Here is a 57,671-nt window from a genome sequence, read left to right as displayed (position 1 = left end):
CGCCATTCAGACAATATTTATTTTTCGGCTGCTTGTCCCGGTCAAGCAGGTCAACATCATGTCAATTGTCAATGGCCAGATTATTGGCAACAGCTTTTTAATAACCAGGGTTTTGTCTGTTCTGATGCACTGCGTTGGAAAATTTGGAATGACTCGCGGATTGAGCCTTGGTACCGCCAAAATATCTTTAGAGCACAACGCAGTCCCGAAGCTGGAAGGGAGCCTCGAATCGCTGCTGTCGTCAATCCTGACATGATTACTTGCGTGATTGGCGAACATCTAGATAAGCAAATTAAAGATGTTGAAGATGGATCTTTGAGCGTTAGTTCTTATTTGACTCTACCGTTCAAGGGGATATATGCAAAATTCAAGCGTCAAGTCGATCGCATTCAATAAAATTAATCCGATCTCTAAATCTAAATTTTTGGGGATTATGAAGGTAGAAATTTGATCGAGAGAATGTATCCAAAATTTATCTTTTATTACAAGTAGATAGGCGATCGAACTAACAAATTAGTCATTTTGCGGAGTTGTAAAATTACCGAAATTGGTAGGATGTCAATGGTGATGTAAGAATTATCCGCATCAGCTTCTCTGTTGAAGACACTTACGGTTCCATCAGTAATTAATCTGGAGCGTTTATTATGTCTGAGTCCATAGCCTTTATTCTATGTACTGAGGGCGGTCAGCTAGAGCAAGAATCTTTACTGATGGTTGAAAGCTTTCGTAAATATACAGGAAAATTTAAGGAGTCACCGCTGTTCAGTTTTCAGGTGCGTGAGCAGAACGACGTTTTACAAGCAACGATCGACAAGCTCGCATCATTTAATGTAGAGCATCGAAAAGTTGTGCTCAACACGAATTATCCAAACTATCCGCTAGCGAATAAGCCACTGCTCTGTGCGTATGCAGAGCAAACTATCGATGCTGATATCATTGTTTTTCTAGATAGCGATTTGGTATTTTTTTCCGAACCTAAAGAATTTATGTTGTCGCCAGAATATGATGTGGGGATTCGCCCCGAACATCACAAAATGATTGGTTCGGAAGGGACAACCGATCCAAATGAGGCATATTGGCTGCGTCTTTATCAGATTACTGGAGCGCAAGATTTAGAGCGATACGTCACCACCACAGTAGATCGCAAAAGAATCAGAGCTTTCTGGAATTCAGGCGTAGTTGCAGTGAGAAGAAAACTAGGAATCTTCACTGCTTGGAAGCAGACGATCGAGCAGCTTTTAGAAGTAGGTACTTCCATTACAAAAGAGAATTGGTATTACGAGCAGTCAGCTCTTTCTGCTACTATCTGTGCCTTAACTGACAAAGTTTTTCACTTTTCCCCTGGTTATAACTACCCAGTGCATTCACACAACGCAATGCCAGCAACAGAACGATTGAGTAGTTTTGAAGAAATGGTCTGTATTCACGACCATCTATTTCGACCTAGAAAAGAACAATATCGGGAAAGAACTTGGGTAAAAACATTAAAGTGGATGAAGGAATTCGATCGATCGACACCCAAATACAAATGGCTCTACGAATATTTAGCAGCGCACAACCCCAAACCCAATCTCGCTCAGCAGACCTTAGAAACCGTGTTGTTCTTACCTGGAGTTGAATTACTTTTACCTTATAAAAAGTAGGAAGATCGATCGGAGCTATTATTTTGTAACGATAGGAGTAAAGACGTGCGACAGAAATCGTTAGATCGGGTTGCTTGGTTGCTCCCGGCAATGGGCACAGGTGGGATCTCATTTCAACATCTTCTGGCTGAGTTCAGCCGGATATATCCTAATACAACTACTTTTACCGGACAGTGGCCTGGTTATGCGGCTGGATTCGAGCAGACTTTTATCGTTGAAGAAGTGGGCGCAACGCACTACATCGAATTGGGCAAAGCAACTAATGGCTATACGATCGGTTTTTCTGCTGCCTCACCACAGATCGTCAGTCGTCTGTGGCAATTTAAGCCTCGGATCGTTTTTGCCAATGCTTTTACCACCTGGACCGCGATTGCCTTACTGCTCAAACCCATTTGTCGCTGGAAGGTAATTATTACCTACGAGGGCGGTTCACCCCTCTACGAAAGTCCTAGTAGTTCTACTATTCGCTATCGGGCGCGGCAATGGATGGCACAATTATGCGATGCGTTTGTGGTCAATAGTCAAGCAGGGAAATCTTACTTGTTGGATATTTTGCAAGTCAACCCACAGCGGGTATTTGCCAGACCATTTCTGGTTCCCAGCGTGAAAGCTATGATGCAATCTTCAGCCGCCGACGAACTTCCCCAGCTAGATCCTCACGCCAACAGATCGATCTTCCTGTTCGTCGGACAAATTATTCCCCGGAAAGGACTCAAAAATTTACTAGCAGCTTGTTTGCAGCTCAAACAGCAGGGCTATGAGGATTATACGCTGGCGATCATTGGTGATGGCGAACAGCAAGCGGAGCTGGAAACCTTCGCAAAAGAGTCTGGTTTGGCGCAACAAGTTAAATGGCTGGGTAAAATTCCCTATCGCTGTTTAGGTGCATACTTTCAACTTGCTGATGTATTTATTTTCCCCACCTTTGATGACATCTGGGGGATGGTACTCACGGAGGCAATGGCTTTTGGCAAACCTGTCATTTGCTCTACTGGAGCAGGAGCCGCAGAAATGGTGAATAACGGCGTAAATGGTTTTCGATACGATCCCGATCGGATCGAGCAGTTAGCCGCATATATGATTCGGTTCTTGGATACACCCGATCTCATCCAAAAAATGGGTGTTGAATCCACGCAAATCATGCTAAGGAATACGCCTAAAAGTGCGACATTATGTTTTTTTGAGGCGATCGACTACATTAGCGATCGCTAAATATTTAGAGATAAGCATCGCTGTAATATTTAATAGTACTCAATAGAAAGTGAGGAATTCAGATGAAAATTTATGCATTATGCCTTGCCAAGAATGAAATTGATATTATCGAACAAACCTTGACAAGTGCAGCTCAGTGGTGTAATTTTATCTATGTGTTTGACAATGGTAGTAGCGATGGCACCTGGGAAAAAATCTTAGAGCTGGGCGATAAATATCCGCAGATCGTTCCTTATAAGCAAGATGCTTGCCCCTTTAGCGAGAATCTGGGCGGTCAAATATTCAATCACTACCGCGCCAATTGTATGGACGGTGATTGGTGGTGCAGGTTAGATGCCGACGAAATCTACATCGATAATCCGCGTGAATTTATCACAAAGGTTCCCCCAAAATATAAGGCAATTGTCACTGCTGTTTTTAACTATTATTTCACCGATCGAGATCTAGAGCTGTATGAAAGCAATCCAGCCCTTTACGCTGATGATGTCCCCGTCGCTAAAAAGTGCCGCTACTATCTCAATAATTGGTCGGAGCTGCGCTTTTTTAAGTATTCGAGCAGTTTAATTTGGGAAAGCGATCGCCAATGGCCTTCTGGATTAACTGGCGATGCTTACCCCGTTAGGATCAGACAAAAAAACTTTCAGTATCGTTCTCCCCACCAAATTGAAAAAAGGCTAGAAATTCGGCGCGCTGCTGCTGCTAGAAATAGCTTTCCCCACGAATCGCAGTCAGATTGGAAGAAAATGGTATTTAACAATCATTTGGCACCTGCAAATGTCGATTACGATCGACCCGATACCCAAACGTGGAAAGATCGGATTCTCGAAGCATCAGCATTAGATTATGACACGGATGATGGTAACTATGTCTTGCGCGAACAGCTCATGCCTAACTTGTATACGATGAGTTTAATTTGGGACTATCGATCAAATTTGAATAATTTATCTAAGCGGATTTTCAGAAAAGTGAATACTCTGGTCAAATAACTACTTGCAGATACGTGCGGATCGTGAAATTAATGAAACTTTTGAAAATAAAAACGTCACTCGATCGATCTCCTATGCCAGTCAGTTTCTTGGGTACTTAGCACATGCGAATAGTAATAGTTCGCCGAGAACAGGGAATCGCACTCAGCATGGATATCTATGCAGACAATTTAGTGGCTGGATTGAGAACAATCCATCCCGACTGGGATATTGTTGAAATAGCTCCCGAACCCTGGAGCAAACAGGGCAACCAGTGGCAATCTGGTACGGGGCTGCGTAAATACTACGAACGGTTATGGCGGCATCCTCAGGCAGTCCAACGATTAGAAGGGGATATCTTCCACATTATCGACCATAGCAATGCTCATGTGGCTTACTGGCTCAAGCACAAAAGCTGTAAGATAATTGTAACCTGTCACGATCTGGTGCAATTCATCTATCCAGAAATCCTCAAGGGTCAATCGCGTTTTCCCGCTTTGAGCATGGCTTCGTGGAAATATTCTGTAGGCGGCATCGCTGGTGCCGCTCGGACGATCGCCGTATCCACTAATACCGCAAATGATGTAGCTCAATTATTACACATTCCGCCAGCGCATATTGCTGTCGTTCCCAATGGCGTAGAATCTTATTTCCACAGGCTGCCAGCAACGAAAATAGCCGCGATCCGACAACGCTATGAAAGCTCGCCCACCAGCTTCTGCTTGCTAAATGTGGGGTCGAACCATCACCGCAAAAATCTTCCCACAGTCTTGCGCGCGCTGGTAATGCTGCGCGATCGGGGCGTGGATGTCAAGCTATGGAAAGTCGGTGAAAAATTCGCTCCAGAACTGTCTGCTTTCATTCAATCTCATCAGTTAGAATCGATGATTACATTTATCGATCGACCCGACAAAACCACACTATTGGAAATTTACAATGCTGCTGACGTATTGCTCGCGCCTTCACTGTATGAAGGCTTTGGCTTGACGATCTTAGAGGCGATGGCTTGCGGGACTCCCGTGATTACCTCCAATGTATCTTCCTTACCAGAAGTAGCTGGAAATGCGGCTATTTTAGTCGATCCGCTAGACATTGAGGCGATCGTGGCAGCGGTTTGTCGGTTGCGCCAAGATGCTAACTACTATCAAGCTACAATTGAGCTAGGGGTCGAGCGAGCCAGTCTCTTTACTTGGCTTAAAGCAGCCGAGCAAACAGCATCTATCTACGAAGATTCGCTCAAAACAACACAACAAACACCTGTAAAACCCTAGGACTGCAAATTATCAATCGGAGCAAGCCGATGAAAAAATAACCAGAATTAAAATGATTCGGCGAGATAACTGGTTGATTGCAGCCTGTCAAAACAAGAAAGTATTACCTATTGGCTGTACGGATAGTCCGATTACTGCCGAAAAGATTGCTAATCGCGAACTCTTACATTTTAAGCTAGCAGAGGCTGCCGACGACATTATCGGACTAGATATCGATCGGGAAGGGATCGACGAGTTACCAAAACTGGTGCCACACCACACTTTTCTGCTCCATAGTACCCAACACACCCACCAAAGTTTCTCTGATCCATTAGGCGACATTTTCGTCGGCTCAGTTGCTCCTGTGGAGAAAAACGTCTCTCCTTATCTTCACCCTTTACCCCTTTTAATAAGATTAAATTATCACTTTTACTCAGTTTGTCTAGCAGTTATCTAGCGTTAGTGGAAAAAAATTTAAGATGAAAGTACTTCTATCTGCTTATGCCTGTGAGCCACATAAAGGCTCCGAACGCGGAGTCGGTTGGAATGTCGCTAGCGAAGTCGCCAAATATCACGAAGTTTGGGTATTGACTCGCTCCGATCAAAGCAAAGAAGCGATCGAAGCAGAACTGGCACTCAATCCGATTCCCAATCTACATTTTGTCTACTTTACACTCCCCTTTTGGCAAGATAGCCTTAGGTGGGGACAGTCTGGGGCGATGCAGTTACACTACTACCTCTGGCAAATCCAGGCATATTTCGTGGGTAAAAAACTTCATCAAGAAGTTGGGTTTGATGCGATCCACCATGTCACTTTCGTTCGTTACGCCAGCCCTAGTTTTTTGTCTTTCCTACCCGTGCCGTTTGTTTGGGGACCAGTTGGTGGCGGCGAATCTGCGCCGCTATCATTTTGGCAAGATTTTAGCTGGAAAAATAAGCTCTACGAAGTAGCGCGGTGGGCATGGCGATCGATTGGCGAACTCGATCCTTTTACATTGCTGACTGCGCGGCGGAGCGCGATAGCCTATGCGACGACTCCAGATACCGCTGCGCGAGTGCATCAGCTAGGCGCGCCCAACGTCCAGATCTGCTCGGAAACTGCCTTGTCAGCTCGAGACATCACTCAACTCGATCGATCCACACCCCCTGACGATACGCCAATCCGGTTTATCGGGATCGCCCGCCTGCTCCATTGGAAAGGCTTTTATTTGGGTTTGCGTGCCTTTGCCCAAGCCAATTTAACTGATGCTGAGTACTGGATTTTGGGTGAAGGACCAGAACTCGAACGACTCAAAGAGCTGGCAATCGATCTCGGTATAGCCAATCGGGTCAAGTTTTGGGGCTTGTTGCCTCGCGATGAGGTGCTCCAGAAGCTCTTACAAGCGACGATTTTGGTACATCCCAGTCTGCATGATTCTGGTGGATGGGTGTGTCTAGAAGCGATGGCTGCGGGAAAACCAGTAATCTGCCTGGATTTGGGTGGACCAGCAGCACAAGTTACCTCGGAGACTGGTGTTAAGATCCCCGCCGATAACCCAGAACAAGCAGTGCAGGGGCTAGCTAAAGCGATGGTGCGACTAGCTGGCGATCGCGACCTACTGTTTAAAATGGGGCAATCTGGACAGCAGCGCGTGCAGGAGTGCTATAGCTGGGAAGTCAAAGGCAAACAGCTCGCCCAGATCTATGCAGAAATTGTTGTTAGCAAAACCGCTAAATAATTACTAACCATGCACGTTTTAATTTCTGCCCTACATAGACCTTCAAAACCAACCGGAGTTTGCCGACATGCCGCAAATCTCGCCCGTTGTTTGGTCGATACTGCTGAGATTACCAAAGTTACCTTGCTCATCGGCGCATGGCAGCGGCACTACTTTACAACTGTTTTCGACCTTTGCTCCCACAAGATCGATATAATTAGCATCGATATTAAAAATAGCTCTTTAGCGAGAAATATTTGGTTTTGGTCGGGACTACCAGAACTTGCCGATCGACTGCGACCCGATCTCGTCCACTTGTCATTCCCGCTACCGTTTAGGCGATCTCAATTTTCATGTCCGGTCGTTGCTACGATTCACGATTTATACCCCTACGAATATCCAGAAAATTTTGGCAAAATTCAGGCATTTTGCAATCGACTGTTGTTGCGGCAGTGTATCGAGCAAACTGATGGACTCATCTGTGTTTCCCAAACCACTCTGGATCGATTAAAGTTTTTCTTTCCCCACCGTCCCGTTAGTAAAGCCTCTCCTGTCAAGATTCAACAAAAGCTGAGTGTAGTTTATAACATTGTCGATTTCGATGAGATCGAACCTAAAATCCCCAATTTAGTCGAGCAACGAGAGCGGGTATCATTTTTATTAAATGTAGCTCAACATCGCAAAAACAAAAATCTCGATTTACTAATTAATGCCTATGCATTATTATTAGAGACAGAACAAATTGATGAGGCAATCGAGCTAATTATCGTAGGGAGTCATGGACCAGAAACAGCAAATCTGATCCGACAGATTCAAGATCTGAAACTAACAGCAAAAATACATCTCTTGGCAGCGATCGACGATCGCGAACTCTGCTGGCTCTACCAGCATTGTCAGGCATTTGCGATCCCTTCAGCGATCGAAGGATTTTGCTTACCGTTAGCCGAAGCGATCCACCTATCTTGTCAAGTTGTTTGTTCTGATATCCCGATTTTCAGAGAAATTGGCTCATCAGACTGTACCTATTTCGCTCTCCACGGCGATCCGATCCAAAATTTAGCAGCAGCCATACTTCAAACCATCCAGCAACCGCTACAATTTATCGATCGCCAATCTTCACGCTTCTCAAAAAAAGCAATTGCTTCTAGATACTTACAGTTTTACTTTGATGTTTTAGATCGACACTAGTAGCAAGGTGTAGTTAAATCTAACTTTAGAAATAAATATTTTTACTCTTCATTCTAGTACATAGATGCAATCTACAAGTTTAGAGAAAAAAAGATTACATAAAAAAGGTTTTTACAAAGGTAGCACATTAGCAATTGCAGCATTTTCTTCAGCATTTTATTCGCGAATTGTCTGCTCGGTTACGCGATTACCGTCACTACTAAATCACCTCCACTTTGCGATCGTCCCATTTACAACGCTTGCGATCTTGACGACAGCTAGATCGAAAGATTCCAAGCAAATTTCAATTGCCTGGATGTTACTTTGTGGACTCTTGATTCTGTTGGGAGTTATGACCGCAAGTGCCTTAATTAATAATGCCGGAATTATTAATATCATTTTCGATTTCTTAATCCTGGCAGAGCCATTTATGCTCCTGATGGCGATCGTCTGCGTACCGATGTCCACAGAGAGTTTCCAACGCTTCAGAAATTGGACTATTTATTCTGCCTATGCAAATATGGCACTGGCTTTCATCCAGTGGCCGCTGCTAAAGTTTCATAAAATATCTGCTGGCGGACTAGATCAAACTGATGGCATGGCTGGAGTTTTTTTCGTTTCTGGAGCTGGAAATTATGTATCAACAACCGTGTCAATTTACTTTGCTATTTATTACTTAATGTTTGCGCGATCGGCTCCGCTCTGGCTGAGAGTTGGAACTTTATGTGGTGCTATCTTTCAACTACAACTATCGGATTCAAAACAAGTTCTGTTTGCACTGTTGGGGGGATGGGCACTTTTGATTATATTAACCATCAAGGATTTTACTAAAACGCTCATTTCGATCTCTTTAATCATTATATTTTCGATCTTTTTCTACTGGTGCGTACAAAATATAGAGGCTTTCGCCGCTTTTAAAAACTACCTAGATAAAGATGGAATTTTTGCGCCTAATGGCGAAGCGGCTCGAATTAAATTAGTTGCATTTAATTTAATCCCTACATTTTATCACTCTCCATTAAATTGGCTACTGGGTTTAGGTCCCGGTCATACTGCCGGACGGTTGGGCGGTTGGTTGCTCAAAGAAAATTGGGCAATTCTTGGACCACTAGGCGCAACTATGCATCCTGCCAGTCAAGCAATGCTCGATGCTTACTATGGAAGCTGGCTGGCAATGGAGTCTACCATGTTTTGTCCCATGTTTGGTTGGGCGGGGATTTGGGGCGATCTAGGATTGGCTGGATTGTGCGCCTATTTGCTGCTGGGGGTGATTGTGTGGCGGTACGTTTGTGTCGATAACTTCTGTAGATTTCTGCTGCTGAGCGTAGCTTGTTTCGGTTTGATTTTTACCCAGATGGAAGAACCAGGTTTCATGTTTTACTGTGCTAATGCGATCGGGCTGCGGTGGCATGAAAATCGCAATCGCGTCTTGACTCAACAGGGCATGTCCCACTAACAATCGATCTGTGTCTTGTTAGTTACTTTTACCGATCATCGATCGCCGCAACTGGGATGAAATCTATCCGAATCATCGTAATGCAAAGCACTTTTCTAGTCGATCGCTCCAGGTAAATTAATTGTAGTAATCAATCGATTGATGTATCATTGTAGCTATAAATATTAAATAGTCTGAAACTCTTGTAACTTAAATCACTATTTTTAATTTAACCGATAGTTTGGGCAAAGAATATTTTGAAACTAGTCATCGTCATGATAAGTTTCGCGATTGCGGGCAGGCGGCGACAGCAAGTTGGGACGAAAAAGTTGTGGTCTATCTCGATTGGTAATTGATTTCTCTACACAGAGCGTTACGCGGCAAGCTAAAACTTAGCCACTCAAACGGGAGAACTTCCGGCTGTGACTCGCTAGTCTGAAAATCTATCGAACAAGTGAACGATCATGCGCACAAATACCTTATTTCAGCTCCAGCATCTACGTCTCAACAATCTATATCCACTCTATTATCTAGCCAATCGGGTGGCTAACAAGGTGTTAAGCCTCCCCTCCGATCTGGCCTGTACGATGAACAGTACCGATTGGTTCGAGCGATCGGTACTGTTGCCCCAATATCACGATTGGCGCGATCGACACAAACAAAATCTGCCCAAGCTTGAGGCTGGCGAACGAGCCATTGTCGATCGACTCGAGTATGAGGGCATCTGTATCACATCACTAGAGGCTTTGGCGATCCCCGATAGTCAACGGCTCTTGGATGCAGCCGCACCAATTACCAAAGAACTTGCCCAACTATCGCGTGCGCCCAGTCATATTGGCAAACATACCTTGATGGCAACTGCCAATCATTTGCTCGAACACCCAGAAATTCTTTACTGGGGTCTTTCCGAGCGGATTGTCAAAATTGTCGAATGCTATCTGGGTTTGCCTGTCGGTTACGGTGGCTTGTCGTTTTATTACAGCGTGGCAGATAGTAGAGATGTCGGTCCGCGGATCTGGCACCGTGATAAGGAAGACTGGAGAATGATTAAAGTTGCCGTTTATTTAAACGATGTCGCTGAGTCCGGCGGTCCTTACCAGTGCGTCAAGTCAGCCACAAATAACTGGCTGGTGGAAACTCTCCCCAAATACAAGGGATTGACCCATACCGAAATGCAACAGTTGCTAAACAATAGCTCCGATGATTGGTTCACTTCTTGCATTGGGACGGCAGGAACAGTGATTTTTACCGACACTGCCCGCTGCTATCATCGGGGCAAGCCCCCAATCGACACCGATCGATCGGCGATATTTTTTCACTATTTTAGCTACCGTCCCAAGAACCCGTTCTACTGCGACAGGTCGCCCCTCTCAAGTAGGCAAATTGTCGAATTTGACAGGCAGCTACCAGCCCATCTCCAAGGTTATCTCACCTGGAGAGATAAGTATCCTCTAGTTGGTAGGTACATTCCCAAAAATTTTATGCGAGTCGATAATTGGTAACTACTAAATATTAATGCTCATCACTACTTTTTGCATCCACATCGAAGGCAGAGAAATAGTAGCCTTTGTATTTTCAACAATCTGCATAGCTGCGGCGATCTCTTTGACAATTTTAAATCTCCATAATTTCTTAGCTAAAAGCTCGCCCATCATAGCAGATATTTTAGTTGTGGAAGGATGGCTGCCAGATTACGCACTTCAGTCAGCAGCCACTGAATTCAAAAATGGTGCATATCAAAAACTGATTACCATTGGCGGGGCTATACCAAGAGGGTTTTATCTATCAGAATATGCCAACTTTGCTGAACTCTCTGCTGCCACTTTAATCGCGCTTGGTGTCGAGCCACAGCACCTGCTAATCATCGCCGATCTGAGCCATTCTCCAGGTCGAACATCCAGTTCTGCTATGACGATCGCTCAATGGTTAGCAACTTCAGAACTCCAAATAACATCACTCAATCTGTTTACCCTCGGTACCCATGCCCGCCGCAGTTGGTTGCTTTTTAAAGATATCCTCGAACCTAAAATATCTATTGGGATTATTGCAGGCGAACCATTAAACTACAATCCAAAAAGTTGGTGGCATTCTAGTGAAGGAATTCGGACAGTTATTTCTGAACTCCTTGCTTACTTATCTGTACGTATCTTCAATATTTAGATAATGTCTAACTCGAACGTCATTATCTTTGGACATTTAATCGGCAAAACGTATGGGCGAGACAGTTCAATGTCGAAAATACAGGCACTCACATCACCAATAACGGTGGGAAACTATGGATTTTGGGAGTGACATAACCACACGTCAAGCGAGTACGCTATGACGTGGGCATCTTTGCAGCCCGATTAAGGGTGTGCATGATTTCCTTCATGGTACTATTATCCATAGAACCAACTACGAAAAGATTCCCACCACGGCGTTTTATACTTGGGAAAATGTCCAACCCAAGTCTCTTTAAATTGATCGCGGCATTAATGTCGCGATCTACCATTAGAGAGTTCTGCTCATCCCAATAATCTCGCATACTGCAATCGGTGAAAATGATTTCATTCCGATAACTGAGTACCATTGAGGTATAAGCAGGCTTTTGTGGAATGACAACTGCTCCAGCTTTTGCGGCTATGTAGTCCAGTGTCTTGAAAAATTGACCAAAAGCAGCATCTAGCCAAGATTTATTCAGTCCTGATTTAGCTGATTGACCATTGGGAAGATAAGTTCCCTCATCATCTTGTTTAACTTTATTTCGCTTGGTTAAACCTTGGAGATTTAAGTCTTCATAGAAGAAGAATTTAGCCCCTGTTCTTACAAGCTTATGAGCAGTTTTGTACTGAAAATCTTGACGAGAACGAGCAATACGCTGATGCTGTCTAGCTTCTTTCTTTGCCAGTTTACGCCTAGCCTTAGAACCACGTTTCCGTTTATTCCGCTTAGTTGAAATTCGGTCAAGCTTAGTCTGGTTCTTGCGTAGTGGCTTGAGTGAAGGTAGCTTTTCGCCCTCTGAAGTTGCCAGATAGACATTCTCATAAAGTACTGCATCCAGACCGATTGAGTCATCCCAAGTGGGAATAATTTCATCGGGTGTGAAGTCAGGTATAGAAGTATCTTCAAGCATTAGTTGAATGTACCAACCATCAGCTTTTCTAGTAACACTAGCTTGTTTGATAGTGAAACCATCTGGGATAGAGCGGTGCATCCTAACCTTAATAACTCCTAGCTTTGGTAATCGAATGTAGATCCAATTCTTGCGAACTAGTTTAATCCAGTCATCACCAGCAGTTGCAAAGGTCATTGTCCGGTAGTCTGCTTCAGTTTTAAACCGAGGTCTACCAGATTTACCGCCCTTACTATCTCCAATGATAAATCTCTCAAACGCCTTATCTGCCCGTTTGGAGACATCTTGCAGAACAGTTGAATATACTGCTTTGAAATCTAATAACTCACCACTGTGAAAGACCTTTACCAAGTCTTGTTTGATGATTGGTAATTGTTGCTTTTGTGAATAGTAATTAGGCTTTTCTCTGGGAGCGGAGATACTGGTTACTAGTGGACAAGCGTTTACCGCAGTACGATTCATTTCCCACCAATCAAACCGATCTCCCAACTGGCGGTTATACCAGTAGCGACAAATTCTCAGCCAGTCATTTAAGGCTAGTTTTTGCTTAGTGTCGGGATAAAATTGGTATTGATACGTTGTTTTCACAGCGTTGTGGCGTTTGAACTTAACTTAGTGTTATCATATCAGCATCTAATATTTAGTGTCAAGCAAATGAGCCGCGATTTTATCCATAAGGCGAGAGGGGTTTCTGACCTCAAGTGCCACTTAGTGTTAACGACCAAATATCGTCGTAAAGTTCTCACTGAGGCAGTGTTAACAAGGCTTGAAGAGATATTTAAAGCTTTGATGGAGAAGTGGGAAGGGCGGTTAGTAGAATTCAGTGGTGAGCGCGACCACGTACATTTGTTACTTCAATACACGCCACAAACCGAGCCTAGTAAGTTAATTAATAATCTCAAGACTGTATCTAGTCGATACCTACGGAAAGAATTCGTAACCGAAGTAAATCAGGTTTACTGGAAAGATGTATTGTGGACAAGTGGGTACTTTATTGCTTCGTGTGGCGGTGTAACTGTTGACCAGTTACGGAAATATATCGATGAACAAGATCGACCCGTTGATTGAGCATGGAATTTGTTCGTTTCGTCATCCACCCGTCCACTGCTAAGATCGCGCGAATTGTCAGATTGCAGACGGGTGGAATCGTAAGCGAGCTTTTCGGGGGAAGCTTCCCCCGAAAACGTCGCGCATCTCACGCGCCTTTCATCCCATACCAAGCGGGTACGCTATGGTGTGGGAATTCCCTGCTGTTTAGCTAAAAACCGAGCGCGGGGGTACACTCATCGATACCAAAAGTGGTGGTAAAACTGAGCTGCTGGGGGGTTTGGCTTATACCACTACGGCGAGTGCTGATGGCACACAGAACGATCCGATGTTTATCAATCATAATTCTGCCATCTCAATTACCTTGGGAGAAGTTAATCATGGTGGTGGTCCAAACTACACAACCTATGTGAGGGAAACAAGGGGCACACTCGTCCGCAATCTAGCTGCTGGCAGCCTACCCAATTATGTCGGTAGTGGCAGACAGATCCCGCTGTATGTTGGATACCCGCTTAAAAAATAGGCGATCTGGAGATTTGTTGGCAGCTTACCGATCGATCGCAGCAACCAGATCTGAAGATTGTGCTATCAGCTTTATAGCTGAATTGTTACACACATACGTATTCCAATTGTTAAAATTGACAACATCGACTCGAAGTCATAATTTAGAAATACCTAACGGCTGTTGCGATCGATATCAGCACGTTTTGAGCAGTTGCCGACCACAAACTGCATCAAATGATGCAGTTTGAGAAGTATTTTAACCTGCTTATACTTTTTAGGGTTAGTTGTAAATGAGTATTGTCGTAAAAGGTGAATTACAACCGGATGAAGATAATTGGAGCGAAAGTCACCTAAATCAGCGATCGCCTGGTGCGACGATCGATTCTGAAGTTACACTCAGTACCAATGCTGATGAGGGGGGCTTGGATTTCGGTCAAGTTTTAAATACCATCCAGCGACGGATGCGGATTGTACTAGCGATCGGTATCCTCACGATCGGTGCGACAATCGTCTGGAATCGGACTCGACCGCCTGCCTACGAAGGCAGCTTCAAAATATTGATCGAGCCAGTTACCGCCGAAGGACAGGTAGTCTCTGCCATCACTGGCAATCAGACAAGTGTTGAAGAGCAAGATCTCGGCGGTGCACAATCCTCAAAAACCACGTTGGATTATCCAACTCAAATCCAGTTACTGCTCAGCAGTAAAATTTTACTTCCCGTAGTTAACAAGCTCCAAATAGATTACCCTCAAATTTCTTACGATACACTGAAGACATCGCTGAAGATCGATCGCCTCAAAGACACAACTGAAACCAAAATCCTGGAAATCCGCTATGCCTCTCGATCTTCAAATGAGACGGAACAAGTACTAAATCTCATTTCTAGTGCATACATTCAATATAGTTTGAGCGAACGGCAAACAAATGTCCGTCGAGCGATTCAGTTTGTAGATAAACAACTACCCAAAATCAAAACTCAGGTTAGCGATTTAGAGTCGGCACTACAGACTTTTAGGGAGAAAAATCAGTTAATCGATCCGATTACACTGGGAACTCAGTTGGGTAGTCAACTCAGCACTACGAAACAGGAGCAACAAACAACTCAAGTGGAGCTAGCCAAAGCTAGACAACTCTATCGCTCTTTGGAGCAGCAACTTCAACTTCAGCCAAAAAGTGCTGAAGCAGCTTCAGTACTCAGTGAAGCTCCTGCATATCAACAATTGGTCAAACAACTTCAAGATATTGATATTGAGTTGAAAAGTTTATCAGCTGACTTGACAGCGGAACACCCAAAAATAGTTTCGCTTCAGGAAAAAAGAAAAGAATTGTTACCACTGTTGGAAGCCAAATCCACTGCTCTTTTGGGTAGCAACCTCTCTCAAAGCATTCCCAACGCCCAGTCGTTACCCTATCAAAATGCACTGCGGCAAGATCTCAGCAAACAGTTTATTGCTGTTGCTACCCAAGTGGAAGTTTTGGAAGCTAAGCTCAAGAGCCTCGATGAATCAAGCCAAGTTTTAGCGATCGAAACGGGGCAACTACCAGTAATCTCGCGTCAATATGAAAATCTGCAAAGACAATTAAAGACTGCCACCGAACAATCAAGCAAGTTTTCTCAAAAACGTGAGGAATTGATGATTAATGCCGCTCGTCAAGAGGTGCCGTGGGAGCTAATTGCTAATCCTGCGGTTAAAAAGATATCATCTTCTGGTTTATTAAAGGATATCGCATTAGGATCTATTCTCGGACTCCTACTAGGGAGTGGAGTGGCGATACTCGTCGATAAAATGAATGATGTGATTTATTCACTCAAAGACTTACGCGAAGAACTCAATTTGGCAATTTTGGGAATGATTCCTGAGCGAGAAGATGAGCGGAAGTCGCTCAAAAATGCCAATACTACACCGAATCGGGGGCGATTTTTCCTGAGTGAAGGTGATGATATTCGCACGAGCAATCGCTATCGATTTTCGTTATTTATTGAGTCTTTTCGCGCACTAAATTCTCAACTTCGACTGCTGTCTCCAGATACACCAATTAGATCGCTGGTTGTCAGTTCATCATTACCCGATGAAGGTAAGACTACGATCTCGATTCAATTGGCTCAAGCGGCTGCGGCGATGGGTCAGCGAGTATTATTGGTTAATGCCGATCTCAGAAAACCCACCCATAATTTGCAAACTCCAGCGGATCTACACAGTAACAGCAATCTCATCCCTGGCTTAACTGATATTATTGCTGGAACCTCACAGTTAATGGATACAGTTCAACTATTACCAGGGGAAGAAAACTTATATATTCTCTTAGCTGGTTCAGTTGCCTTAGATCCCACTAGCATTTTAAGCTCAAAAAGAATGCGAGATCTGATGGAGAATTGTCAACATAATTTTGACCTAGTTATTTACGATACTGTCCCACTAAATTTTGCAGATTCATTATTATTGATTCCCTACACCGATGGACTACTGATGGTAACTAGACTCGGTAAAGTCTACCGTGAAGTTTTGCGAAACTCATTGAGAACATTAGCGGTATCTAAAGTTACAGTTTTGGGTCTAGTAGTGAATATGGTCAGCGATAGTCAATCTTCAGGAGCATACTATACTCGGTAACCAGCAACCGTCTAAGTTCTACCAAAATTCATACATATGTACAAAGATAATATTTCTACTCAAGATGTAATTGGCACTCCCATCTGTAACTTATCTTTCGATGAGCAAATTAAGGCGATCGTCACTTGGGCAAAAAAGTATCAGAGTAAAATAGTTTGTGTCGCTAATGTGCATATGTTGATCGAAGCTCAGCAAAATTCTGACTTTGCTAACTTATTGAGACACGCCGATCTTGTCACTCCAGATGGAATACCACTGGTGTGGATGTTGAAATTGATGGGAACAAAACGGGCTGAGAGAGTTGCGGGAATGGACATTTTTCTGGCGACTTGCGAACAGGCATCTCAGGCTCAAATAAGTATTTTTCTATTGGGGTCAACGCCGGATATTCTCGAAAAGATCGATCGACGATTGGCAACGGAATTTCCGCAATTAAAGATAGCTGGCAGGAATTCTCCTGCCTTTGGGCCACTCGATGCCAACGCAGATACCAATATCAGCCGCATCATTAATAGTAGTGGCGCAGGAATTGTCTTTGTGGCACTGGGCTGTCCTAAGCAAGAATTGTGGATGGCACAACATCAAGCCAAGATTCAAGCTGTCATGATTGGCGTTGGAGCGGTATTTCCTGTCTACGCTGGCGTCTTAAAGCACGCTCCTAAGTCGATGCGCGCTGCTGGGTTTGAGTGGCTATTTCGACTGATGCAGGAACCTCGGCGGCTGTGGAAACGTTATGCCCAGACTATTCCCATTTTTATCTGGCTGGCACTAAAGCAGCTTGTGACAACTAAATCGATCGAGAAGATCTGAATCATACCGCATACAATGAATGCATATAGACATCCTAGTAGCGGTAAGATTGCTTGAATTATTGGTTGATGAAGTCCGAACCTGATGTCTATGGCATCACCGATCTCGATCGCGATCGCACCACCATTTGGGATGGTGTCAGAAATTATCAAGCACGGAATTTTCTCAAGTCGATGGCAGTCGGCGATCTGGCTTTTTTCTATCATTCCAATACCAATCCACCTGGGATTGTCGGCTTGATGCAGATCGTCGCAGCGCAAGTTGTCGATCCCAGTCAATTCGATCCGACTAGCGACTATTACGATCCCAAGGCTACCGTGGTAGCTCCGCGCTGGCATACTGTCAAAGTAGAATTCGTGCGGATCTTCGACGGTAGCATCGATCTGGCAACGCTACGCGATCGATTCACGCCCGAGCAGTTGTTGGCTGTCAAGCAGGGGAATAGGCTCTCAGTAATGCCGATCCTCGCTGTCGTTGCCGAGCAGATCTTACAGCTATCAGCACAGATGACAGTTGACAGTTGACAGTTGACAGTTGACAGCGAAGTGATGGGAGCCAACGGCGAGTTGCTTGTCAAACGTACCATCCACCATCCACTATCCACCATTCACATATTCACAGGTAGCTGGATGCCCCAACCCTTGTAGTTGACATAGTACTTACCACTCTGAGGTGGACAACCAATGGCACGGCATAAATTGCGGGTGAATTTTTTTTCCATTTGCCGTGCTGACTTTTCTAAAGGATTGTCTTGATAATTCTGTCCACCCAGATAGTAACCCTTGAAATAACTTTCCCCAAACTGACCGATCCCGCCAGCGTGCGCGCATTGTTGGCTATGAGTGAGTTCGTGAGCCAACAACACCAATCGATCGGTATCGCGTGGTAAGTAGGCTGCCCGAATGTAGATCCGATCGCAATACGTTTGTGCGGATGAATCGACACCACCGATGTGAGTTTCCTTGCCACCTTGCGACCAGCGATCGAGTAATTTTGCGCCATACACGACAGTGACTCGATCGACCAGATCGCCAAATAGCGGTCGCAAATAGCCTTTCTGAGCTGGATCTAGCTCGACGCCCTCCCGATTCCGCATCTGCATGATTTGGGCAGCTAGGGGGAGTACTGTCGCCCCAGTTTCACTCCAGGCTAATTCGGGGGTGGGCGGGGAAATTTGTTGGAGATCTGGGAGCTGGATCGTGCCTGCGACGAGCGATTCAGTGGATGATTTGAGTGAATATGGGTACAGCAGCATCACCGTGATGACTGCCGTGACGAGGATAACTACACAAAATTGACAAAACTTGCTCAGGTTCGAGATCATCGCCCAAAACAGATGAAGGTGAAGTTGTAAATTAGTTAGTGAAGACCTAGCATCTCCTGCCTTATCATAACAATCCCTACCCCATCTCACCCACCAATTGTGCGGTCAAATTTCGGCAACCACTTCTCAGCGGGCAACTATATAGCTAGAATTAGAAGCAAGAATCTCTTATTGCGATCGCAGGACAAAATATTTTATGACACCCTCATTAGCCAATTTCTTATATAGTTTGCTCGCTGGTGGCTTGATTGTCGTCGTTCCCGCCACGATCGGTTTGATCTTCATCAGCCAAAAAGATAAAATTCAACGTTCTTAGGAGCGATAGCTCACGATTAGCTCTCCTCAGTTGGGTCGAATGACCGATCTGAGGCTTTGCCATGACAAAATTAGTCTATTTACGGATGGACGAATGGCAGCGATCGAGTCAAAATAGAAGTGGTGAAGTTTTCGCCAGCAACAGCAGTTCTGAATATGGTCAATCGGCACAAGTAATGGTGAATGCTAAAATATCTAAAGAATTGAATAGCCTTTGACCATGTCGAGCATTTAATGTCCCAACGGTTTGCACCGTTTATGTTTCACCCTCTGAGGAAATCACCGTGAGTTTTGGCATTCCTGCGGCTCTGCTATTTGGCTTAGTTTTGATTCTTGCCTCTTTGGGCCTGTTTCTGACCAGCAAGTTCAAGCCCGATCTGCATCAAGAATCTGACAACATCTATGCGATTATTGGCATCATCTGTGGTTTGTTGCTGCTGATTAGCCTTGACTTAGGCGCAGCAATGGCCTTCCAGCAATTGCTGATGATTGGTGCTCTAATCAGTATTATGTGGCAATTTCTACAGGTGCGTGCCGAAAACAAACGGCTCAAAGGCGGTGGTCGCAGTGCTGGTCGCGAAGCCCCCCCACGGAAATCGGGTTACACTGCCCAGATTGATGATGAGCCAGAATATGCCCCAGCCAAACGGAGCAATCGTCGCAACAAAGATAGATTCGATCGTAGTAGCAACGAACGCGAAGACCGAGAAGAGCTTCCTAGTCGTCGCTCTGCGACTAGAGAGTTGCCTGAAGAAAGGTTTGCTCCGACAGCCCCGCGCCGCCGTCTCACCGAGCCAGCTCGCACCGGAATAAGCTCCCTCACTCGTCGCCAAAATGACAGTTGGGATGAGGAGGACTGGAACGAGTTTGACGAACCAGCGCAGGTGCGCCGCGCCCTGCCAGATGCCGATCTAGCTAGCACACAGTCACAACGTCAATCGACTAGCAGAAGAGCGGAACGTCCCAATCTCGATGAGCCACCGCAACGAGGACGCGATCTGACTGCTACTGCCGAAGACGCCAATCCTCGCCGTCGCCGTCCAGAACGCGATCCGGATCGCGATCGCGCGACCACAGATCGATCGGCAACCGGACAAATCACCGGAACCACCGCCAGCTATATCGACTACGAACCGATCGATCCACCATCAGGACTACCACCATCCGACTCAGAACCGATCGTCTTCCCCGATCGCTACTAATCCAATTTAGTCCAAATCTCGAACGCACGATCTGTCTGGCAACACTGAGCTATGACGATCGTGCGTTTTGATTTTTCCCCTCTAACGCAATCCCAGCCAGGTGAAGAGATCTTGTCCCGACACCAATTCCAACCCTAGCAGGATGACAAATCCCATCATCGCAAATCGACCATTGACTCGTTCGGCATAGGCATTCCACCCAAAACTAGGCTCTACTGGTGAATCACTGCGCTGTGAGTCTGCTTGTGGTTTTGTAGTCACGATCGCTATTTTCCGGTTATTTACGTATTATTTTAATCGATTCTCGTTTGCCAGCGGCAATGGGAAGGCTCGGAAATGAGGATTTGAAGGCGTTGCGGCATTTAATGATGATTTTCGCTGGCAGACATTGCCCCTACCATCGGCGGAATTACCAGTTATTTAACGCTCATTCCTCAAAGTAGACTGGCGGCGATCGATCGCGACTAGCCGCTGTCAGAGACGATCGCATCCCGCTCTATGTGACAAGTGCGATCGAGATCCATCTCCAACCCGTAGTGCGATCGCATTCATTTGTCAAACGATCGCTCACAATGTAGATAAGTTCAGATTAAACACAGGGGAGCGCGCAAAGCCAGTGAAATTACCTAGCCCGATCGATCGAATTTTGCTCAAATACTGACGACTAGTAATCTCACTGATGGAATTTAGCCAGATCTGAGCTTAAACTGAACACGTCAAGGCGTTCGCCAAATTGAACCAGCAGCGAACAGCAATTCCAGTCAACACCAGCAATGCCAAATATTGGGTGAGCGAAATAGACACTACTAGTGACTTCAACGATCCCACCTCGATCCAGAGCGCGCTCTTTGCAGACAATCTCCATCGATCATTGACAAAATGTACTCGATCGACTCTTCATCGCCGATCGGGAGCGCGAATTTACTGCTCGATGCACCACAACACCGAGACTGACTTTAGCGACTTTAAAATAACGCCCACCGATTGGTTGAGTATATCTAGCCTCACCGATCGCCTCCTGACTACGACAATCCGCTCTCAACTCTTAATTAGAAAGTGACATGACTACCGTTTTAGAATGCGATCTGAAGCACCACAGTTTACAATTACTACGCGAATATCAACAGACTGGGAAAGCAAGATTGCGGAACCAGATTGTAGAGCTAAACCTGGGGTTAGTACGGAAGGAAGCACATTACTGGACGAGTCAGTGCAAAGAAACTTATGACGATTTACTGCAAGTTGGGAGTATCGGACTGATCAATGCGATCGACAAATTTGAAGTCAGTAAAGGGTTTGCATTTAGTACCTTTGCCATGCCCTATATCCGAGGTGAGATTCAACACTATCTCCGCGACAAAAGTTCGGTCTTAAAGATGCCACGCCGCTGGTTTGCACTGATCCAACAAGCCGGAACGATCGCCAAAAATCTCCAAGCCCAACATCAACGTCAGCCCACAGAAGCCGAGATCGCCCTCGCCTTGGATATTCCCCTTATCGAGTGGCAAGAAATCAAAATGGCTTACCAAAACCGCCAACCAGTAAGCCTAGACTCGCCGATGGGTAGTGATGATGAAGCCAGTAACTTAGCAGATCTGTTACCCGATCGTCATTACCAGAGTTTCCAACTATCCCAAGAAGATCGGCTACGCGTCCAACAAAGCTTGATCTCGCTCGAACAACATACCCGCCAGATCCTCGAATTTGTCTTCCTGCACGATCTGACTCAAAAACAAGTCGCCGAGCGGATGGACATCAGTGTCATCACCGTCTCCCGCCACGTCAAAAAAGGACTGAATGTCCTTAAAGTGATGTTGGTAAATAACGACGCCTAGTCGATCTGGTTGTGAGTGCGATTGTCGCTCAAGATTTGGGTAGTCTAAAAATAGACCAGCCATTCGTGTCATTTCAATACCCGAGCCAATGGCAGCGTAAGCGTCTAATCATCCCCACGGTTATCAACCTTATATGTATATCGATATTCAGGGAAACGAGGTATAGAAATTAATGAACAAATCTTGGTTTTATCTAGGCGCGATCGGGAGTTTGGCGATCGTCCTGACGAGCTGTGGTGACGGCAGCAAGCCTCCTACACCCGCAGCTAGTCCGACTGCTGCGGCTAGCCCTGCGGTCAGTCCTAGCCCGATTGCTGCCGTACCAGCGACTACTCCCGCCACTCCACTCGTTACTAGTACACCCACAGTCGGCACCAAATCTATATCGGTAGATGTAGCTGCTGGCTTGATTGCGCCGACTAATGGCGAGAACTGGGCAAAAACCGTCTCCAAAGGTCGCTCCGATCCCTTTGCAACTCTGGCATTACAACCGATCGAAGTTATCGAAAAAGCTCCTCTCGATCCAAATGGTAACTCTGTCAAAACAGCGAGTATCAAGTCTGGCTTAAATAAATCGCTCCCCACCATCAAAGTTGCCTCAAACCCCATGTCTGGCAACGGAAAAATTACCAAGGGTTCCATTACCAAAGATACTAGCATCACTCGTGATGGTGATGTATCGATCTCCTCCATTCCCAGAACTGGTATCAATAGAGCCTTACCCAAAATCACTGTCGCCATCAAACCTACTCGGTCGGCATCTCCCACGGCTAGGAATAGCAGTATCCTCCGCCCTAGAGCGGGATCGACGACAATTGCCAGATCTGGAAATAATAATGTCCTGCGTCCTGTATTCGGTAAGTTTCCTAACTCGAAAACACCTGGAATGACTGACATTATTGCCGCTAGATCCGAACAAGTTGCCGCCAAGCCACTGCAAGCGATGGCGATCGAAATCTCAGGCGTGATTGAAGTAGAAGGCAAGACACAAGTCATTGTCAAATTGCCAAACGAGTCATTTAGCCGCTACATCGATCTGGGCGATCGCATTGCCAATGGTACAGTCTTGGTCAAGCGAGTCGAAGCTCAAGAAAGTCTCTCGCCTACTATCATCTTAGAAGAAGTCGGCGTCGAAGTCTCTCGCAAAGTTGGTGAGAAACCAGTAGCGATCGCTCCTCAGCCTCTATCCAATCCTAAGTAGTTTGAGTTAGAAAATCATCAAAAAGCCCGATCGAATGCGATCGGGCTTTTTAATGATAGTTTCTCAATAATTAGGAATGAATGAATGAATGTTAATTGCGCTCTACTCCGTGGGCAAACTGAGGCATCTCCAGCAGTTACGGTGATAATTTAAACTAATTTTTCTCAAGGCTGGTATTTAGCAAGGGTTTCAGGCTGGTATTAGTAATAAGGCGATCGTTTTAGCCCCATTTTCCCCCATAAGTCCAGGAGAGCCACTCGATCGAGCTTACTGGTTCCCAGATCCGGTGATGTGGGACAGGAGGACATCCATCTTGCCATTAAGAGTAGCGATATAACCTTTGAGTTCACTGATGTCAGCTTTGAGATCGGCTCTGACCTCAGCAACTTCATCATAGAGACGGTCAAACTCGATATTCAGCTCTCCCCAGGTCACTTGAGTATCTTCCAGGCGGTTGACTCTACGGGCAATAGTTCTTAACTGGCGATCGATGCGGCGGTCGTTGTCGTTTGGTTCGTTAGCTGGTGTCATTTAAGTATTTTGTCAGGTGCGGTTTCCAAGCACTGATATCCCCGTTAGCTTGGACAGCAAGGCGGGGATATTCCTATTTTACTGGTTACTTAGGGAGAGCTGCGATCGCTATTTATGTCAAAACAGATTTATCGATTAACATGCGGAGTTGGGTCGGTCATTTTCCCCATTCGTGACCCATACCCAAGCAGGGGAAACAAGCGACGTTTGTGGGGGAAGCTTCCCCCACAAAGCTCGCGCCCCAAGAACGCACTTTTCGCTAAACCGTCGGGGAACAAAGGCGGGCGCGCATCCGCTACCCAACCTACGAGCCTTTGGCTCACTCGATCGACTCGATCGTACTCACAATTGGCGATAGCTAGCAGTGCCCACCGTCTAAATTTTAGGCATTCAAATTATAATACTAATAGCCCATTACCCGCACTTGCAATGGTTCAAACACCGATTAAACCCATTACCATTGAAGCCTTTCTCCAGCTTCCAGAGACGAAGCCTGCTAGCGAGTTTATTGATGGTCAAATTAGCCAAAAACCAATGCCTCAAGGAAAACATAGCACGATTCAAGGCGATCTGGTATCTGCGATCGATATAATCCTCAAACCAGTGCGAATCGCCCGCGCTTATCCCGAATTACGCTGCACTTTTGGCGGGAGATCGATCGTTCCCGATGTTGCCGCGTTCGCATGGGATCGTATCCCTCGCGATGAGGATGGCAAAGTCGCCAATGTCTTCGCTATTGCGCCCGATTGGACGATTGAGATCCTCTCTCCAGACCAAAGCCAAACCAAAGTCGTGCGGAATATCCTCCACTGCCTCGCCCACGGCACTAAAATGGGCTGGTTAATCGATCCGGATGAAGAATTAGTATTTGTCTATTTAGCCGATCCGCAAGGGGCGAAACCAGGAAATCAAACGATCTCAGTCTTTGAACAACCGGATGATTTATTGCCCGTGCCTGGATTTGCCGAGTCATTTCAATTGACTGTCGGTCAATTATTTAGTTGGTTAGAGGATTAAATCTCGATCGATTCAAATACTCAAATCGCTATGACAAATTATCTCTAAATTAGAATCGATCTTGGTGATACGAACATGCTACCGATCGCGCTCTGATTTGGCACTGAGTAGGAAGTAATTATAAAAATTGACCGATGCGATCGATCTGTGATTTACAAGAATTGACCGATCCTGTCGATTAACTGCTCGGCGGGTAATACTCCTTCCAAGCGATCGATCGGTTGCCCACCTTTGAATAGAACGAGGGTTGGTAATGCTTGCACCTGATGATTGGAAGCGATCTGGGGATACTTGTCGGTATCGATTTTCATGATTCGCACTTGTCCATTCAGCTCGATATTGACTTGTTCCAAGATTTTCGCCATCATCTGACAAGGGCCGCACCAAGTAGCGTAGAAATCAACTAAGATCGGTACCTCGCTATTGGCGATCGCATCTTCAAAACTCGTGAACTGTTGTTTGACTGCCATAATTTGCTCCTGAAATGAACTGGGGATAATTCGATCTTACTCCCTTCCCACGTAAAAAATCGACCCCCACCACCCACCATTCACCCTTCACCCTTCACCATCCACCATCCATGCGGTTTCGATAGAATAGATAGGTGCCAAACAGCAGCAAATTAACCATGTCTCCATCTTCGTATCAGATCCGCTGGTTCAATAACTTAGCAGACATCCCACAAGATGATTGGGATGCTCTCGCTGTGCCCTTAAAGACGCCGTTTCTGGAGTGGGAATGGTTGAATATTCTCGAAACTTCTGGCAGCGTCACCGCCGAAACGGGGTGGTTGCCGACACATTTGACAGTCTGGCAAGGACAAGCATTGGTAGGAGCGGCTCCTTTGTATGTCAAGGGGCATAGTTACGGGGAATTTATCTTCGACAATCAGTGGGCCGATTTGGCGCAGCGGATGGGCATTAGGTACTATCCCAAGTTGGTGGGGATGACTCCAGTGACGCCATCAGAAGGCTATCGATTTTTGATCGATCCTGGTGCAAATGTGGCGGCAATTACCGAACTGATGGTGCGATCGATCGATGATTTTTGTACGACTCATCGATTGTCTGGCTGTCACTTCTTATATGTCGATCCCGCATGGCGATCGCAGATGCAGGACTACGGATATAGTACCTGGATCAATCACAACTATGTCTGGCAGAACCAAGAGTATCAAACTTTTGATGACTATTTGGGCGTATTTAATGCCAACCAACGCCGCAACATCAAACGAGAGCGCAAATCTGTGCAAGCGGGTGGATTGGATCTGACAACTGTCACTGGCGAACAAATCGCACCGGAGTTGTTTTCGCAGATGTATGCTTTCTATGCCGATACCTGCGATAAGTTTGGGTGGTGGGGTAGCAAGTACCTGACGCCAGAATTTTTCGAGCAGCTTCATGACAATTATCGGCATCGGGTGGTGTTTGTGACGGCGACGGGTGCAGATCCAGCGACACCTGTAGGGATGTCTTTTTGTATTACTAAAGGCGATCGCTTATATGGTCGTTATTGGGGTAGCAGTGATGACATCGATTGTCTGCATTTTGATGCTTGCTACTATACCCCGATCGAGTGGGCGATTCAAAACGGTATCAAAACTTTCGATCCTGGTGCTGGGGGCAGACATAAGAAGCGGCGCGGTTTTCCGGCAACGGCTAATTATAGTTTACATCGATTTTATCATCCACGCTTCGGTCAGATCTTACGCGATCATCTTGCCGAAGTGAATGAGTCGCAGCAGCAAGAGATCGTATTAATCAACCAAGATTTGCCGATGAAGATTGCAACGGCAGTTGATAGCTGACAGTTGCGGATGCTGTTCAGGTGGAGGATACTTGGCGCATGTGTTGCACCAGCGGCTCACGATACGTAGGCTCTGCCGTAAGCGCAAGGCGCAGGCTACGCCAACGCGCAGCGTCTCCGAAGGAGAGGGTTTAGCGAAAAGTGCGTTCTTGGGCTTTGCCCAAGTGAAGCACCTTTTCAAGACAGCGGCGTTTTTACGTCTAGGGTTCCCCCCGAATAAAAAAACGACAAGACAGCCAGACAAGACCAGCAGACAGTTGACAGTTGGCATGGATTACTAAAGTTGAAGCGATCTCCAGGTAATGGGGATCGCTTGCTATTGTCTTTCGCTCGACTTTAGAATCGATGGTAGACTAGCATATAGCAGTTAGCTGTAAAGTCAAAAGCGAACATTTTTAGTAAAAAAGATTGCTAATCTGCTCAAAACCACCACAAATCATCAATAAATCGGTTAATCTAGATCTAATATAATTATTAAAGATCGGATTTATGACCTTGGTAACCGATAATTTAACAGCGATCGATCGCGAACTGTCCAATCGGCAAATCGATCTCGATCCCAATGGCTACTTTCTCATTTATATCGATCGCGAACTTGGGTCGATCTGCGCCAAACACTGTACTAATATCATCGACGATCGCGGCTTGGCGATCGATCCCGAAACTGGCAAAGTCATCCCCGCCAAAGGTAAGGTAACTCGCACAAATACAACTCTATATGTGGGTCGCACCGCCAAGGAATTGTGCGTCAAAGTCATCGAACAAACCCAACCTTGTCCAGTCAGTATGATGGATCATGCCGCATATCTGGGGCGAGAATTTGTCCGTGCGGAGATCGCTTTACTTTCAGGTGCAGAATACATTCAAGATTGATTCAACTTCCCATAAAGGGCACCCCTACAGGTTAATTATGTAGGGGTGCCCTCTATGGGTAACCTCGATCCACCATCCACTATTCACTATTCACTCACTCCCCTAGATATCTAATTTGATACTAGAGAAGAGGTAACTAACTTTGATTTTGATACCACCACCAAGTCGCCATCGGAATCACCGTGGCAATAATCAATAGTCCGATCACGATAACTAGAAAGTTGGTGCGGTTGGCTTCGGTTTCTTCAGCCTTGAGATAGGTTCTACCAACTTCAGGTGTAGATATAATTACTGGTGGGCCAGGATCGGGTTGTCCTGAAAGTACGGGTACGAGTCGGTTGGCACCGTCGATAAAAGCTTGATTGTATTTGTTCCCACTGCGGAGCGGTGCCTGCATGGTTTCAGTGATGATACTGGTGGCAATTGCTGGTGTCAGTAGCGGTTCGATCTCACTCCCAGTGCGAATACCGATCGTATTAGTGACATTATCGAGCGTAATTAGCGTCTGATTGGCTTGTTCCTCCGCTGTTGGGAACCATTTTTTGAACAGTTTGTCAGTAAAAGTCTGAATGGTATCACCATAATCGAGCCGATGAACCGTCACAAACCGGACTTCTTTTCCTGTCTGTTTGGCAAGTTGTTCCAAGGTACCTCTAACTGTACCTTTGGTAGACAAACTCATCACATCAGCTTTATCGATAATCCAAGTTGGGATGCCTGCGGAGACAACCGGAATCTCATAGACAGCCGTGGCTTGAGCGGGTAGCACAAAAATCCCGATCGAGAGCGCGATCGTCACGAGCGATAATAGAAGTCGATGCTTCAGGGGAGAGACTAAGCCAACGAGATAAGAACGAATATGTGACATAGGATTGAGAGCTAATATCTGTTTTAACTTTAGCAGAATCAGATCGTTGTGAGTTTGTGGTGGAGATCGGGTGCGATCGCCCGATCGAGTAGTATCCTGTTATTTGTTAAGATCGATCGCAAATTTTATGACACGCTACGATGTATACGGACTGGGTAACGCGCTGCTCGATGTGGAATGTGAAGTCGAGCCAGCACTACTAGTAGAACTAGGCATCGATAAAGGTGTGATGACGCTCCTCGATGAAGCCAGTCAGAACAAGATCCTCGCACGGCTGGGGGATGCCACCAGCAAGCGCACTTGTGGCGGTTCTGGAGCCAATACGATCGTCGCTGTGAGTCAATTTGGTGGCAAAGCGTTTTATTCTTGTAAGGTTGCCAACGATGAACCTGGCGCGTACTATCTCAATGACTTGCTAGAGTGCGGTGTCGATACCAATCTCAAGTCTCATCCACCCGCCGCAGGCATCACGGGTAAATGTCTGGTATTTGTCACACCCGATGCAGATCGGACGATGAATACTTTCCTAGGGATTTCCTCGGGTTTGTCAGAGAGCGAACTAGTGCCAGACGCGATCGCCAACTCTGCTTATACTTATATTGAAGGCTATTTAGTTACGGGCGAGACTAGCAAGCAAGCTGCGATTACCGCCAGAGAAATGGCAGTTAATGCAGGTCAAAAAGTGGCTTTGACACTCTCAGATCAAAATATGGCAAAGTTCTTCAAACAGGGACTTTTAGACATGCTCGGCTCTGGCGTAGACTTACTATTTGCCAATGACAGCGAAGCATTTGAGATGGCTGGTACCCAAGATTTAGCTCAAGCGATCGAGTATTTAAAAACCATTTCCAAAACTTTTGCGCTGACTCTCGGTGCCAAAGGTTCACTGATATTTGACGGTCAAACATTACTTGAAATTGCCCCTGTGGCTGTGAAAGCGATCGATACTGTCGGTGCTGGCGATCTGTATGCTGGTGGGGTACTATATGGCATCACTAATGGAATGGATTGGGCGACAGCCGGACGGCTAGGTTCGATGGCTTCAGCTCAGTTGGTCACGATTCCAGGTGCGCGGATGGCAACAGCAGATCTGCAATCTTTGTTGAAGAAAGTAAAAGAAAATTAATAAACATATGCTTGAAAAATAGCGATTTGTCGGGTGAGTGGTGGGCAAATTATTTACAGCTACGTAATTAATTTATTTGTGAAAGTTTGCCCACCCTACGTCTACCTATCACTATATATTCACCATCCACCATTCACCATTCACCATCTACAAGATCGGCTAAAATTAGGCATAGCATGAGGCGTAGAAAATATGTACCAAAATCATCCCGCTATCCCTGGCATCGAATCGCTGCCAACAATGTACGATTTACCCAGTGAAGACCCGGAGGAAATGGGATTGCCTGACGAATTTCATGATTTTCAGCCCAAATTATTGCGGGAAACCTGTCAGCCGACTGCTGAAGTAGATTTTTTGATCGGGGCTGACCTCAATCTTTACTATGATGTCAAGCATACCAGCTGGTACAAACGACCAGACTGGTTTTTGGTACTAGGGGTGCCAGCTAGTCAGTCCCAGGCAGAGCTGAGATGGAGCTACGTGATGTGGCAAGAGGGTGTGGCACCATTTTTGGTGGTGGAATTGTTATCGCCAGGGACAGAGGCTGAAGACTTGGGGCAGACGCTGCGAGTCGTAGGCAAGCCGCCGACAAAGTGGCAGGTGTACGAGCAAATTTTGCGGGTGCCTTATTATGTGCTGTACGATCGATACTCCAACCAGTTTCGACTGTTTTGCTTGCAGGGTGCGCGTTATGTAGAATTAACGGTGAGCGGACAAGGATTTTGGTTCGAGGAATTGGAGTTGGGGCTGGGTATTTGGGAAGGAGTCTATTTTGGGATTGCAGGTAAGTGGTTGAATTGGTACGATCGATCTGGAAATTGGATCGGTACAGATCGAGAGCAACTAGTTCAGGCACAGCAGCAAGCGGATGCTGCTAGTCAACGAGCTGATGCTGCTAGTCAGGAAGCCAACCGCGAGCGAGCAAGGGCAGATCTATTGGCTGCCAAGCTAAGGGAGTTGGGTATCGATCTGGATTAAAATATCAACTATGTCAAATAAATCAATGCCTGCACTAATTCAGCAAATGTTAGTGTCGGAATTTTATCCTCATCCGGTGACTCTGCCCATTCAATTGATGCAAACCCATGCGTCAATTGTTTTACTTACAGGAAACTTTGCTTACAAGCTCAAGAAACCAGTTGATTTTGGCTTCTTAGACTATTCGACGATCGAGAAACGTCAACATTTTTGTAATGAAGAACTCCGACTCAATCAACGGGGTGCTCAAGAATTATATGTGGAAGTAGTGTCGATCTCCTTGGTTGGCGATCGCTATTCTTTAGGTAGCGATGGCGAAATAGTTGACTATGCAGTCAAGATGGTGCAATTTTCACAAGCAAATTTACTCAGCAATCTGTTTGAGGCGGGAACGATTACCACTGCTGATATTGAGGAGATGGGGCGAGTTGTTGCCGCGTTTCACGATCGCGCCCAGACAAGTGATTATATTAGCAGCTTTGGGCAAGTCGATCGCATAAAGTCATCAATCGATGACAACTATCGCCAGACCGAAAAATATATCGGACGCGTTCAGACGCAACAACAGTTTACAGAAACTCAAGCCTATACCGACCGCTTTTTAAGAGACTATTCAGACTTATTTCTCGCTCGGATTGCGGGTGGATTTATTCGCGAGTGTCATGGTGATTTGCATCTGCGGAATATCTGTCGCTGGCAACACAAAATTCTGTTATTTGATTGCATCGAATTTAACGAACCATTTCGCTTTGTCGATACCATGTACGATGTAGCGTTTGCAGTGATGGATCTAGAGGCAAGAGGACGCAAAGATCTCGCCAATCGGTTTTTAAATACCTATGTCGAACAAACTGGTGATTGGGCGGGGTTGCAGGTGTTACCGATGTATCTGAGTCGTCAGGCGTATGTCCGCGCCAAAGTCACATCATTCTTACTCGACGATGCTGGGGTGTCTACTGAAGAGCAATCAGCCGCCGCCCAGATAGCAGGTGATTATTATCGTCAGGCGTGGGAGTATACGCGCAGCCGTCAAGGGCGCATCATTATGTTGTCGGGGCTGTCTGGCTCTGGCAAAAGCACCGTAGGTAAGTACATTGCTCAGTTGCTCGGCGGCGTGCAGCTCCGCTCGGATGCGGTGCGAAAACATCTAGGTGGCATCCCACTACCGAGCAAGGGATCTGAGAGTCTATATACGCCCGAAATGACGGCAAAAACTTATCAGCGGGTGTTGGATTTGGGGGCAAAATTAGCCGCACAGGGCCAGACGGTGATTTTGGATGCAAAGTACGACCGCCAGTCTTTGCGGGGTGCTGTCATCGATTTAGCCACAGCTCAGGGGATTTCACTCCAGATCGTCCACTGCATGGCACCTGAAGATGTCTTGCGCGATCGATTGGTACATCGGACTGGGGATATTGCGGATGCGACTGTCGATCTCCTCGCCAGTCAACAAGCAGCTTGGGAAGATTTTACGCCTATGGAGCAGGTGTATGTGACTGTGGTGGATACGACTCAAGATCTAGCTGTTGGATTGCAGCAATTTGTTGAGTAAGTGGATGGTGAATGGTGAATGGTGGATGGTGGATAGTGGATAGTTGATGTAGGGTGTGTTAGGCGTCAGCCGTAACGCACCAGTACCAACAGATACCAGGGATCTGATTTAACGTCAGTTCGGGTCAAGCATCTTTGCTCCGCTCCAGTCCCGCCCACGATTGAAATCGGGGCTAGTGCCACAAAGTCCGCCTTCGCGGACTGCATCTTCAGTCCGCGAAGGCGGACTTTGCATTATGAGCCAAGACTTCAGTCTCTAGGCTCTTCCGATCCCGAACTCACGTTGATCTAGGATCGCTATAGCTGTTATGGATCTCAAGGGTACCGATTATTTAGGCACCTGCCCACCTTTATACCACCGATACCAACTCTGCGAACTGCGAATCGCTAGCCACAACAGCAGCATCGCAATCAAACCGCCAGAATTTGGTGCCCTGAACGCAAATAGCACCAGCAGCACACACAAGATATCTTCGAGCAATACCGCCCACGTCGGCAATCCTTGCAGCCGATAAAACCAACCCACTTTTACCAGTTGCAAAACTAGTGCGAGTAAACCCCCGACTGCACCCAAAATCCAGACGAGTTGAGTGGGTTCGAGGCGCAAGATCCTCGCTACCGCCATCGCCATCACCGCTCCAACCAGGGGACTAAAGATGAGTTCGACAGACTGCAACAGTCGCTGTCCCCAAAGCTGTTTGGAGACAACTAGTTCGAGCAATGTCCAAGCTGTGAGGACAGCAATTAGCACCTGTGGTTGAATGCGGTTGAGTAAGGGGACTTGTTGCCATGAGTCACCCTGAATCAGCCCAATTACCAAAAGTGGGAGGGCGATTCGCATTCCCGCCGCCGCAGATACCGATAGCACAGCGAGGATTCCAATCATGAATTTTGCTGCTGTTGACGACTTGTCTTGTAGGTATTGGTGACAGCTTTCAAGGTGTGAATGTGCCCTCAGTAACATCCTCGATCGCTCTGAAAATGAGATTCCCGATCGCAATCGAACTTAAATAACTTACACTAAATTATACGATTTTCAATTGAACTTTAAGCACGATCGCGATCGCATCCACTCAACCATCCTGCTCTTCAACATTTGGCTCTCAACTGTCGATCCCTCCCCGATCGCATCGCTCGATGAGTAGCGTAAGATAGACGTAGCCCGATCGCACCGTTCCACCATCCCAGACTACCTATGACCGACTCTCCTGCTGCAAATGCAGATGCGCGAACGCCTCCAGAGAGACTGCACTACCGCCATCTCGTCCTAGATGTGCGAAATCTACGGGTGCAATTTCAGAGTGTCAAGCAGCCAGCGATTGATGGGATTTCTTTTACACTACAGCCAGGGCAGACACTGGGGATTGTCGGTGAATCCGGCTCGGGCAAGTCGGTGACTTCGCTGGCGGTGATGGGGTTGCTACCGAGTGCGGGGCGAGTCACGCAGGGGGAGGTGTGGTTTCAGGATTGCTCGATCTCAACTCCATCACCACCGACAGATTTATTGACATTATTGCCATCACAACTTTCGGGTTATCGCGGCAAACAAATGGCGATGATTTTTCAGGAGCCGATGAGTTCGCTCAACCCAGTATTTACGATCGGTTATCAACTGATCGAAGCAATCTCCCAACATCAGTCTGTATCTACAGCGGAGGCGCGTCGCCTAGCAGTTTACAGCTTACAAGAAGTCAAGCTGATTCCCAGCGATGAGCTACTGAGAAAGCAATATTTAGCAAGTCTAGAATCATTCGATCGACTGGAACAAACACAAACAGAAGTACCAACCGATCGCGAGATTAATAATGTTATCAATTTGCAAAAATTAGCGTGGTTAGAACGCTATCCTCACCAATTTTCGGGCGGACAATTACAACGGGTGACGATCGCAATGGCGATCTCTTGCAATCCCACTTTACTGATTGCTGATGAACCCACAACAGCTCTAGATGTCACTGTTCAAGCCACAATTTTGGAACTACTTCAAGAACTGCGCGATCGGCGGGGGATGTCAATGATTTTTATCACCCACGATCTGGGAATTATTGCCGAGATTGCCGATGTGGTGGCGGTGATGTATAAAGGTAAAATAGTCGAGTGTCAGCCGATTTTAGAGTTATTTCAAAATCCAGCACATCCATATACTAAAAGCTTACTGGCTTGTCGTCCGCGTCTCGATCGCGAGTCCCAGATCTTGCCGACGATTAAGGACTTTATGGACGAGCAAATCCTACCGGATGGTAGTGTCGAAATCATCGAAAAACCTCAACCATTAGCATTAGTCAACCAAGATATTGTCGTCGAAAGCGATCGCATTAGATCGGTCGAGATCGATCGGCAACAAGCACCAATCTTAGCAGTCCGTAACTTAAAAGTTGGCTTTCCCGTCCAGGGAATCTTTGGTAAAGCTCGACAGCAATATACTTGGGCAGTAAATGATATCTCCTTTGATGTACATGCAGGGGAAACACTCGGTTTAGTTGGTGAATCTGGCTGTGGCAAAAGCACTTTAGCCCGTACGATTCTGAAATTAATCGAACCGCAGCAAGGCGCGATCGAATTTCAAGGTAAAAATATTACTAAGCTCCGAGGTGAAGCTATGCAAATCCTCCGGCGAGACTTACAAATCATTTTCCAAAATCCGTTTAGCGCACTCAATCCGCGCATGAATATCAGCGATCTGATTATCGAGCCGCTGGTAATACATCAGACAGTTAAGGGCAAAACTCAACGCCAAGAACGCGCCGAATATCTATTGCAACGGGTGGGATTGAGCCTATACTACCTGCGATCTTACCCCCATCAACTATCTGGCGGTCAACGTCAACGCGTCTGTATCGCACGCGCATTGGCACTAAATCCGAAGTTTATCATTTGTGATGAATCCGTATCGGCTCTAGATGTCTCCGTTCAAGCGCAGGTATTGAACTTGCTCAAAGAGTTACAGAGTGAATTTAACCTGACATATATTTTTATCTCCCATGACTTGAGTGTGGTGAAGTTCATGAGCGATCGGATTATGGTGATGAATCAAGGTAAGATCGAAGAAATTGATGACGCCCAAACTATCTATCGATCTCCCCAAACTGACTACACTCGCAAGCTGATCTCCTCCATCCCCATCGGCACGATCGATCGCATCATCCATCAACAAAGCACTAGAGGAATAATTGATAGTTGATAATTAATAATTAATGCTCAAATCTATTCCCCTTAATCCTAAAATCTAACACCTAAAGCCTAATACCTAATTCCTAAAGCCTAAATGATTACTGTAGCCTTACCAAAAGGTGGTTTACTCAAAGATTGCGTGCGACTATTTCAGTCTGTTGGTTTAGACTTTAGTGCCTTTCTAGACAAAGACAATCGCCAACTCCAGATCGTCGATCCTACCAATCGCGCGAAAGCATTGCTCGTCCGCAATCATGATGTCCCTGTGTATGTCGAATACGGACAAGCACAACTAGGGATTGTCGGCTATGATGTCTTGCGTGAAAAAAGTCCTCAAGTTGCCCAACTAGTCGATCTCAAGTTTGGGACTTGTCGGCTATCTGTAGCGGTAAAAGCGGATAGTCCCTATCGTACTAGTTTAGATTTGCCCGCACATGGTAGAGTGGCTTCGACATTCGTGCATTGTGCGAGAGAGTACTTTGATAGTATCGATTTGCCTGTCGAAATCGTACCACTTTCTGGTTCGGTAGAATTGGGGCCGATTACGGGGATGTCAGAAGCGATTATCGATCTAGTCTCAACAGGTAAAACCCTCAAAGATAATGGTTTAATTGAGATTGAAACCTTATTTTATAGTAGTGCGAGACTGATCGCTCATCCACTCAGTTATCGACTCGATCGAGATTCACTCAGTGATTTAGTTACCGAAATCAGAACTAATGTCTTATCTGTAATTAGCTGAGAGTGAAGTCAAAAACCACTATATTTGCGATCGGGTTGTTTTGCATCATTGCGACAGTTCTCGGGGCGTTACTGCTGAGTGGAATCGATCGTTCGCAGTTGCAAGGATGGCTGCAACAGATGGGGATGTGGGCACCAGCTTTATATATCTTGGTTTACTCGATCGCCACCATTTGCATTCTCCCATCGACTCCACTCAACCTCACTGGTGGAGCGATTTTTGGGGCAGTATGGGGGACGGTGTGGACGAGTATCGCTGCGATTTTAGCAGCAATTCTATCCTTCGCATTTAGTCGCACGATCGGACGGAAATTAGTCGAACAGCGACTCGCAGGTAGATGGGAATCGATCGATCTCGAAATGCAACAGGGTGGTTTTTTTTACATGTTTGCAATTCGGCTACTGCCCCTAATTCCCTATGGGATTGTGAATTTTGCAGCCGGATTAACTGCCATCAAATTTCGCGATTATTTCTTGGGGACACTCCTAGGAACAGTCCCAGGTATTTTACCTTTTGTAATAATGGGTGCAGGTTTGACCGCACTCAAGCAGGGTGATGTGTTACCGATACTGGTAGGATTGGCTCTGACAGGAATGTTGGTAGGTACTGCGACGTGGTATCGCCGTCGCGCTCGAAAATCATGAACTACTCCCCCTTTCCACCCCAGAAATAGACAATCTCGATTCACCATCCACCATCCACCATCCACCCTCTACCCTAGATGTCCAATTTGATACTAGGAATTGCTGCTTATTTAGATTACCTGATTGGCGATCCGTGGGGGTGGCTGCATCCAGTACAGGTAATGGGATGGGCGATCGACAAATATACCAAAATTGCGATCGCCCATATTACTCAGCCCTACTGGCGGCGGTGGGCTGGCGTGTTGCTCTGTTGGGGTACGATCTTGGGAACAGGGGGAATTAGTTGGCTGATTATTTATGCTTGCCGATGGCTACATCCAGCATTGGGCATAGCGATTGAAGCGATCGCCCTAGCAAGTTGCTTCGCAGGTAGAAGTCTGCGGCGCGCGGCTGAGGATGTCTTGGCGGCAACTGCGGCAGGGGATTTGGACTTGGCACGATCGAAGTTAAAGCTGTATGTCGGTCGAGATACCGAGCAGTTGACTATCCCCGCAATCTATCGTGCGATCTTAGAAACTGTGACTGAGAATGCGATTGATGGGGTAATGGCTCCGTTATTTTACGCGATCGTCGGGAGTTTTATCCCCATAGTCGGGGCTGTGCCGCTGGCGATGGCATACAAAGCCGCTAGTACTCTCGATTCGATGGTTGGCTATCGTCGCGAACCATACGCCGATCTCGGCTGGTGTAGTGCCAAATCCGAGGACATCCTCACTTGGCTACCCTGTCGGCTGAGTGTGCTGACGTTGAGTGCGATCTCTGGCAAGCCGCTGACGGTGTGGCGACTCTGTTGGCGAGATGCCAGATCCGATCCTAGTCCCAATTCTGGCTGGAGTGAGTGTGCGTATGCCGCCGCATTGGGCGTGCAAGTGGGGGGGGACAATTACTATCAGGGCAAAGTTCGAGCCAAGCCGTTATTGGGTGACGATCTCCAACCAATTACGCCAGTAATTATCGATCGAGCCTTGAACTTGACTCGTGCTAGCTCTCTATTGTGGTTGGGGCTGGCGACGATCGGCTTAAAAAGTTGACAGTTGACAGTTGACAGTTGACAGCGAAAAGTGCTGCTGGTCAAGTTGTTCCGATATTGCTAGCCTAGCCAATCGACAACAATTCGAGCGGCTGATGCAACGATGTCATTACACGCCTTGGCATCTTTCTCACCTTGAGTGGTGTAAATGGCGACGACGACGGGCGCACGTCGTGGCGGCCACAGCAAGGCAACATCATTGGCGGTACCGTAGTCCCCAGTACCCGTCTTATCGCCGACTTGCCAGTCGGCAGGCACACCAGCTCGAATCCGTGCCGCCCCAGTCGTATTACCCTGTAGCCAAACTCGTAATTGCAACTGGAGCGGTGGCTCTAGCGCGTTTCCCAGTGCAAGTCGTTGGAGACTACTTGCCATCGCATTTGGTGTCGATGTGTCCCGTCGATCGCCTGGAATCGACGAATTAAGCGCAGTCTCCCAACGATCGAGCTGAAATTGACGATCGCCGATCGATCTCGCAAATGTAGTCACAGCCCCAGGGCCACCGAGGATCTGCATCAACAGGTTTGAAGCGGTATTGTCGCTGTACTGGATTGCAGCAGCGCACAGAGCGGTAACTGTCATGCCATCTTCGACATATTGTTCGGTAATGGGGGAATATGTCACCAGATCGCTCTGCTGGTATTCGATCCGCTGCTGCATCAGCCCATCGATTTGAGTACTTCGTTTCAAGATGGCGGATGCCAGCACTACTTTGAAAGTACTACACATGGGAAAATACTCGTCACCCCGATAGCTAAGTTGCTTGCCATTGGCTGTGTTCAGTGCAAATACACCCAGACGACCCGCCAACGTCCGTTCGAGTTTTGCCAACTGTGCCCCAGCAGCAGCCGCATCTCCATGAGAAGCCCACGAAGTCCAAATAGTCGCCATCGGCACAGATACAGCCGCCAGCAACAATTTGCGGCGATTTCGAGAATGATTCATTTTCATACTGACTTAAACTACATCAGATCGACTCGGTTTCAGCAAGTAATTCTAACTAGAAGCAAGCTGTGCCACCATTTCGGCACGAGAGGAGACTTCAAGTTTACGAAACATGCGCTTGAGAGCCTGTTTGACTGAATTCTCGGTAATCCACAGCTCAGTACCAATTTCGGCATTTGTGCGCCCCAAAGCAACTAGTTCGACAATTTGCAATTCACGCGCTGTCAATAGCTCGTTTTTGAAAGATTGGGGTGACGATCTTGTTGTTGCTGCCCACATCGATAAGTGCAAACAGATCCCACTCAAATCGGCGAGATTTTGGGTATCGAAAGCAGGCATCGATCGATCGCGAGTGCAACCCACCGCACCTACCAGTTGACCGCGAACGACAATTGGCCCCGCCATCACATGCCAATGGTCGGGGCGAGGACAAATCATCTTCCACACCTTGGGTGATGTCACCAGTCCTTCATGTACGGGTGCATGACGCTCTGTGAGATAACGGGCAACGGGATTACGTTCGATCGATAGGGCAACCTTGAGAATTTTCTGAAGATTGGGATCTAGCTGGGAAATTTGGTCGAAGAAAAAAATACCCGATCGAGTGGCGGCGAAGTGTTCACCCAGTTTTGACGTGACATCCGTTTTTAACTCTCGTTCGTGTTTCACAGAATCGATCGCTGTAAATAGAGGCTGCACGGAACCAACCATAGTGTCAAAAAGAGTACCCGATCGAGGACTAGGCGCGGGCAGGTTTCCACTCTTAGTATAGACAGTATCGACTTTGTTACTACCACCACTAAGAGAGAGATCGATTTATGATTGATTCACAACAGCACATCATTGGTTTGGTCTTCTATCCCGGCATGACATCATTGGACATTATCGGCCCACAGCAGGTTTTTAGTGGGCTGCCGGGTGTCCAGATTCATCGGATCTGGAAAACGCTAGATCTAGTTAAAACCGACGATGGGATGATGGTTTTACCCGATACTACCTTTGACAATTGCCCCCGTTTGGATGTGATTTGTATCGGTGGCGGGATCGGACAAGCGGCAGTAGAAGACGATCCAGAGCTATTGGCATTTCTACGCAAACAAGGCAGCACCGCTAAATTCGTCACTTCTGTCTGCGGCGGATCGCTATTTCTGGCAAAGGCAGGACTGCTCGAAGGCTATCGAGCGGCTACTCACTGGGCGGCACGCCCCCAACTCGCTGCATTGGGTATTGAAGTAAGCACTGAGCGGGTGGTAATCGATCGCAATCGGATTACTGGTGGTGGCGTGACAGCAGGTATCGATTTTGGGCTGACGATCGCGGGTATCCTCTATGGTGAAGAAGTTGCCAAGATTACGCAACTATTAATCGAGTATAATCCCGCGCCGCCATTTGATACCGGATCGCCAGAAAAAGCGGGAGCAGAGTTGGTTCAGAAGGCAATGTTATTTATGCAGGGGATGATGCCCGTTCCAGTCGGAGCAAAATAGGAAAAACTACTTATACTCAAAGTGGTTAAAACCACTCCTCATGATGCAAAATCCGCCTTCGCGGACTAGGAAATTCTTCAGTCTGCGAATGCGGACTTTACATCACTAGCGACTGCTTGGTGCAACACATGTGGAGGGAACCTCCTGATTGCGTCCGTGATTTCAATCGTTGGTACTCTCGTCGATATCAACGCAACATTCTTTTTCAAATTCATATTTATAAATAATCTCGATCGTGATGATATAGCAGTCGCCACATCGGTTAAGATACTCTAGATCTCAGTCCGCGTAGCGATGCGCGATACGTAGGGTTCCCCGAGGGTTTAGCGCATCAGCGACCGAAATCGCGCTGAGGTCTCCTCAGCGTGCGTTTCGGTCAAGACAAGACAGGCGGACTTTGCAGCACTAGCGGCGATTTTAATCGCTGTGCTGTCCTAACCGCCTTGGCGGTTGCTATAGATCTTCATTCCGATCGAACTAAATTATCTGGATGGATTCAAAAAGGATTTTTAGCGATTGCGGTATTATTTAACCTCTGCCTCATTGCTCAATTATTAACAGTTGGATTAGCCGTTTTTGACGATCCTACTTGGTGGCACATTCACGTTCTACTGGTGCGAGGATATAGCGGATTAGTCATACTGCTATTAGTAGGGCTATCGATCGATCCATTTTCGCAAAAAATCAAGATGCTGACAGTGGGTTTAGTAACACTAGGGATCTGCCTACGACCGCGCTTTCCAAAAATGGGAATGCCAACAAAAGATGTGAAAAATATTGGGCATATAAATATTTACTTTAGAGGACTACTATGCCAATTCAAGCCAGACCCGAAATAACGATAATTGAGATAATTGCACCGTTAGTGGTGGCTCTAATTTACATCACCTTGTGTCTTGTGTTCTTTCTGTAAGGAGCCAAACCGTCGCAATTTTAGTAGGTGTTGGACACTATTTGCGATGCCGATCGCGATGGGAGATTGTGTTGGTGGTCGGTGTCTCCTATTCTTGCTGTCCTGACTTCTTGAGCAGGTGGGGGATTTGACTGATTTTTTTGGCGACGGCGATTTTAGCGCGTTTGTAGGTTTTGATGCGTTGTTGGATCGTATCGGCGTGATAAATCGGCTTGGAGAGGGTATGGCTCAACACGATCGCGGCATCTGTCAGCGGGTGAGGGGTACTCGCATGAATCCCAGCTAGATAAGCAACTACAGGTTTGCCCTGTTCTGCCAAGAGATAAGCAGCCGTAACTGCTTCTGAATCCCAGCAAATATCGCCGACAAGCACGATCGCTTCGGTCAAGTGATCTGACTGAAGCCACTCCAGCCAGAGGCGGCAGGAGGAGCCGACTAGTGAGTCGCTGCCAATGTGGATGACGATCGATTGACCCAAATTGGCGATATTTAATTCGCTGGCGATTTCAGCGGTGAGACTTTGATTGCGACTGACGATCGCGACCTTACCAGGACTAAATAGTTGTGGTTGATAAATCCCGAGCAATAATCGATCGGGAATAATAATCCCTGCGCTACCAGATCCCAGAATCAAGGTATTGGTCATACTGGCTTGGCGTAACAGCCGAATCATATCCAATGGCGGTATACCTCTGGTGATGATTACTAGTTGCGGGATACCTGCGGCAATTGCTTCGAGTGCGGCATCTAATACTTCATAAGCAGGTACAAAAATCAAACTAGTCTCGATCGGTCCGAGCCTACTTTGCACCTCTTCGACGAGATCGAACATGGGCAGATCGCCCAATCGCTGCCCACCCCGCCCCGCACTCACAATCCCGATGATATTCGTACCATAAGTTTGCATCCGGCTAATTGCCGCCAATGCTAGCGGGTTGTCCACTCCTTGAATTAAGACGCGGCTATCTAGTTGGAGATCGATCGTCATTTAGGGGATGGTGAATGGTGAATGGTGAATGGTGGATGGTGGATGGATTGATTACTTATTTACCTTTTAACGTAGCTAGGTATAAATATGTATTAAATAGCAATTGTCTGAAATCTGGATGGTGGGCAGCGGCTCCCGCTCCTCTCTCGCCTTTGTCATCCGACCAGTTGGCTTTGTAGAGGGTTTGGGGAGACAGCGATTCGCGATACGTAGGCTTTGCCGTAAGCGCAAGGCGCAGGCTCTCGGTTACGCGCAGCGTCTCCGCAGGAGAGGGTTTAGCGACCCAAATCACGCGGAGGTTCCCTCCGCATGTGTTTGGGTCAAGACAGCGAATCAAGACAAGACAGTGCCCACCTTACACCTGCCTACCGATGCCTAAAACCCAAAGCCCAAAGCCTAAATCACTGTTTAGCAATCGCTAATGTCTGAGAGATGGCTCGATCGAAATTAGTGACAAGTTTAATCGATAATGGCAGCAGTCCGGCTAATCGATCGAGATCTCGCTCCAAGACTCGCCAGACAACTGTCAACTGGCGATCGCGTCCTAGATACTGGATGACTTGCTGACAGCTATCGATCTCACTCCCGACAAAATTGACGAGCAACACAGTTACACTCGGTGACTGGAGTCGATCTTGTCGCTCCAAATCGCCACTGTTGTAAGTGCTAATGCGCTCTAGAGCGATCTGGATTTCGTCACTACAAGCTGGATCGACGACGATACACTGAGCCACCTGACCCCCACCTTGAGCGATCCCATCCAACATCGCTAGAGCCAAACCATTGCCGCTACAGAGGATACTGATATTCCCGACTTTGTTGAATAGCGGCGATAGCGTCCCCAATCGATTGCGCGCCACATCGACAACTTGCCAATGTTCGAGATTGGGATGTCTGCCCATCGCATAGTGGTTGACACTGATTTTGCCATCTAGAGCCATCACCGCGCCATGACGATCGATTCCCAAGGGATTGATCTCTACCAAGTCTAGATCCTGCGATTTCATCAAGATATACATTTTCTCAATAATATCGCTAACCGCCAGCATCAGATCGCCTTGCAGTCCCATTTTCAGAGCCAGTCGCCGCGCATAAAAAGGCGAAAATTCGTCATAAACAACCACCTGCTGAATTTGATTCAAAATGGCATTAATATTCATCCCGCCGTCAGTGGAGCCGAGCAGCACCGGACGACATGCCAACCTGTCGATCACGATTGCCAGATAAAATTCCTGGCTAGTATTATATTTAGCCTCAGCCAACAGCACCTTGGGATATTCACCCAAGATTGGCAGATTAAAGATCGTCCGCGCTGCGGCGATCGCATCGATGGTATTCTCAACAAATCTGATCCCGCCAGCTTTGCCACGATTGCCTACACTCACCTGGGATTTTAAGACTACCGGATAGGGAATCCGCAACGACTTGAGATCCGTCGGTCGATCGATCCGTTGAGATGGCAAAACGGGGATACCGACATCTCGAAATAGTTCTTTGGCTTGGTACTCTAATAAATCCATGTAGCGGGGTAGGGGATGATGGACACGTCTGGGCGCGTCAAGATCGGACAGGGGATTGAGGGAGATCGAGTTGGGAGCCGAGGGGAATGAGCAAGTCTCGATCGGGAATAAAAGCAGCTACTAATATAACCAATAATCGATCGCCGCGTCGAGCGCGTTCATTACAATCCTCGATCTCCAAGGAACTGCGATTGCATAACTGACAAATTTCACGCTCATTAGGCACAATCGATCGATCGCTGTCAACTGTCAACTAACAATTGTCAACTAATCTTTTACCGGAGCCGTCACTTTCAATTCGCCAGTAGGTGTCACTGTCACCTTACCACCCATCGCTCTGATTTCGGCGATCGCCCGCTTAATCGCAAAATCATCTACAGCAGCTCCCAACACCATGTTCCAAGCGTCAAATTGAGCCTGTTTACTGTTTGGGTTGCGCGCCAAATAATCAGCAGTACCTTGAGAGAGTCGAGCGACATTTTGCGCCTCTCGATCGGGATGTTGGCGCGCCCAGTTGGCGGCAGTGAGCATCGAATTGCGGGCATCTGGTATTTTGCCCAAAAATAGTAACTCATCGACTGCCTTGAGTCTCCAGATATAGTAACCGCGATCGGGTACCTGTGGCGACAATGACTTCAAGCCGCGATTCATCAGCGCGACCGATCGCTCCGGTTCCCCAGCATACAACGAACCAGTACTCGACAGGTAAAAATAAGCATACAAGAAGCGCGGGTCGCGAGCGAGGATCGCGTCAAACTGTTCCATTGCCGATCCATACCCAGCTTTTTGCCGGACTTCCGTATCCCCAAAATACTGGATAAAATCGATAAAGTGCCAGTCAGCTACCAAGTTATCAAATCCAAATGTCGGTAGTGTTTTAGCGATCGCTAGTTGCGCTTTGAATCTAGCTTCTTGCTGCTGAAGCACGGCTTTAGTCAGACTTTTGCGCTGCTGCTTGAGAGTGGCTAATTGATGGGTTTGGAGATAGACAATAACTGTAAATACGCCTAAAATACTGCCAATCTGTCCGATGAGTGTCGGTGATAGCTGGGCTAATTTTGCCCGAAATTTATCCCAAACTGAAGTTGGTGTCGATACTGACATAGATTTGCTAACTTGGATTCAAAATGATAGTTAATTGCCGAAAATTGGTAACTTAGATGAATAGGTGGATATCGATGACCCTTGTGGTCTGCCTTTGGCAATCGAGACATCCAGGCTGCATCGCTAAATTGCTAGGAGCAACATGAATTATGGAAAACAGCAAAAAAAGTATCTGGACGAAAGTCTTTATCATTGGCTCTGGGATTGCCTTTCTGGGTTCGAGCCTATTGGGACTCGGTAGTATGATTAGTGAATCGATCGATCGACCCGCCCCCACTGAAAATGCCGCCCAATCTCAGAGTGCCCAACTTCAAGCCGAAGAGAAAGGTTTTGCCACAGTTTTAGCCCGCGAACCAAACAATCAGACAGCACTACGGGGTTTGGTAGAGATTCGGATGCGGCGCGGCGATATTCCAGGTACCAAAGCCGCGCTCGAACAGCTCATCAAACTCGATCCCACTAATGTCCAGTACCAAGAATTCCTTGCTGCTGTGAACAAACAGATCGCAGATACCAAAAAAATGGGTACTCTAAAACCAACTGAGCCAAAGCAACCAACTCAACCATCCAAGTAGTTGCTGGTGCAGGGTTTACTCATCACCCATCAACTCGTTCTATGAAAGTCGTCCTTTTGGCAGGTGGTTTAGGCACGCGTCTGACTGAAGAAACTGAAATTCGCCCGAAACCAATGGTCGAAATTGGCGGTCGTCCCATCCTCTGGCATATCATGAAACACTATGCCCACTATGGGTTTAGTGAGTTTCTAGTGGCGTTGGGTTATAAGGGCGAATACATCAAACGCTATTTTATGGATTACTACACCCTCAATGGGAGCATGACGCTAGATCTCGCCACTGGTGCGGTGCAGCCCCAAGTCAAAGAATGTGAAAACTGGAAGCTGCATCTGCTCGATACTGGCGTCCAAACTAATACTGGGGGACGACTCAAACGTCTAGAACCCTATCTGGGCGATGAGACATTCATGATTACCTATGGCGATGGTGTCAGCAATATCGATCTCCAACGCTTGCTAGAATTTCACAAATCCCACGGCAAATGGGTGACAGTGAGCGCGGTACGTCCGCCTGCACGATTTGGCGGATTGGTAATCGAAGGGGATTTGGTTGCCAACTTTACTGAGAAGCCACAAGCCGGAGAAGGCTGGATCAATGGGGGCTTTCTCATCATGGAACCCCAAGTTTTTAAATACCTTACCAATGACAGCGCGGGGTTGGAAGTCGAGCTATTAGAAAGGTTAGCTGCGGATGGACAGTTGGCGGCATACCGTCATTACGACTTCTGGCAATGTATGGATACCCTCCGCGATAAATACAACTTGGAAAATTACTGGCAAAGTGGTAATCCTCCCTGGAAAGTTTGGGAACAATAAGCAGGTGAGTTGGTATTGTGCTGTGGTGAATGGGCTATGAGTCTAAGTAATAATTTTTGGGATAATCGTCCGACATTAGTCACTGGCGCGACTGGATTGCTGGGCGGGTGGTTGGTAAAACGGTTGTTGAGTCTAGGTGCAGATGTCGTCTGCGCGATCCGCGATACCGTACCTCAATCAGAATTGATCCGCTCTGGTGCGATCGATCGCGTCAAAGTAGTTCGTGGCGATGTGGGCGATCGCGTATTCCTCGAACGCGTCTTAGGAGAGTACGAAATCGATACGGTGATGCACCTAGCCGCCCAGACAATAGTGGGAATTGCCAATCGGCACCCGATTTCGACTTTTGAGACAAATATCGCGGGTACGTGGCAATTGCTCGAAGCCTGTCGGCATAGTCCCACCGTCAAGCAAATCGTCATGGCTTCCTCAGACAAAGCCTACGGTGACTGCGATACGCTCCCCTATGTGGAAACTACCCCCCTCCAAGGTTTGCACCCCTACGATGTTAGCAAATCCTGTGCCGATCTGATCGCCCAAACTTACGGACATACCTATAAATTACCTGTAGCAATTACCCGCTGTGGCAACTTCTATGGTGGTGGCGACTTAAATTGGAATCGGATTATTCCTGGTACGATTCGATCGATCCTGCGCGGTGAGGCTCCAGTCATTCGATCGGATGGTAGCTATATCCGCGACTATATCTATGTCGAAGATGGTGCAGCAGCGTATACTCTACTCGCCGAACAACTCGCAACTAATTCGGGTTTGTACGGGCAAGCATTTAATTTCTCTAATGAGACTCAAGTTACGGTTTTGGATCTAGTTACTCAGATCGTCGAGTTGATGGGTACGGATGTAAGTCCGATCGTTCAAAGTCAAGCTAGTAATGAGATTCAACATCAATTATTGGATGCAACTAAGGCGAGAAATATGCTAGGTTGGACACCTAAATTTACACTCGATCGTGGCTTAGAGCAGACGGTTGTCTGGTATGAAAATTTCCTCGATTCACAACAGCAGCGATTTCAAGAACACTCTGGATCTCATCTGGAGTATTCACAGCTCGAGACACTAGCATTGTCTGATTTAGCCATTCAACAAATCATCCATAATTAGCAACATTAGCTCGATCGACTTACTTTGAAAATGACTCATCACCAGTGCAGATTTTGCCAGCATCCGCTCCAGCATACCTTCGTGAACTTAGGCGGTTCGCCGATTTCAAATGATTTTCTCAAGTGGGATCGACTAGATAAACCAGAGCAATTTTACCCACTACACACCTATGTGTGCGATCGCTGTTTGCTAGTGCAATTACCGGAAGTAGCATCACGAGAGCAGATTTTTGGCGACGGTGATTATGCTTACTTTTCTTCCTATTCTGATAGCTGGCTCCAGCATTGCGAACAGTATACTAAGTTAATGGTCGCAAGATTTGGATTCGATCGATCTAGTCAAGTCATCGAAATTGCGAGTAATGATGGGTATTTATTACAATATTTCCAACACCAAAATATCCCCGTATTAGGTATCGAACCAGCAACTAACGTCGCCGCAGTTGCCGAAGCCAAAGGTATTCCGACAGTGACTAAATTCTTTGGCATCCAAACAGCCACTGAATTACTTGCCCTCAATAAGCAAGCCGATTTATTACTAGGGAATAATGTCCTCGCACATGTACCGGATCTCAATGATTTTGTCGCAGGGATGAAGCTATTACTCAAGCCAGATGGCATCATTACGATCGAATTTCCCCACTTGCTCCAATTAATTACTCAAAATCAATTTGACACTATTTATCACGAACATTTCTCCTACTTCTCTTTCCTCACCGTAGAACGAGTATTTGCTGCTCATGGCTTGACTTTATTCGATGTCGAAGAGTTACCTACTCACGGTGGCTCATTGAGAATATATGGTAAACACAGCGAAAATACTAAGTTAGAAAATAGCGATAGTGTCACTGAATTGAAAGCTAAAGAGGTTGTAGCTGGACTCGATCGCATTGATACCTATTTAGACTTTACCAAACAAGTCGAAAGTATCAAACGTCAGCTCCTATCTTTCCTGATCCAAGCTAAATTTGAAGGTAAATCGGTTGTCGGCTATGGCGCACCAGCCAAAGGCAATACCTTACTAAATTATTGTGGCGTGCGGACGGATTTTATCGATTATACAGTCGATCGTAGCCCACACAAACAGGGCTTATTCCTACCTGGTACTCACATCCCAATTCATAGTCCCGATCGGATTGCTGAGACTAAACCAGACTATATCCTAATCTTACCCTGGAACCTGCGATCGGAAATCGTCGAGCAGATGGCACATATTCGAGCTTGGGAAGGTAAATTTGTCGTACCCATTCCTCAACTAGAAATACTGTGAAATTTACCCCAACTAAAATCCCTGGCGCATATCTCATTGAAATAGAACCGATGACTGACGAGCGTGGCTTCTTCGCGCGCAGCTTTTGTGCTGATGAATTTCAGCAACAGGGATTAACTTCTAATTTTGTTCAATGTAATGTTTCCTTTACCGCTCACAAGGGAACAATAAGGGGGATGCACTATCAAGTAGCTCCTGACACCGAAACTAAATTAGTTCGCTGTACCAAAGGAGCCATCTATGATGTCATTCTCGATTTACGTCCCTCATCTCCCACCTTTAAACAGTGGGTAGCTGCGGAATTAAGTGCTGATAATCATCAGATGTTTTATATCCCTCCAGGCTGCGCTCATGGCTTGCAAACCTTAGTAGCTGATACGGAAGTATTCTATCAAATAGCTGGTGTCTACAACGCAGATGCGGCTAGAGGTGTTAGGTGGAACGATCCTACTTTTGGGATTGAAATGCCTTTCGCTGTGAGTGTTATCAATCAACGCGATCGCGATTATTCGGATTTTACTTAGACTACTAGAAAATGTCGATCGATAAATAAATTAATATCATCCGACATAATTAAATCTAAATTATCTTTTATTTTATCTATCTCCCAGTTCCACCACTGGATTGTTAATAATTTAGATATTGTTTCGTCACTAAATCTTTTTTTAATTACTTTTGCTGGATTACCACCAACTATAGCATAAGGCTCGACATTTTTAGTGACGATACTACCAGCCGCAACAATCGCACCATCACCGATGGTGACTCCTGATAAGATTGTGGTATTAAGCCCAATCCATACGTCATTACCAATAATCACACTACCCTTACTTAACTTCGGATAATTATAGTGTTTCTCTTTGAATTCATCGAAAACTATCCCAAATGGAAAGGACGAAATCCAATCGGTAGGATGATTACCACCTAATAAAATAGTAACATTTTCAGCGATCGAACTAAAATCGCCAATCTTCAAAGTTGAACCTTGATGCCAATCCTTAACAATTGGGGCACCGTAAGTATACTTGCCAACAGCATATTTGATATAGTTAGAAAAATTTCGGGTATAAGGCAGTCTGAACTTATATATTTTGTCCTTTTCTAAGATAACTTGCGCTGCCTCTTCATAACGATCGACTGCTTCCAATGAATTAATTAAAGCATCATAATTTTCAGCCGCTCTGTCTCCTAGATCGATCGCTTGCCTAAAGGCATCGATCGCATCTTCAAAATTTCTAGTTGCAAAGTATACTCGTCCAGCAGTCGTGTAGGAATTCGCCCAATCTGGATCGATAAGAATAGCTTGATATATTAGTTCGATCGCTAATTCATTATTACCAGTTTGGTGATAGAGATATCCTAACAAGTTAAGTATTTTAGTATTGTTATTATCAGCACTCAGAATTTGCTGATATATTTCTTCAGCTTCAGATAATTGACCTCGATTATGATAATCTAGTGCTCGAGCGATAAGGTTATCGGTAATGTAATTAGTCGAACTTAATTGCATGTTAGAGATAGTTATTAATATTCCTATCTCTAATTTACCCACTTTAAATATATTGTTAACAAAATTCAGATTATCCTAAGTAAAAAATTTACGAACGCAATGTTTCTTTTTAAACTAAATGGGGAACTATAAGACAAGTAAAAGCTCGAACTTATTTAGACTTCATCCTATGAATAAAGTTCTAATTACAGGTGCATCAGGATTCATCGGTCGTCATTGTTTACCTTTATTAGTTGCACAGGGGTATGAAGTACACATAATATCTAGGTATCCTGGGTGGATCGAAAATTTAGACGTACATTGGCATCAAGTAGATTTGTTCGATCGAGCTGCAATTCAAACCGTAATGACTAGAGTCCGTCCTTCTCACTTATTGCATCTAGCTTGGTATGCTGTTCCTGGTAAATATTGGACAGGATTAGAAAATTTTCAGTGGGTGCAAGTCAGCCTTGACTTAGTTAGAGCGTTTGCTGAATATGGCGGTAAAAGGATTGTATCAGCAGGTAGTTGTGCTGAATATGACTGGCGATATGGATATTGTCAGGCAAATATTACTCCCATAGCACCTCAAACACCTTACGGAACTTGTAAACAAGCTTTTTCTTTGATGTTGGAATCCTTTTGTCAGCAAACGGATATTAGTTGTACTTGGGGGCGAATTTTTTGGCTATATGGTCGATATGAAGACCCTAATCGATTAGTCTCATCAGTCATTCGGTCTTTATTATCCGATCGCATTGCCCAATGCTCTGCTGGAGTACAAATTAGAGATTTTTTGTACGTTCGAGATGTTGCTGATATCCTAGTTCGGTTATTAAGCTCGAAACTAGTAGGAGCGATCGATATTGGTTCGGGTATTCCGATCTCGATCAGAAGCTTAGTCGAATATATTGCCGATCGACTCGATCGATCTAGCCTCGTTGAGTTTGGAGCTATTCCTCCCAAAAGTTTAGAGGCTACTCTGGTTGTTGCCAACCCAGAGCGGTTGAGGTCGGAGTTAAATTGGTATCCTCAATATGATTTAGCTGGTGGAATTACAGAAACTATTAATTTTTGGAAACAAGAAATCGCTGTATGATAATTCAATTATCTAATTGTCCCGTATGCGATGCAAGCAATCCCAATTCTTTCTTGCACCGAAATCTAGTTCCTACACAACAAAATTTATTATTTAAATCTCATCATGCGGCTACTCAACATCAACGAGGTGAATTAACCTTAGCTGTATGTCATAAATGTGGCTTTGTTTTTAATCAATCTTTCGATGAAAATTTATTAAAGTATGGAAAAAACTATGATAATGCTCAAAATCATTCACCATACTTTGAATCGTACTTAAATGAACTTACCCAATATCTAATCCAGGAACGGCAAGTTCAGAATAGTCAAATTTTAGAAGTTGGTTGTGGTCAAGGTCATTTTTTACGTAAATTGGTAGAGCTAGAATCAGTTAATAACTATGGTTATGGTTGCGATCCTAGTTATCTGATTCAGCCTGATGAGCATCCGCGTCTGAAGTTCGAGCAACGTTATTATGGGACTGATTGTACGCATATTCCAGTTGATGTGGTAATTTGTCGTCATGTTATCGAACATGTACCAAATCCGGTAGAGTTACTAACATCGATTCGAGCTGCACTGGTAAATTCCCCTTATGCACGGCTATTTTTTGAAACTCCTTGCGTAGAGTGGATTTTAGAACACCAGGTTGTGTGGGACTTTTTTTATGAACATTGCTCTTACTTTACTGCGGAGTCATTGACGACAACATTTGAGCAAGCGGGCTTTGAAGTTAATAATGTCAAACATATCTTTGGTAGGCAATATTTGTGGCTAGAAGCCTGCATCAGCCATAAACCAGTTGATGTTACTTACGATCCCTGTCAAATCCCAACGCTGGCGACTGAATTTGCTAAATCTGAGCAACAGATCGCCAATCAGCTAAAATCGCAAATTACTCAACTGAGAGAGCGAGGAGGAGTAGCTTTGTGGGGCGCGGGTGCCAAAGGTGTAACGCTGGCAAATCTCATAGATCCGCAGCGAGAATTAATTTCGGCTGTAATCGATCTCAATCCTCACAAGCATGGTGGTTATCTACCCGGAACTGGGCATCCTATTATTAACTATCTCGATCTCGAGCAGTATGGAATTAGATCGGCAATTCTGATGAATCCTAACTATTATCAAGAAAACTTAGAGCTACTCAAACTAGCTAATATTGAGTTGCAATTGATAGATTAAATTAAGATGAATATAATTCGATCTCATCAGACAACCTAAATTTTTACTATACCTCTATTTATCAACTAAAATTTTCATGATGAAATTCCAGCCTCTATTTTCAATAATTATTCCTACTCGTCAAAGGCATGATACCCTCAAGCATGCTATCCAAAGTGTCATCAATCAAAGCTATCAAGATTTTGAGCTAGTAATTTCCGATAATTTTAGTACTATAGAAACATCTCAAGTAGTCAACAGTTTTTCAGCAGATTCTCGCATTAGATACTTTCGGACTCCAGAAAGATTTGGAATGGCAGATAACTGGGAATTTGGACTATCTAAAACTACTGGCACATACATATTTGTGTTAGGGGATGATGATGCCTTGATGCCCGATGGATTAGAACTAGCTGCTAACCTGATTGATGAGTATGATTTCAAAATTATTTCTTGGTCGCGTCATTTCTATGGCTGGTCTAGCTGCATCGTGCCCTGGTTGCGAGATCGATTGGGCGTTAATTTACAACAAGTAGCTGAAATCAGAAATTCACGCAATGCTCTGGACATTTTTTATCAGCATCGCTTATCTCATGAAGAACTACCGATGGTTTACAATTCACTAATTCATCGCGATATTATTGAACGGATTAAATCTGTGCATGGTAGATACTTCCATACCCATTCTCCTGATGTGTATTCGGGAATTGTTAACGCGTATTTCTCAGATCGATATCTTTATTCTTTACGCTCCATATCTATTACCGGAACTTCTGGGCATAGTGGTGGAGCGTCAGCATTATACCCTGGTTTAGATAGTAAACCTATTAATGATTATCAAACAGATGAGAAGAAAAATTTATCAACACAATCTCATCCAAATATTACGGCTGGAGAGTTGATTTCCACACCAGTTAGTCCTGAAACTGTAGTAGCTGGAGTTCAATTTATAACTAAAGAACTCTTTTTTGCTGAAGACAACGATTTAGTAGTAAATATTTATAATTATTTACACTCAATTGCAGTAAATATAAATCGAGATCCAACAATTTATCAATCAACTAAGATTTATATTGAAGCTCTATCATCGAAGTACGATATTCCGATCAAATCACTAAATATACCTAGTCCTCAAACAATAAAACCTGGAAATTTTCAAGGTTTTATTCCTAATCCACAGGGACAATCAGTACATCTTCGCATCAATTGCGAACAAGCTGGGGTTTTCAATGTAGCGGATGCTGCTAAATTAGCTCAAAGTGTTTTACCGAGTTTATTGGAATTCAAAATTCATGAATCACCACATTTAAGGTATAATAACAAATATATTGTACCTAAAATTGCGATCGATGGTGTCTTTTTTCAACTCTATCGCACAGGTATCGCTCGGGTCTGGAAATCGCTATTAGAAGAGTGGGTAAATACTGAGTTTAGCAATCATCTAGTCGTACTCGATCGAGTGGGAACTGCACCTAAAATAGAAGGGATTAGTTATTATCAGATTCCAGCTTATGACTACAATAACACTGATGCCGATCGCCAGATGTTGCAGCAGGTATGTGATGAACTAGGTGCAGAATTATTTATCTCCACTTATTATACTACTCCACTGGCAACACCTTCAGTCTTCATGGGATATGATATGATTCCTGAAGTCGTCAATGCCGATCTCAACCAACCGATGTGGCGCGAAAAACAGCGGGGAATCGCACATGCTTCTGCCTTTTTAACTATTTCGGAACATACAGCCAAGGATTTAGTTAAATATTATCCCGAACTAGATCCAACTACGATTACTCCCGCTCTTTGTGGCGTTCAGCCTGTCTTTAAACCCGCTCAATCGACTGAAATTGAATCATTCCGTACTCAGCACGAGATTACCAAGCCTTACTTCTTATTAGTAGGTGCTGGTAGTGGTTATAAAAATACAATTCTATTCTGGCAAGGATTCGCTAAATTAGCAAATAACAGCGATTTTGATATTGTTTGTACTGGTGCGGCTGGAGTCGGTGCACAGGAGTATGCTACCTATGCACCTGGTAGTCAAGTTCACTGTTTGCAATTAGACGATCGCAGTCTCAATCTAGCATACGCAGGTGCGATCGCCTTGGTCTATCCTTCTAAATATGAAGGTTTTGGATTGCCAATCGTTGAAGCTTTAGCTTCTGGTTGTCCAGTGATTACTTGTCACAATGCTTCGATTCCTGAAGTTGCAGGGACATCGGCAATTTATATCGATGACACGAGTATCGAGGAAATGACTCAAGCTTTAGCAACTGTCCAGCAACCTGAAGTTCGAGATCCGTTAATTGCCGCTGGATTAGTCCAAGCTCAGAAATTCTCATGGTCAAAAATGGCAAAAATCGTTCAAACAGTATTGCTAGAACAAACTTTAAGCCAGCTCGAACTGAATTCCCAAAACTTCATTATTTTCCCTGATTGGTCGGCGGATGAAGAGGAGTTAGGCGAGGAATTGAGTCGGGTTTGCTACCAACTTACTCAACATCCCGATACAGGTCAGATTGCTTTAATAATTAATACTAGTAATGCCGTAGATCCTGAAGCGGCTAACATGCTTATTTCTAGTGTTGCAATGAATTTGATGATGAGTGAAGGTATCGATATTACTGAGTCTTTAGCTATATCTCTGACTGGGGAGTTGGCACCGATTCAGTGGCAATCACTTTTACCCAAGCTCCAGGGACGTATTAAGTTAGAATTAGAAGATACTCGATCGATCGAGTCATCTGGGGCTAATCTAATTAGTGAAATTCAGTTAACTGAATCACCAATTTTAACATTAGTCTAGGTTGCAGATTGAGTAAAGAAATCCGATACCGCCCTCGATTGAAATCGCGGATGCAATCACGCGGAGGTGTATCAATACGGTTCGGTTAGCTAGTTAGGTAGCGGTTGAAACCGCCGCTAGTGATGCAAAGTCCGCCTTCGCGGACTGACAATATCTAAGAAAATGGACTTAACCGAACCGTATTGGGAGGTGTATCCTTCCGCATGTGTTGCACCAAGCAGGGGCTAACGTTGCAAAGTCCGCCCAGACTAATCTGTCAGTCCGCGTAGGCGGACTTTGCATCATGAGCAGAGACTTTAGTCTCTATGCTCTTCTTACACCAAACTGACGTTACCTTATATCCACATTATCGATCGATTGACCTGTAATACATCGCCAATGACAATCGAATAAATCTGGGTGCTGAACGCCGATACTCGCTAGTGCTGGGATCGCTGGAAACGGGAATAATCGATCGAATATTATCCCCGCTGCCACTTTGCTAAACTGCACTAGATAAGTTGCGGGTGGTGCGGTAAGTCGGGTCAGTAATTGGGAGCTAAATTGGTAGAGTGGTTGTCGATCGATCTCTTCAAGAGCAACTGGTTGCTGATAATCATCGCCGCTTTTGCCGACGATCTCCCCATAAATTGGGTCTTGAGCCGTCCAAATCACAGGTAACCACAAATTCCCACCACCGCCGACTTTGACCCCCGTTGTATTAGCAGCTAGGGCGCGGAGCCAATCGATATCCTGGCAGAACTTACCGATCGATTGTCCCCAAAATTGAAATGTTGGCGGTACAGCCAATGTCATCGGACAATAAATCGCCTTGGGACTGGCAACCGCTGGTAACTCACTCACCGTCACGAACTGAACTGATTCGACGATCTCACCGATCGATCGGAGCATTGCTACACCCAATCTTTGGCTATCGGCTGTCTCATCCAAAATCACTACGATTTTAGACATGACTGAGGACAGTCAATGGCTGGGGTGAATGCTGTTGAGTGATGTCGGGTAAGTCCAATTTGAGTTCGGGTGCTTGCTGCTGAAGCGTGATGCCTCTGGAGGCGATTCGATCCGTGACAGCTACCAAGTCAGCTTGAAGTTGGCGATTCTCGCTCTGCAATGCCATAATCTTGCTCTTAATCGGTGCCAATCGCTCGGCAAATTTGCGCGTATAAACTTTGGGAAGTTCCCTGATTACCTGCTCCAACATTTGCCCGCGCTCGGTAAGTTCGCGGATAGTTTGGCGGAGGTGCTGGATCTCCACATCCCGACGTTGGAGCTGTGCTTGATACAAGTGGACTTGCTGTTCGACGCCTTGGAGTTGTTCGCGCAGCAATCGTACTTCAGCGCGATAATCTCCCGCTACCTCTGGTCGAGGTGCATAAGGAGTGTTGTCTTTGACTAGCCGAAATAGTTCTTGGGATAGTTGCTGGACGAGTTTGTCGCGAGTATTGAGTTCTTCACGAAACCGAGCGACTTCGGCTTTGAGTATTGAGATGTTCGGGGTTTGAGTTTGATTCACGGGGGATCGCCACAGTAGTTAAGTTGACGGATACTGAAGATCGGTGCTTGATGGCATTCGTTGGCGTTGGCATAGCCTGCCGTAGGCACAGCCTATCCTACGGATAATCGATCTTACCGCTTGCCTTACGGTTTGAAGCTCGATCGACAATCTCTAACGAGTAGCCAATATTATGATGATTGAAATACCCTGACTGTATCAGTTTGTTCGGGCTGTCGCAACAACTTTTGATTTAGGTATCATCAGGTCGCTGAGAGGATGTTTGGAAATACGGAGAGTATAAAAGATTCAGGCAAGTCTCCGTAGCATAAGTCGAATCGTGGCAATATGAATAAAAGCTTCAGCAGAAGCAGGTAAACGTTCATAATCAACATTGAGACGGCGACACCAGTGCAACCAGCCATAATTACGTTCAACAGTCCAGCGTTTAGGCAAAAGGACAAAACCTTTACTACCATTAGGTCGTAAGACCACATCAACAATCCAATAGACCTCCTGCAAAAGTATCACGCGATCGCCTTTTCTGAAGCTAAATATAGCTCGTAATTGTAAATTCCAGCAATTATGTTAAATCTCAACCCAAATCGCTGTCTTCGATTTCTATATCTCGAAGAAAGAACCCTGAATATTTTAACCTTTCGATTAATATGCTCGACAATTATTCGTTCTTTTTCCAACTGTCGATTAAACTTTTTCGGCTCTTGGGTTAATGGTTTTTTCTTTGTTTTTTTGAAGGGAATCCTGCTGTTTTCGTGAAGCTTCTGAATCCCTTGATATCCTTTGTCTGCCAATAGTTTTATCTTTTTACCTCTACCTATTTGACTTTCTTTCCAAATCCTGAAATCATGTACTTTTCCTTCTCTGACTGCTGTACAGATAATTTCATTCGTTTTTGCATTCACTAATATTTGTGATTTAATTGTGTGACACTTCTGCTTGCCACTGTAGCTTCTCTTCTGTTGCTTGGTGCAACGCACACTGAGGAGACCTCAGCGCGATTGCATCCGCTTTTTTTAGGTCTTTCTACTTCATGCTCGGTCACGTCTCCTACTAGTATTTCTAGCTCCGAGTCTTGTACATATAGTTGCTTCTTTCCTCCCAAATTAAACAATCCTGATTTAATCAAAATATTCTCAACTTTTCTCACAATTCTCAAAACACTTGTTTCGTCTAAACCCCAATTTGTACCCATGTGAAAATAGGTACGGTACTC

At 45.6% G+C, this 57,671-nt stretch carries 60 protein-coding genes and 2 pseudogenes (1 of these 62 running past the window's edge); 42 read left to right on the top strand and 20 right to left on the bottom strand.

Annotation, left to right across the window (positions count from 1 at the left end; translation table 11 throughout):
• The 11 genes from ACEW9I_RS17715 to ACEW9I_RS17665 all read left to right on the top strand — a co-directional run.
• Positions 1–396: the 3' portion of a class I SAM-dependent methyltransferase gene (locus tag ACEW9I_RS17715; protein ID WP_373541654.1), read on the top strand. 345 nt of this gene lie to the left of the window's left edge; only the last 396 of its 741 coding nucleotides appear in the window; the start codon falls outside the window, past its left edge; it ends in the stop codon at positions 394–396.
• A 248-nt stretch (positions 397–644) separates the two neighbouring features.
• Complete coding sequence (locus tag ACEW9I_RS17710; RefSeq protein ID WP_373541653.1) at positions 645–1,643, top strand: hypothetical protein; 999 nt, start codon at positions 645–647, stop codon at positions 1,641–1,643.
• Positions 1,644–1,688: 45 nt separating this feature from the next.
• Positions 1,689–2,855: a glycosyltransferase family 4 protein gene (locus ACEW9I_RS17705; protein WP_373541652.1), complete on the top strand. Its 1,167-nt coding sequence runs from the start codon at positions 1,689–1,691 to the stop codon at positions 2,853–2,855.
• 62 nt (positions 2,856–2,917) lie between these two features.
• Entirely contained in the window at positions 2,918–3,841 is a 924-nt protein-coding gene (locus ACEW9I_RS17700) for a glycosyltransferase family 2 protein (protein WP_373541651.1), read from the top strand.
• 104 nt (positions 3,842–3,945) lie between these two features.
• Positions 3,946–5,091, top strand: coding sequence for a glycosyltransferase family 4 protein (locus ACEW9I_RS17695; RefSeq protein WP_373541650.1), 1,146 nt, complete (start codon positions 3,946–3,948; stop codon positions 5,089–5,091).
• Positions 5,092–5,143: 52 nt separating this feature from the next.
• Positions 5,144–5,527 (top strand): hypothetical protein, encoded by a 384-nt coding sequence (locus ACEW9I_RS17690; RefSeq protein WP_373541649.1) that lies wholly within the window; start codon positions 5,144–5,146, stop codon positions 5,525–5,527.
• A 22-nt stretch (positions 5,528–5,549) separates the two neighbouring features.
• Positions 5,550–6,788, top strand: coding sequence for a glycosyltransferase family 4 protein (locus tag ACEW9I_RS17685; protein WP_373541648.1), 1,239 nt, complete (start codon positions 5,550–5,552; stop codon positions 6,786–6,788).
• A 9-nt stretch (positions 6,789–6,797) separates the two neighbouring features.
• Positions 6,798–7,955: a glycosyltransferase family 4 protein gene (locus tag ACEW9I_RS17680; RefSeq protein WP_373541647.1), complete on the top strand. Its 1,158-nt coding sequence runs from the start codon at positions 6,798–6,800 to the stop codon at positions 7,953–7,955.
• Positions 7,956–8,019: 64 nt separating this feature from the next.
• Positions 8,020–9,390: a hypothetical protein gene (locus ACEW9I_RS17675; RefSeq protein WP_373541646.1), complete on the top strand. Its 1,371-nt coding sequence runs from the start codon at positions 8,020–8,022 to the stop codon at positions 9,388–9,390.
• A 443-nt stretch (positions 9,391–9,833) separates the two neighbouring features.
• Positions 9,834–10,871 carry a hypothetical protein gene (locus ACEW9I_RS17670; RefSeq protein WP_373541645.1) on the top strand — a complete coding sequence of 346 codons (1,038 nt, stop codon included), beginning with the start codon at positions 9,834–9,836 and terminating at the stop codon, positions 10,869–10,871.
• 13 nt (positions 10,872–10,884) lie between these two features.
• Positions 10,885–11,529 (top strand): ElyC/SanA/YdcF family protein, encoded by a 645-nt coding sequence (locus tag ACEW9I_RS17665; RefSeq protein ID WP_373541644.1) that lies wholly within the window; start codon positions 10,885–10,887, stop codon positions 11,527–11,529.
• Positions 11,530–11,686: 157 nt separating this feature from the next.
• On the opposite strand, the gene ACEW9I_RS17660 is transcribed toward ACEW9I_RS17665, so the two are convergent.
• Positions 11,687–13,069 (bottom strand): RNA-guided endonuclease InsQ/TnpB family protein, encoded by a 1,383-nt coding sequence (locus tag ACEW9I_RS17660; protein WP_373541643.1) that lies wholly within the window; start codon positions 13,067–13,069, stop codon positions 11,687–11,689.
• Positions 13,070–13,135: 66 nt separating this feature from the next.
• Here ACEW9I_RS17660 and tnpA point away from each other — a divergent pair, with 66 nt between their 5' ends.
• The 5 genes from tnpA (at position 13,136) to ACEW9I_RS17635 (ending at position 17,978) form a co-directional block, all read left to right on the top strand.
• Positions 13,136–13,549, top strand: coding sequence for an IS200/IS605 family transposase (gene tnpA / locus ACEW9I_RS17655; RefSeq protein ID WP_373541642.1), 414 nt, complete (start codon positions 13,136–13,138; stop codon positions 13,547–13,549).
• Between the two features lie 259 nt (positions 13,550–13,808).
• Positions 13,809–14,051 (top strand): hypothetical protein, encoded by a 243-nt coding sequence (locus ACEW9I_RS17650; RefSeq protein ID WP_373541641.1) that lies wholly within the window; start codon positions 13,809–13,811, stop codon positions 14,049–14,051.
• A gap of 271 nt (positions 14,052–14,322) precedes the next feature.
• Entirely contained in the window at positions 14,323–16,644 is a 2,322-nt protein-coding gene (locus ACEW9I_RS17645; protein ID WP_373541640.1) for a GumC family protein, read from the top strand.
• 36 nt (positions 16,645–16,680) lie between these two features.
• Positions 16,681–17,454 carry a WecB/TagA/CpsF family glycosyltransferase gene (locus ACEW9I_RS17640; RefSeq protein ID WP_373541639.1) on the top strand — a complete coding sequence of 258 codons (774 nt, stop codon included), beginning with the start codon at positions 16,681–16,683 and terminating at the stop codon, positions 17,452–17,454.
• Positions 17,455–17,507: 53 nt separating this feature from the next.
• Positions 17,508–17,978, top strand: a complete 471-nt coding sequence (locus tag ACEW9I_RS17635) for an EVE domain-containing protein (RefSeq protein ID WP_373541638.1) — start codon at positions 17,508–17,510, stop codon at positions 17,976–17,978.
• A gap of 83 nt (positions 17,979–18,061) precedes the next feature.
• Here ACEW9I_RS17635 and ACEW9I_RS17630 read toward each other — a convergent pair whose 3' ends face one another.
• On the bottom strand, positions 18,062–18,778 hold the full coding sequence (locus ACEW9I_RS17630; RefSeq protein WP_373541637.1) for a hypothetical protein: 717 nt from the start codon (positions 18,776–18,778) through the stop codon (positions 18,062–18,064).
• A gap of 196 nt (positions 18,779–18,974) precedes the next feature.
• Between ACEW9I_RS17630 and psbX the strand changes: the two genes are divergently transcribed.
• From psbX to ACEW9I_RS17615, 3 genes are all read left to right on the top strand, one after another.
• Complete coding sequence (gene psbX / locus ACEW9I_RS17625) at positions 18,975–19,094, top strand: photosystem II reaction center protein PsbX (RefSeq protein WP_373541636.1); 120 nt, start codon at positions 18,975–18,977, stop codon at positions 19,092–19,094.
• A 61-nt stretch (positions 19,095–19,155) separates the two neighbouring features.
• A complete protein-coding gene (locus ACEW9I_RS17620) occupies positions 19,156–19,311 on the top strand; it encodes a hypothetical protein (protein ID WP_373541635.1) in 156 nt (51 codons plus the stop codon).
• A 66-nt stretch (positions 19,312–19,377) separates the two neighbouring features.
• Positions 19,378–20,295 (top strand): Ycf66 family protein, encoded by a 918-nt coding sequence (locus ACEW9I_RS17615; protein ID WP_373541634.1) that lies wholly within the window; start codon positions 19,378–19,380, stop codon positions 20,293–20,295.
• Between the two features lie 81 nt (positions 20,296–20,376).
• On the opposite strand, the gene ACEW9I_RS17610 is transcribed toward ACEW9I_RS17615, so the two are convergent.
• On the bottom strand, positions 20,377–20,556 hold the full coding sequence (locus ACEW9I_RS17610; RefSeq protein WP_373541633.1) for a chlorophyll a/b-binding protein: 180 nt from the start codon (positions 20,554–20,556) through the stop codon (positions 20,377–20,379).
• Positions 20,557–21,028: 472 nt separating this feature from the next.
• On the opposite strand from ACEW9I_RS17610, the gene ACEW9I_RS17605 reads away from it, so the two are divergent.
• From ACEW9I_RS17605 to ACEW9I_RS17595, 3 genes are all read left to right on the top strand, one after another.
• Positions 21,029–21,355, top strand: a complete 327-nt coding sequence (locus tag ACEW9I_RS17605; RefSeq protein WP_373541632.1) for a hypothetical protein — start codon at positions 21,029–21,031, stop codon at positions 21,353–21,355.
• A 1-nt stretch (position 21,356) separates the two neighbouring features.
• On the top strand, positions 21,357–22,130 hold the full coding sequence (locus ACEW9I_RS17600) for an RNA polymerase sigma factor SigF (RefSeq protein WP_373541631.1): 774 nt from the start codon (positions 21,357–21,359) through the stop codon (positions 22,128–22,130).
• Positions 22,131–22,302: 172 nt separating this feature from the next.
• Complete coding sequence (locus ACEW9I_RS17595) at positions 22,303–23,331, top strand: hypothetical protein (RefSeq protein ID WP_373541630.1); 1,029 nt, start codon at positions 22,303–22,305, stop codon at positions 23,329–23,331.
• A 267-nt stretch (positions 23,332–23,598) separates the two neighbouring features.
• Here ACEW9I_RS17595 and ACEW9I_RS17590 read toward each other — a convergent pair whose 3' ends face one another.
• On the bottom strand, positions 23,599–23,862 hold the full coding sequence (locus tag ACEW9I_RS17590; RefSeq protein ID WP_373541629.1) for a hypothetical protein: 264 nt from the start codon (positions 23,860–23,862) through the stop codon (positions 23,599–23,601).
• Positions 23,863–24,291: 429 nt separating this feature from the next.
• Here ACEW9I_RS17590 and ACEW9I_RS17585 point away from each other — a divergent pair, with 429 nt between their 5' ends.
• Positions 24,292–24,879, top strand: coding sequence for a Uma2 family endonuclease (locus ACEW9I_RS17585; protein WP_373541628.1), 588 nt, complete (start codon positions 24,292–24,294; stop codon positions 24,877–24,879).
• A gap of 152 nt (positions 24,880–25,031) precedes the next feature.
• On the opposite strand, the gene trxA is transcribed toward ACEW9I_RS17585, so the two are convergent.
• A complete protein-coding gene (trxA, locus tag ACEW9I_RS17580) occupies positions 25,032–25,349 on the bottom strand; it encodes a thioredoxin (RefSeq protein ID WP_373541627.1) in 318 nt (105 codons plus the stop codon).
• A gap of 158 nt (positions 25,350–25,507) precedes the next feature.
• Between trxA and ACEW9I_RS17575 the strand changes: the two genes are divergently transcribed.
• Both ACEW9I_RS17575 and ACEW9I_RS17570 read left to right on the top strand, forming a co-directional pair.
• The gene (locus ACEW9I_RS17575) at positions 25,508–26,686 is read left to right on the top strand and encodes a GNAT family N-acetyltransferase (RefSeq protein ID WP_373541626.1); all 1,179 of its coding nucleotides are present in this window, start codon (positions 25,508–25,510) and stop codon (positions 26,684–26,686) included.
• Between the two features lie 488 nt (positions 26,687–27,174).
• Entirely contained in the window at positions 27,175–27,558 is a 384-nt protein-coding gene (locus ACEW9I_RS17570) for a DUF4346 domain-containing protein (protein ID WP_373541625.1), read from the top strand.
• Between the two features lie 136 nt (positions 27,559–27,694).
• On the opposite strand, the gene psb32 is transcribed toward ACEW9I_RS17570, so the two are convergent.
• On the bottom strand, positions 27,695–28,426 hold the full coding sequence (gene psb32 / locus ACEW9I_RS17565; RefSeq protein WP_373541624.1) for a photosystem II repair protein Psb32: 732 nt from the start codon (positions 28,424–28,426) through the stop codon (positions 27,695–27,697).
• A gap of 127 nt (positions 28,427–28,553) precedes the next feature.
• On the opposite strand from psb32, the gene ACEW9I_RS17560 reads away from it, so the two are divergent.
• The 3 genes from ACEW9I_RS17560 (at position 28,554) to ACEW9I_RS17550 (ending at position 32,082) form a co-directional block, all read left to right on the top strand.
• Positions 28,554–29,552, top strand: coding sequence for an adenosine kinase (locus ACEW9I_RS17560; protein WP_373541623.1), 999 nt, complete (start codon positions 28,554–28,556; stop codon positions 29,550–29,552).
• A 192-nt stretch (positions 29,553–29,744) separates the two neighbouring features.
• On the top strand, positions 29,745–30,530 hold the full coding sequence (locus tag ACEW9I_RS17555) for a Uma2 family endonuclease (protein ID WP_373541622.1): 786 nt from the start codon (positions 29,745–29,747) through the stop codon (positions 30,528–30,530).
• A 10-nt stretch (positions 30,531–30,540) separates the two neighbouring features.
• Positions 30,541–32,082, top strand: coding sequence for an AAA family ATPase (locus ACEW9I_RS17550; protein ID WP_373541621.1), 1,542 nt, complete (start codon positions 30,541–30,543; stop codon positions 32,080–32,082).
• Positions 32,083–32,409: 327 nt separating this feature from the next.
• Here ACEW9I_RS17550 and ACEW9I_RS17545 read toward each other — a convergent pair whose 3' ends face one another.
• Positions 32,410–32,967, bottom strand: a complete 558-nt coding sequence (locus ACEW9I_RS17545) for a DUF4126 domain-containing protein (protein ID WP_373541620.1) — start codon at positions 32,965–32,967, stop codon at positions 32,410–32,412.
• 309 nt (positions 32,968–33,276) lie between these two features.
• Here ACEW9I_RS17545 and ACEW9I_RS17540 point away from each other — a divergent pair, with 309 nt between their 5' ends.
• The 4 genes from ACEW9I_RS17540 (at position 33,277) to cbiB (ending at position 37,669) form a co-directional block, all read left to right on the top strand.
• Positions 33,277–35,262: an ABC transporter ATP-binding protein gene (locus ACEW9I_RS17540; protein ID WP_373541619.1), complete on the top strand. Its 1,986-nt coding sequence runs from the start codon at positions 33,277–33,279 to the stop codon at positions 35,260–35,262.
• Positions 35,263–35,346: 84 nt separating this feature from the next.
• Positions 35,347–35,994 (top strand): ATP phosphoribosyltransferase, encoded by a 648-nt coding sequence (hisG, locus tag ACEW9I_RS17535; RefSeq protein WP_373541618.1) that lies wholly within the window; start codon positions 35,347–35,349, stop codon positions 35,992–35,994.
• A gap of 2 nt (positions 35,995–35,996) precedes the next feature.
• Positions 35,997–36,638, top strand: a complete 642-nt coding sequence (locus ACEW9I_RS17530) for a TVP38/TMEM64 family protein (protein WP_373541617.1) — start codon at positions 35,997–35,999, stop codon at positions 36,636–36,638.
• A 77-nt stretch (positions 36,639–36,715) separates the two neighbouring features.
• Positions 36,716–37,669 (top strand): adenosylcobinamide-phosphate synthase CbiB, encoded by a 954-nt coding sequence (cbiB, locus tag ACEW9I_RS17525; RefSeq protein WP_373541616.1) that lies wholly within the window; start codon positions 36,716–36,718, stop codon positions 37,667–37,669.
• Between the two features lie 59 nt (positions 37,670–37,728).
• Here cbiB and bla read toward each other — a convergent pair whose 3' ends face one another.
• A complete protein-coding gene (bla, locus tag ACEW9I_RS17520; RefSeq protein WP_373541615.1) occupies positions 37,729–38,613 on the bottom strand; it encodes a class A beta-lactamase in 885 nt (294 codons plus the stop codon).
• A gap of 51 nt (positions 38,614–38,664) precedes the next feature.
• Positions 38,665–39,324 carry a response regulator transcription factor gene (locus tag ACEW9I_RS17515; protein ID WP_373541614.1) on the bottom strand — a complete coding sequence of 220 codons (660 nt, stop codon included), beginning with the start codon at positions 39,322–39,324 and terminating at the stop codon, positions 38,665–38,667.
• Between the two features lie 107 nt (positions 39,325–39,431).
• Here ACEW9I_RS17515 and ACEW9I_RS17510 point away from each other — a divergent pair, with 107 nt between their 5' ends.
• Complete coding sequence (locus ACEW9I_RS17510) at positions 39,432–40,100, top strand: DJ-1/PfpI family protein (protein WP_373541613.1); 669 nt, start codon at positions 39,432–39,434, stop codon at positions 40,098–40,100.
• Between the two features lie 365 nt (positions 40,101–40,465).
• Entirely contained in the window at positions 40,466–40,939 is a 474-nt protein-coding gene (locus ACEW9I_RS17505; protein ID WP_373541612.1) for a DUF6220 domain-containing protein, read from the top strand.
• A 162-nt stretch (positions 40,940–41,101) separates the two neighbouring features.
• Here ACEW9I_RS17505 and ACEW9I_RS17500 read toward each other — a convergent pair whose 3' ends face one another.
• From ACEW9I_RS17500 to ACEW9I_RS17480, 5 genes are all read right to left on the bottom strand, one after another.
• Positions 41,102–42,001 (bottom strand): CoA-binding protein, encoded by a 900-nt coding sequence (locus ACEW9I_RS17500; RefSeq protein WP_373541611.1) that lies wholly within the window; start codon positions 41,999–42,001, stop codon positions 41,102–41,104.
• Between the two features lie 55 nt (positions 42,002–42,056).
• The gene (locus ACEW9I_RS17495; RefSeq protein ID WP_373541610.1) at positions 42,057–42,293 is read right to left on the bottom strand and encodes a hypothetical protein; all 237 of its coding nucleotides are present in this window, start codon (positions 42,291–42,293) and stop codon (positions 42,057–42,059) included.
• Positions 42,294–42,402: 109 nt separating this feature from the next.
• Entirely contained in the window at positions 42,403–43,521 is a 1,119-nt protein-coding gene (locus tag ACEW9I_RS17490; RefSeq protein WP_373541609.1) for an ATP-grasp domain-containing protein, read from the bottom strand.
• Positions 43,522–43,558: 37 nt separating this feature from the next.
• A complete protein-coding gene (locus tag ACEW9I_RS17485) occupies positions 43,559–43,774 on the bottom strand; it encodes a hypothetical protein (protein ID WP_373541608.1) in 216 nt (71 codons plus the stop codon).
• 14 nt (positions 43,775–43,788) lie between these two features.
• Entirely contained in the window at positions 43,789–44,625 is an 837-nt protein-coding gene (locus tag ACEW9I_RS17480) for a hypothetical protein (protein WP_373541607.1), read from the bottom strand.
• A gap of 149 nt (positions 44,626–44,774) precedes the next feature.
• Between ACEW9I_RS17480 and ACEW9I_RS17475 the strand changes: the two genes are divergently transcribed.
• Genes ACEW9I_RS17475 through rfbC form a run of 5 tightly spaced genes read left to right on the top strand, consistent with a single transcriptional unit; the run spans position 44,775 to position 48,930 of the window.
• Entirely contained in the window at positions 44,775–45,200 is a 426-nt protein-coding gene (locus tag ACEW9I_RS17475; RefSeq protein WP_373541606.1) for a tetratricopeptide repeat protein, read from the top strand.
• Positions 45,201–45,241: 41 nt separating this feature from the next.
• Positions 45,242–46,015, top strand: a complete 774-nt coding sequence (rfbF, locus tag ACEW9I_RS17470; protein ID WP_373541605.1) for a glucose-1-phosphate cytidylyltransferase — start codon at positions 45,242–45,244, stop codon at positions 46,013–46,015.
• Positions 46,016–46,051: 36 nt separating this feature from the next.
• The gene (locus tag ACEW9I_RS17465; protein WP_373541604.1) at positions 46,052–47,137 is read left to right on the top strand and encodes a GDP-mannose 4,6-dehydratase; all 1,086 of its coding nucleotides are present in this window, start codon (positions 46,052–46,054) and stop codon (positions 47,135–47,137) included.
• A 30-nt stretch (positions 47,138–47,167) separates the two neighbouring features.
• Positions 47,168–48,406, top strand: coding sequence for a methyltransferase domain-containing protein (locus ACEW9I_RS17460; protein ID WP_373541603.1), 1,239 nt, complete (start codon positions 47,168–47,170; stop codon positions 48,404–48,406).
• Positions 48,403–48,930, top strand: a complete 528-nt coding sequence (rfbC, locus tag ACEW9I_RS17455; RefSeq protein ID WP_373541602.1) for a dTDP-4-dehydrorhamnose 3,5-epimerase — start codon at positions 48,403–48,405, stop codon at positions 48,928–48,930. Before ACEW9I_RS17460 ends, rfbC begins: the two co-directional genes overlap by 4 nt.
• Here rfbC and ACEW9I_RS17450 read toward each other — a convergent pair.
• On the bottom strand, positions 48,927–49,958 hold the full coding sequence (locus tag ACEW9I_RS17450; protein ID WP_373541601.1) for a tetratricopeptide repeat protein: 1,032 nt from the start codon (positions 49,956–49,958) through the stop codon (positions 48,927–48,929). The genes rfbC and ACEW9I_RS17450 overlap by 4 nt on opposite strands.
• A 127-nt stretch (positions 49,959–50,085) precedes the next feature.
• On the opposite strand from ACEW9I_RS17450, the gene ACEW9I_RS17445 reads away from it, so the two are divergent.
• From ACEW9I_RS17445 to ACEW9I_RS17435, 3 genes are all read left to right on the top strand, one after another.
• The gene (locus ACEW9I_RS17445) at positions 50,086–50,994 is read left to right on the top strand and encodes an NAD-dependent epimerase/dehydratase family protein (RefSeq protein WP_373541600.1); all 909 of its coding nucleotides are present in this window, start codon (positions 50,086–50,088) and stop codon (positions 50,992–50,994) included.
• Complete coding sequence (locus ACEW9I_RS17440; protein ID WP_373541599.1) at positions 50,991–52,157, top strand: class I SAM-dependent methyltransferase; 1,167 nt, start codon at positions 50,991–50,993, stop codon at positions 52,155–52,157. Before ACEW9I_RS17445 ends, ACEW9I_RS17440 begins: the two co-directional genes overlap by 4 nt.
• A 76-nt stretch (positions 52,158–52,233) precedes the next feature.
• Entirely contained in the window at positions 52,234–54,945 is a 2,712-nt protein-coding gene (locus tag ACEW9I_RS17435; RefSeq protein ID WP_373541598.1) for a glycosyltransferase, read from the top strand.
• A gap of 330 nt (positions 54,946–55,275) precedes the next feature.
• Here ACEW9I_RS17435 and ACEW9I_RS17430 read toward each other — a convergent pair whose 3' ends face one another.
• The 5 genes and pseudogenes from ACEW9I_RS17430 to ACEW9I_RS17410 all read right to left on the bottom strand — a co-directional run.
• Positions 55,276–55,896: a hypothetical protein gene (locus ACEW9I_RS17430; RefSeq protein WP_373541597.1), complete on the bottom strand. Its 621-nt coding sequence runs from the start codon at positions 55,894–55,896 to the stop codon at positions 55,276–55,278.
• Positions 55,889–56,458 (bottom strand): Npun_F5560 family protein, encoded by a 570-nt coding sequence (locus tag ACEW9I_RS17425; protein ID WP_373541596.1) that lies wholly within the window; start codon positions 56,456–56,458, stop codon positions 55,889–55,891. Before ACEW9I_RS17425 ends, ACEW9I_RS17430 begins: the two co-directional genes overlap by 8 nt.
• Before the next feature lie 288 nt (positions 56,459–56,746).
• Positions 56,747–56,944: pseudogene (locus ACEW9I_RS17420) on the bottom strand (transposase); the annotation flags it as partial.
• Positions 56,945–56,964: 20 nt separating this feature from the next.
• The gene (locus ACEW9I_RS17415; RefSeq protein ID WP_373541595.1) at positions 56,965–57,435 is read right to left on the bottom strand and encodes a transposase family protein; all 471 of its coding nucleotides are present in this window, start codon (positions 57,433–57,435) and stop codon (positions 56,965–56,967) included.
• A pseudogene (locus tag ACEW9I_RS17410) lies at positions 57,360–57,671 on the bottom strand (hypothetical protein); the annotation flags it as partial. The gene ACEW9I_RS17415 and the pseudogene ACEW9I_RS17410, both read right to left, overlap by 76 nt.

Source organism: Chamaesiphon sp. (assembly GCF_041738855.1).
Classification (GTDB): Bacteria; Cyanobacteriota; Cyanobacteriia; order Cyanobacteriales; family Chamaesiphonaceae; genus Chamaesiphon.
The sequence above is the reverse complement of the archived record's forward strand: the minus strand, read 5'-3'. Positions and strand labels throughout refer to the sequence as shown.

Excerpts from the sequence above, each read along its gene's own strand:
- psbX (WP_373541636.1), top strand. The coding sequence starts at position 18,975 with ATGACACCCTCATTAGCCAATTTCTTATATAGTTTGCTCGCTGGTGGC.
- trxA (WP_373541627.1), bottom strand. The coding sequence starts at position 25,349 with ATGGCAGTCAAACAACAGTTCACGAGTTTTGAAGATGCGATCGCCAAT.
- ACEW9I_RS17480 (WP_373541607.1), bottom strand. The coding sequence starts at position 44,625 with ATGTCAGTATCGACACCAACTTCAGTTTGGGATAAATTTCGGGCAAAA.
- ACEW9I_RS17560 (WP_373541623.1), top strand. The coding sequence starts at position 28,554 with ATGACACGCTACGATGTATACGGACTGGGTAACGCGCTGCTCGATGTG.
- ACEW9I_RS17465 (WP_373541604.1), top strand. The coding sequence starts at position 46,052 with ATGAGTCTAAGTAATAATTTTTGGGATAATCGTCCGACATTAGTCACT.
- bla (WP_373541615.1), bottom strand. The coding sequence starts at position 38,613 with ATGAATCATTCTCGAAATCGCCGCAAATTGTTGCTGGCGGCTGTATCT.
- ACEW9I_RS17585 (WP_373541628.1), top strand. The coding sequence starts at position 24,292 with ATGGTTCAAACACCGATTAAACCCATTACCATTGAAGCCTTTCTCCAG.
- ACEW9I_RS17630 (WP_373541637.1), bottom strand. The coding sequence starts at position 18,778 with ATGATCTCGAACCTGAGCAAGTTTTGTCAATTTTGTGTAGTTATCCTC.
- cbiB (WP_373541616.1), top strand. The coding sequence starts at position 36,716 with ATGTCCAATTTGATACTAGGAATTGCTGCTTATTTAGATTACCTGATT.
- ACEW9I_RS17510 (WP_373541613.1), top strand. The coding sequence starts at position 39,432 with ATGATTGATTCACAACAGCACATCATTGGTTTGGTCTTCTATCCCGGC.
- psb32 (WP_373541624.1), bottom strand. The coding sequence starts at position 28,426 with ATGTCACATATTCGTTCTTATCTCGTTGGCTTAGTCTCTCCCCTGAAG.
- ACEW9I_RS17665 (WP_373541644.1), top strand. The coding sequence starts at position 10,885 with ATGCTCATCACTACTTTTTGCATCCACATCGAAGGCAGAGAAATAGTA.
- ACEW9I_RS17430 (WP_373541597.1), bottom strand. The coding sequence starts at position 55,896 with ATGTCTAAAATCGTAGTGATTTTGGATGAGACAGCCGATAGCCAAAGA.
- ACEW9I_RS17545 (WP_373541620.1), bottom strand. The coding sequence starts at position 32,967 with ATGATTGGAATCCTCGCTGTGCTATCGGTATCTGCGGCGGCGGGAATG.
- ACEW9I_RS17490 (WP_373541609.1), bottom strand. The coding sequence starts at position 43,521 with ATGGATTTATTAGAGTACCAAGCCAAAGAACTATTTCGAGATGTCGGT.
- ACEW9I_RS17570 (WP_373541625.1), top strand. The coding sequence starts at position 27,175 with ATGACCTTGGTAACCGATAATTTAACAGCGATCGATCGCGAACTGTCC.
- ACEW9I_RS17640 (WP_373541639.1), top strand. The coding sequence starts at position 16,681 with ATGTACAAAGATAATATTTCTACTCAAGATGTAATTGGCACTCCCATC.
- ACEW9I_RS17440 (WP_373541599.1), top strand. The coding sequence starts at position 50,991 with ATGATAATTCAATTATCTAATTGTCCCGTATGCGATGCAAGCAATCCC.
- ACEW9I_RS17445 (WP_373541600.1), top strand. The coding sequence starts at position 50,086 with ATGAATAAAGTTCTAATTACAGGTGCATCAGGATTCATCGGTCGTCAT.
- ACEW9I_RS17690 (WP_373541649.1), top strand. The coding sequence starts at position 5,144 with ATGATTCGGCGAGATAACTGGTTGATTGCAGCCTGTCAAAACAAGAAA.
- rfbF (WP_373541605.1), top strand. The coding sequence starts at position 45,242 with ATGAAAGTCGTCCTTTTGGCAGGTGGTTTAGGCACGCGTCTGACTGAA.
- ACEW9I_RS17575 (WP_373541626.1), top strand. The coding sequence starts at position 25,508 with ATGTCTCCATCTTCGTATCAGATCCGCTGGTTCAATAACTTAGCAGAC.
- ACEW9I_RS17710 (WP_373541653.1), top strand. The coding sequence starts at position 645 with ATGTCTGAGTCCATAGCCTTTATTCTATGTACTGAGGGCGGTCAGCTA.
- ACEW9I_RS17670 (WP_373541645.1), top strand. The coding sequence starts at position 9,834 with ATGCGCACAAATACCTTATTTCAGCTCCAGCATCTACGTCTCAACAAT.
- ACEW9I_RS17700 (WP_373541651.1), top strand. The coding sequence starts at position 2,918 with ATGAAAATTTATGCATTATGCCTTGCCAAGAATGAAATTGATATTATC.
- ACEW9I_RS17515 (WP_373541614.1), bottom strand. The coding sequence starts at position 39,324 with ATGGTTGGTTCCGTGCAGCCTCTATTTACAGCGATCGATTCTGTGAAA.
- ACEW9I_RS17645 (WP_373541640.1), top strand. The coding sequence starts at position 14,323 with ATGAGTATTGTCGTAAAAGGTGAATTACAACCGGATGAAGATAATTGG.
- hisG (WP_373541618.1), top strand. The coding sequence starts at position 35,347 with ATGATTACTGTAGCCTTACCAAAAGGTGGTTTACTCAAAGATTGCGTG.
- ACEW9I_RS17540 (WP_373541619.1), top strand. The coding sequence starts at position 33,277 with ATGACCGACTCTCCTGCTGCAAATGCAGATGCGCGAACGCCTCCAGAG.
- ACEW9I_RS17460 (WP_373541603.1), top strand. The coding sequence starts at position 47,168 with ATGACTCATCACCAGTGCAGATTTTGCCAGCATCCGCTCCAGCATACC.
- ACEW9I_RS17435 (WP_373541598.1), top strand. The coding sequence starts at position 52,234 with ATGATGAAATTCCAGCCTCTATTTTCAATAATTATTCCTACTCGTCAA.
- ACEW9I_RS17555 (WP_373541622.1), top strand. The coding sequence starts at position 29,745 with ATGTACCAAAATCATCCCGCTATCCCTGGCATCGAATCGCTGCCAACA.
- ACEW9I_RS17550 (WP_373541621.1), top strand. The coding sequence starts at position 30,541 with ATGTCAAATAAATCAATGCCTGCACTAATTCAGCAAATGTTAGTGTCG.
- ACEW9I_RS17500 (WP_373541611.1), bottom strand. The coding sequence starts at position 42,001 with ATGACGATCGATCTCCAACTAGATAGCCGCGTCTTAATTCAAGGAGTG.
- ACEW9I_RS17590 (WP_373541629.1), bottom strand. The coding sequence starts at position 23,862 with ATGACACCAGCTAACGAACCAAACGACAACGACCGCCGCATCGATCGC.
- ACEW9I_RS17620 (WP_373541635.1), top strand. The coding sequence starts at position 19,156 with ATGACAAAATTAGTCTATTTACGGATGGACGAATGGCAGCGATCGAGT.
- ACEW9I_RS17695 (WP_373541650.1), top strand. The coding sequence starts at position 3,946 with ATGCGAATAGTAATAGTTCGCCGAGAACAGGGAATCGCACTCAGCATG.
- ACEW9I_RS17680 (WP_373541647.1), top strand. The coding sequence starts at position 6,798 with ATGCACGTTTTAATTTCTGCCCTACATAGACCTTCAAAACCAACCGGA.
- ACEW9I_RS17675 (WP_373541646.1), top strand. The coding sequence starts at position 8,020 with ATGCAATCTACAAGTTTAGAGAAAAAAAGATTACATAAAAAAGGTTTT.
- ACEW9I_RS17600 (WP_373541631.1), top strand. The coding sequence starts at position 21,357 with ATGACTACCGTTTTAGAATGCGATCTGAAGCACCACAGTTTACAATTA.
- tnpA (WP_373541642.1), top strand. The coding sequence starts at position 13,136 with ATGAGCCGCGATTTTATCCATAAGGCGAGAGGGGTTTCTGACCTCAAG.
- ACEW9I_RS17685 (WP_373541648.1), top strand. The coding sequence starts at position 5,550 with ATGAAAGTACTTCTATCTGCTTATGCCTGTGAGCCACATAAAGGCTCC.
- ACEW9I_RS17595 (WP_373541630.1), top strand. The coding sequence starts at position 22,303 with ATGAACAAATCTTGGTTTTATCTAGGCGCGATCGGGAGTTTGGCGATC.
- ACEW9I_RS17475 (WP_373541606.1), top strand. The coding sequence starts at position 44,775 with ATGGAAAACAGCAAAAAAAGTATCTGGACGAAAGTCTTTATCATTGGC.